This is a genomic window from Marinomonas algarum (genome assembly GCF_020532605.1).
GTDB lineage: Bacteria > Pseudomonadota > Gammaproteobacteria > Pseudomonadales > Marinomonadaceae > Marinomonas > Marinomonas algarum.
Genome location: NZ_JAJATW010000017.1, coordinates 1 through 57671 on the forward strand (window position 1 = coordinate 1; position 57671 = coordinate 57671).

Genomic DNA, 57671 nt, shown 5'->3' on the forward strand with positions numbered 1-57671 from the left:
AACTGCGCTTTTCTTGACGTTCGCGCTGGCGTGAACGGTTTCGCCAGTGATTGTTTCTAATGCAAAATAGCCAGAGCTTCGCTTGCCTTTAACGAACCCATCACCTTGGGGCGTGGAGATAAAGTCATGCTTTCTTAGGCCAAAAACCTTACCCACTGGAATTTTCTTCTCAGACCTTGCCCCTTTGGTGAGTTGATAATCCCCTTTCGATACGTGGCGCTTGAAATATACGCTAGAATTTATCTCTACAAGCTCGCCATCTTCTAAGCAGACCGCCACCGCATCGTAATAATGTTCTTTTGGAAGGCCCAAAATCTGCTCTCTTTTGTACTTTGTTTCGTAGCCAAATGTTTCGATAAATGACCATGCTATTTTAAGTCTCGATTTAATGATGCCCATCTCAGTAGCGTGTTTGGTTCGAGATCGTTTTGCTTTGATGTCGAACTTACCGGCGTGTAAATCAGCATGGCAAGCCTCACACAAGGTAATTAAATTTGATGGCGTATCTGTACCGCCATTCGAGCGAAACTGAATATGGTGAACATGCAGCTTTTGACTGTGTTTGCCTTTTCTTCCAGACTGACACTTGTAGTTATCACGGTGAAGCACATAGGATTTCACATTGTAAAAGTCTTTTTGCGCGCCAGATTGGTAGCTAGTCCCTGTCACTTCTGGATTTGTAATCTTGTGAATATCAAAGCTTGCCGTCTCCACTTTCCATCGATGGATAGGTAAGATGGACTCCACAGCGTTTTTCTCACGCAAATGCGAATCCAATTTAGAGTGTAAACTTGGCGCTAAGCGTCCGACTCTGCGCATAGAGGCACGGTTAGCCCACCTTGCAGGCCGATATCGGCATTTCCGACCACGTCGGTTTTTGCGATACATAGCGCGTTGTTCCATCTTTTTAGACACATCTTGGCGTAAAGCAACTTGGCTTTGGTAAAGCACTTTGCCTAGGCCCACGACTGCACAACCGATCATTTTACTGCCTGTGTCCATACCAGCAGTCAGCTTTTGCTTATAGCCGGAGCTTCCACCCAGCAACTTAATGGTAAAGGGCGTCCGTTTAACCACCTTTGCATTGCCACGCTTCAGCAAAGACCTTGCTTTTTGTGGCTTGCACGGCATGAGTGGTTTACCACTCTTATTTAGTACAAACACGAACATAACGTGTTTCTCCTTCGAGTTATGCGTATCTGTCTGCTTGAGGCACAGGCAGAATCCGACTTCCTCTCGATCAGATAGTAAGGCTTTAGGTGAGGTTGACTGGCTATAACGCTTTAAGCCTGTTTACAGTGCCTCGACAGAGCAACGGACTGAGGTGGCATCCGAGGGTGTCTATCTCCAAACTATCGTCTACTCACATAAATTCCTCAGTGAGTGATCTGGTCAACTTGGCTTTTACAAGCCCGCTCCTTTAGGGGCGGCGTAATTGACTGTCCTTTGCATACCAATCCATAATGTAAGGGGCAATTTCAGCACCACAGACAAAGAAGTGACCATTCAGTAATGTTTCTCTCTGGTTGTATCGAAACGGCTTACCTTCTGGTGTGACCAGCATGCCACCGGCGGCTTCGATAATCGCTTGTTGCGCGGCGGTATCCCATTCGCTGGTTGGCCCACGGCGCAGGTGCAAGTCGGCAATACCCTCAGCAATACGACAACCTTTTATTGAACTGCCTTTGGGTAATTCTCGTACTTGTTCGTAGGTTTCTTTAAGATTATTTTTTAAGTCAACAGGGAGCGACGGACCATGGCTACGGCTCGTCATGGCAATGATCGGCTCACGAGGCGTACGGACACGAATAGGTTCGTACTGATCGCCATGCCACTTGATCGCGCCCACTGGCAAATCTTGCCATGGACTGGTCACACCAAAATAGCCTTCCGCTGTTGTTGGCAAATACACGATTCCCAACAAGGGAACACCGTTCTCAACTAGGGCAATATTAATACTGAATTCACCGTTACGCTTGATAAACTCCTTCGTACCATCAAGAGGGTCAACCACCCATAAGGTCGACCATTTCGACCGCTCCTCAAAGGTCACGACGCCTTCTTCAGAGAGGACAGGAATATCAGGTGTAAGTGTTTTTAAACCTGCTAAGATTATATTATGAGCCGCAAGGTCAGCCGCTGTGACAGGACTATCATCAAGCTTTTGCTCAATACCGAGGTCAGCGCGTTGATAAACATCCATGATCACGTCGGCGGCATCGTATATTATTTTTTGAAGCGCTTGAAAAGTGGGGTGTGTTTTAACGTCCTTCATAAAAGCCTCGATATGACAACAATATAGGGTCAACGCATTCTTTATGAGTAAACCAGAAAAGCAGTCGGCACCACAAGCCGTTCGTTTAGATAAGTGGCTTTGGGCCGCACGTTTTTATAAAACTCGCTCTCTTTGCAAAGACGCCATTGATGGTGGCAAGGTCTCTTACAATGGCAGCAAGGGCAAAGCAAGCCGCAATGTTGAAATGGGTGCCCTAATCGGTATTCGCCTTGGTTGGGACGAGAAAGTGGTCAAAATCATCGATATCAGCGGCCAACGACGTGGTGCGCCTGAAGCCCAAAAGCTGTACGAAGAAACCCCTGAATCCATCGCCAAACGCGAAAAACGCGCCTTAGAAAATAAATCCTTCGGTGGCCGTATCATGTCCGATCATAAACCCAATAAAAAAGAGCGCCGTGATATAAAACAACTTAAAAAAGACATGTTCAGTGGTTCAGAATAACACAGACAACACCGACGTTATACGCGCATAATAAGAAGGTCAGCATCGACGATAATGACCTTCTCGATTCTCGATGCACGAACAAAGTTCTAACTCCATCAGGACTTGCATCAGGGTACCCGCTGATAAGTGACTGTGATGGACTAGGGCGTCAAAATCCATCGAGGCCGCCTCATTTTTCTGATGCTCCTCTAATATAGTCGCAACCGTTCTAGCGTCTTCCGAAGCAGTCTCAGGCACCCCCTGAATCACATTGGAAACGATATGACCTTGTGCAACCGACGAGCACGACTTTCCCTCTGCGCTTTCCGGCTGAAGACGGTCTGTGTACTCATCCAAAATATCATCAAGGTGTCGAACCAAAGTAGCGCCTTGCCGAATCAGTTGATGACATCCTGCAGATTGGGCATCGGTTAGACGTCCAGGCAACGCAAACACATCACGATTTTGCTGAATGGCATAACTGGCACTGATGAGGGAACCACTCTTAAGTGAGGCCTCCGCCACGAGAACCCCCATACTCAGCCCGCTAATAATACGATTACGCGGTGGAAAGAGATGAGGTCGCGGACTGGTTGTTAGTGGATACTCACTAATTAAGGCACCTCGCTCTACTATCTTCTCAAACAGTGAACGATTTTGAGAAGGGTAACGGTGCAATAAACCCGTGCCCATCACAGCCACAGTGGGTGTACTGTTACTCTGTAAAGCACCTTGATGCGCCGCTGTATCAATTCCCATCGCCCCTCCACTGACCACCCCAATACCATGAGACGACAACTGATCGGCTAACTGAAAGGTCGCATCACGACCATGGCGCGTACACTTTCGGGCCCCAACGATGCCGATTTTAGAGGACAATAAAGCATCAAGATGGCCTTCTACATAAAGAAAGGCAGGCGCCACTTTGATTTCTTTAAGGGCATCAGGGTAAGCCTCATGGTCTTGAAGAATCATAAAGTGTGTTTCTTTCGACAACCATGTGAGTGATGCATCCCGCTTTTCAGCTTGCTCTTTAGTCAGTTCACCCTGACTTAAATACGCCATCGCTTGTCGAGCCGTCACCTCTGGCCATTTAAGCTTTCTGAGTAATTCAAAAGAAAGGTGGCTTTTCGGGTCGACTGAACAGTTCAGTGCATTGTTTTTGTCATCACTTGGATCAAACAAAGACAACGACTCACTCGATGCTTCTGCGTAGAGTTGGCTTAGATAGGTATACAATCGGGAGAGGCGCGACGGGCCAATATCAGACAGAAAGCTTAAACATAACCAGTCCGTTGGGGTTAAGCCAGTACGATCAGGGGTATTCATCATCATGTATCCTTACATAAAATAACCAACAAAGGCAGACTGACGCCATCGTCGTATTTTCTCGTTCCGCAATCCTTGCGTGAGTTTTTCGCTCATAGCTCAAGGCTATAAACCCTATTCAATCATATTGTCCAAAAAACCGCCATGAGAAGACTGCTCAATACTCCGACTTGCGTTACAATAGAGCAATGAAAAGGGCGAAGAAGACTATCCTCGCTCATGAACAAAGACACATCGTTGGAAAAGATCATGGCTGTTTTAACTGTACTTGAATACCCAGATAAACGTTTACGCACGGTCGCTAAGCCGATCACAGAATTTACAGACGCACTGCAAACACAAATCGACGACATGCTAGACACCATGTACGACGAAAATGGGCTCGGCCTTGCAGCCACCCAAGTGAATTATCATTACCGATTAGTGGTCATGGATTTTTCAGAAGAGCGTAATGAACCCATCGTGTTTATTAACCCTGAGTTTGAAGTGATTGACGATGAACCGAATGAATTTCAAGAGGGCTGTTTGTCCGTTCCCGGTTTTTACGAACACATTTACCGCGCCGCTAAAGTCAAAGTGCATGCCCTAGACCGTCATGGTCAACCTTTTACGCTGGAAGTCGATGAACTCATGGCAGTGTGTGTGCAACACGAAGTCGATCACCTTGATGGTAAACTGATGGTGGATTATTTATCTCCTCTTAAACGTAATCGCATCAAAAGCAAACTTGAAAAAGCACACAAACTTGCCCTAAAGCATGGCTAATACCTGTTCTCTTTTTCAGCAACGCCAGCGCCACACAACTAACACTTCATTAAATCAGGCTTTGGCCTGATTTTTTGTTATTAAGGAAACGCCTCAATGTCTACTGATTCATCTCACTCGCCTTTACGCATTGTTTTTGCCGGTACACCTGAGTTCGCAGCCGCCAGTTTACAAGCCTTGTTAGACACACAAAACGCAGAGCAAGGGGCTGCGTACGACGTCATTGGTGTGTATACACAGCCAGATCGTCCAGCGGGTCGAGGTCAAAAGTTGGTTCAAAGCCCTGTCAAACAACTTGCCTTAGCCAATGATATTCCTGTTTTTCAGCCTTTAAACTTCAAACAAGAAGAAGACAGAATACAACTAGCAGCACTCAAAGCAGACATTATGATCGTCGCCGCTTACGGTATCATTTTGCCTAAACCCGTACTGGAAACACCTCGATTGGGTTGCATCAATGTACACGCTTCTTTATTACCTCGCTGGCGCGGTGCAGCCCCCATTCATCGCGCGCTCATTGCTGGCGACGACAAAACAGGCATTACCATTATGCAAATGGATGTCGGTCTCGACACCGGTGATATGCTGCTCAAAGCAGACTGCGACATCTTGCCCGCCGACACCTCAGCGACCTTGCATGATCGTCTAGCTGTCCTCGGAGGCAGTACACTCGTGGAAGCTCTGTCTCTATTACAAGCAGACAAGCTCGATGCTGAAAAACAAGATGACCGCCTCAGCTGTTACGCCGCCAAACTCACCAAACAAGAGGCGAATATTGATTGGTCTACCTCTGCTGAATGGATTGAGCGCCAAGTTCGTGGTCTTTCACCTTGGCCTGTTGCTTGCACTCAAAGCTTGGCGGGCGTGATGAAAATACACGCAGCACACATCGCCACCGTCAGTGATGAGGCATCAACACCGGGAGACATCATCGTAGTCACTAAAGAGGGCATCGTTGTGGCAACAGGACAGGGCACAATATGCATTACCGAGGTCCAGTTTGCCGGTGGTAAACGCATGAAGATTCAAGATGCCTTAAATGGAAAGCACAAAGACGCCCTAGAAATTGGTCAGCGTCTTGGCCTTAGTTCACAACCTTAAAAGAATAGCCTAAACACACAGCTTTAATGAGAAACGAATGAAGAACACTCAATCAGATACGCCATCGATTCAACACAGCGCTCGCCAAGTGGCTATTGAAGTCATTACTAACATATTACTGCAGCAGGGCTCTCTAAGCACTCAGCTGGCACGCTATCAAGACGACGTTGCTAGCGAGCACATTCCATTGCTGAAAGAACTGTGTTTTGGTGTTTGCCGCCAATACCCAAAGCTCAACAGCATCGCTTTGCATTTATTAGCCCATCCTTTTGAAGAAAAAGACACAGATCTGTATGCAACGCTTTTGCTCGGTTTGTACCAATTAACCTACATGAACACACCGGACCATGCCGCTGTACATGAAACGGTTGAGGCTTGTCGATTGCTCAATAAGGATTGGGCCACCAAGCTGATGAACGCTGTTCTGCGTCGTTATCAACGTGAGGCCGATGACATAGAAGCAGAGCTGGAGTCTACGCCCTCTGTTGAATACAACCAACCTAAGTGGTTACTTAAGCGCTTTTTGAAACATTGGCCTGAGCAATTTGAAAGCATTGTCGACGCCAGTAACATGCACCCACCTATGTGTCTTCGCGTTAACACACAGCGTGTTTCACGTGAAACATACCAAGCAGAATTACAGAAACTGGGTATAAAAACCTATCTAGGTGAGTTTTCACCCTCTGCTCTGTACCTAGAAAAAGCCGTTCGCGTAACAGAGTTACCTCATTTCGAAGCAGGCTTTTGTAGCGTACAAGATGAGGCCGCACAGTTGTCAGCGCATATCTTATCGCCACAAATCGGAGAGAAAGTGCTCGACGCCTGCGCGGCACCTGGGGGCAAAACAGGGCACTTATTGGAAAAAGCTGAACGCATTGACCTGACTGCGGTTGAACTAGAATCTTGGCGTATGGAGAAAATTGAGTCCAACCTTGAGCGCTTAGGCTATCAGGCTAATCTTCTTTGTGCGGATGCTAACGCATTGGACACTTGGTGGGATGGAGAGCACTTCGATAAAATTTTGCTGGATGTACCTTGTTCTGCAACGGGGGTCATTCGCCGTAATCCAGACATTAAAATTAACCGAAAACCTGCCGATATTAATCAGCTTGCTGCCATACAGCAGGATATTTTGGCCAATGTCTGGACCACATTGAAACCAGGTGGCCACTTACTTTACGCAACCTGCTCCCTAATGCCCGAAGAAAATGAGCAGCAAGTACAAGGTTTTCTCGAAAAGCATACAGATGCCGAAGAAGTAACACTCAATACATTATCCTCTGCCGATTTTGAGTTGGAGTGGGGAGTACCCGTGAGTCATGGTAGACAGCTGTTCCCAACATTAGAGCGTCACGATGGTTTTTACTACTGCCTTTTAAAAAAGACAGTGCCTATTAATGAGTAATAATAATGAGTAATGAGAAAAGTCGTTAGGGTAGTCGCAAGGCAAGCTGACACCTTGGTAAACACAATGTCACAAAAGGTGTGTTTCATGTGAAACACACTTTGCCAATAATGATGAGTATTTGACAGGCAGACGTTAAATAATGACGACTATGTAGGTAAACTTATACCCATCATCTCAAATACATTATTAAACGATACAGCGCTTTATGTTGAGCGCTTTACGCTATCACCAAAAGGTAAACTATGAAGATCATCATTATAGGTGCGGGACAAGTTGGGGCAACGCTGGCAGAAAATCTGTCAAGTGAGGACAACGACATCACCGTTATTGATACCGACCTAGTTCGCCTAAGAGAGCTGCAAGATCGTCTCGATATCCAGACCGTTGAGGGCAGTGGCGCGCACCCCGATGTCTTAAAGCAAGCTGGCTGCAACGATGCCGACATGTTGATCGCCGTCAGTAACCAAGACGAAACCAACATGGTCGCTTGCCAAGTTGCTCATACCTTGTTTAAAACTCCCACGAAAATTGGTCGTGTGCGCTCTAGCGCCTATTCTCATTACCCTGAATTGTTTAATGATCAGGCTCTGCCAATGGACGTGCGTATCAGCCCAGAAAAAGAAGTGACTAAGCACTTAAGCCGCCTAATTCGTTACCCCGGTGCATTGCAAGTCATGGAGTTCGCGGATGGCAAAGTGCAGCTAGTCGTGGTGAAAGCAGAGAAAGGCGGGCCTCTTATTGATCAGCCTATCAGCTTCTTAAAAGAGCACATGCCTTCTATTCAAACCCGTATTGCCGCCATTTATCGAGATGGTCAGTCCATCTCGCCTGATGGCAACACCCATATTCGAGCCAACGATGAGGTATTTTTTCTTACCGCGCAACGTGATGTATTAGACGTTATGAGCGAGCTTCGTCCACTGGATACGCCATACCGACGCATCATTATTGCCGGCGGCGGTAATATCGGCGAGCGTTTGGCTCACAGTTTAGAAAAAGAGTACCGCGTTAAAATCATCGAACGGGATTTGGAACGCTGTCGCTATTTGTCTGAAAACCTCGACAACACCATCGTGCTCAACGGCGACTCGTCAAAACAAGAACTGTTACTCGAAGAAAACATTGAATCCACCGACGTATTTTGTGCACTGACCAACAACGACGAAGCCAATATTATGTCGTCTATGTTGGCCAAGGTGCTTGGCGTTCGCACGGTGATGACCATCATCAACAACCCAGCGTATGTGGACATCGTTCAAGAAGGCATGATCGACATCGCCATCTCGCCACAACAAACCACCATCAGTTCCTTGTTGAGTTATATTCGCCGCGGCGATGTGGTCAACGTACACTCCATGCGTAAAGGCGCAGCGGAAGCATTAGAAGCCGTTGCCCATGGCGACCACCGATCGTCGAAGGTGGTTGGGCGCAGTATCGCCAATCTCAACTTACCAGAAGGCACGACTATTGGTGCCATCGTTCGCGAAGATGACCTCATCATTGCCACCAGCGAGCTAGTAATTCAGGCAGAAGACCACGTCATTATCTTCGTGACCAACAAAAAACTCATTCCTGCGGTAGAGCAACTCTTCCAAGTAGGCTTAACTTTCTTTTAATTGTGTGATGACGTCTTTTGTGTTGTCGCTGTTTTTTTTACGTAGCGAAAAGCAAAAGATGCTCTGGGAAACAGTATGCATTTTAGGGTTATTTTACGCGTTATTGGTTTATTGGTTATGGTCTTCAGTGCCTCCTTAATACCGCCCATTATCGTGTCCTTGATCTATTCTGATGGTGCTCTAAGTGCGTTTTTGTATGGCTTTGGGATTAACGTCTTAGGCGGTTTTTTACTCTGGTTTCCTGTTCGTAAAGAGCGCGGGGAACTTAAAATTCGTGATGGATTTTTGGTGACGGTATTGTTTTGGACGGTGCTGGGGCTATTCGGGTCTGTGCCATTCTTTCTTTCTGAAAACCCTGAGTTATCCTTTACCAACGCCTTGTTTGAATCCATTTCAGGGTTAACGACAACAGGGGCAACCATTCTAGAAGGCATCGATGACCTGCCTGAATCCATCCTGTTTTATCGTCAGATGTTGCAATGGTTAGGTGGCATGGGGATCATCGTGTTGGCCGTCGCCATCATGCCAATGCTGGGCATCGGTGGTATGCAGTTGTACCGTGCTGAAACGCCGGGGCCGGTCAAAGACACCAAGCTCACACCACGCATTGCCGAAACCGCCAAAGCCCTTTGGTATATCTATGCAACACTGACCATTGTTTGTGCACTCGGTTACTGGATCGCAGGCATGACCTTGTTTGATGCCATTTGCCATAGCTTTTCGACCGTAGCGATTGGCGGATTCTCAACCCATGACGCCAGTATTGGTTATTTTGACAGTGTCGCCATTGAATTAATTTGTGCCTTTTTTATGACCATCTGTGCGTTTAACTTCGCATTACATTTCTTTGCTTGGCGCCATAAAAGCGTTTGGCACTATTTCAAAGACCCTGAAGCACGCTTCTTTTTATTGATACTGTCTTGTACTGTTATTTTGTCGACCCTGGTATTGGCGATGACCGCCACTTATGACTGGGGCAACTCCATTCGATACGCGATATTCGAAACCGTCTCGATTGCAACAACGGCAGGGTTTGGCACATCAGGGTTTTCCAGCTGGCCACACTTTTTACCCTTTCTATTGATTGTCACCTCTTTTGTGGGCGGCTGTGCCAGCTCAACCGGTGGCGGCATGAAAGTCATTCGTATCTTATTGATCCTAAAACAGGGCATGCGAGAGATACAGCGCTTGATTCACCCAAGTGCGGTGATTCCCGTTAAAGTCGGCGGTAAAGCCATTCAAGAGAGAGTAGTGTCTGCGGTGTGGGGATTCTTCTCTGCGTACTTGCTCGTGTATATTGTATTGATGATTGGCTTGATGGCGACGGGGTTAGACCAGGTCACGGCCTGGTCTGCAGTCGCTGCCACACTCAATAACTTAGGGCCTGGTTTGGGTGAAGTCGCCGCCAGCTTTACCAGCATTAGCGATCCGGCTAAATGGATGCTGTGCTTTGCCATGTTGTTAGGGCGCTTGGAAGTGTTCACCTTATTGGTGCTGTTTACACCCATGTTTTGGCAACGATAACCTGTAGCAAAAAAGGTAACCCTATGACGCCGGCCATCAATGAACTGAAAAAACGCAAGATAACGTTCAGCATTCATGAGTATGAGCACGATAAACAATGTACGAATTTTGGTGAAGAAGCCGCGACCAAATTGCACCTTGATCCAGCCAGCGTATTCAAAACGCTCTTGGTCAGCGATGATAAAAACGTCTTTGTTTGCATCGTTCCCGTGACCGGCACACTCAATTTAAAACGTGCCGCCAGTGCACTGAAGGTGAAAAAGCTGCGGATGGCAGACACCAAAGAAGCCGAACGACTGACCGGTTATCTGGTCGGTGGCATCAGCCCAATAGGGCAAAAGAAACGCCTTGTGACCTGCATTGATCAAAGTGCCACAGCGCATTCGACCCTATACGTAAGCGGAGGCCAACGCGGACTAGACATAGGGCTGGCACCAAATGACCTGAGCATGATTTGCCGCAATGCTATGTTTGCAGACATTGCTGAGCATAAATAAACTCCTATATTTTCTATAAGGTAACACCCATGACAACAAGCAACACACAGAAGCCGGTTATCCTATTAGACAGAGACGGTGTTATTAACCAAGATTCTGACGCCTATGTAAAATCCGTCGACGAATGGCAACCTATCCCGGGCAGCATTCACGCCATCGCGGCACTCTCCAAAGCGGGGTTTAAAGTCTTTGTGGTCACCAATCAATCAGGCATTGCACGTGGCTATTACGATGAAGAAACCTTACAGGCCATGCACGACAAAATGATTGCTTTGGTAGAAGAAAAGGGCGGTAAAATCGACGGTATTCAGTATTGCCCCCATGGACCAGACGACGATTGTAACTGTCGCAAACCCAAAAGCGGCATGATTGAAGCGATAGAAGCAGAGCTCGGTGTGTCGTTTGAAGACACACCCGCCATTATGGTTGGAGACTCACTGAGAGATCTTCAGGCAGGCCACGCCCGAGGCTGTGAACCTGTTTTAGTATTAACCGGAAAAGGTCGAGAAACCCAGTATAAGCAGATTGATTTTTACTTTTCTGTGTTTGCCGACCTAGGGGCATTTGCGATCACAACAATGCAAAAATACGACGCTTAATGCGTCGCATGTGCCACCAAAAAGCGACCAATCCAAGCCATTAGCTGATCGTTCTGTATCGCCTCTTTCTCCACGCTGTTGCGGGCTTGAGCCGCCTCTTCAGCGGTGAGGGTTTTGCCGTCATACATGTTAATCAGTTCACTTTCATAGGCTTTCGAAAATTCAGGATGGCCTTGAAACGTCAAGATACGATCTTGATAAATCAAGCCCGCATGCTGACAAAAGTCACTGGTCAAAAAGGTCGTCATCTTCTCGGGTTTTTCAAGCACTTGATCCTGGTGAAAGGCACAAAAAGCGATGTCATCACGATCAAGTGCCGAGGTTGTATTACCGACCACCTTATAATGATGCACACCCACACCCCAGCCACCGGTGAACTTTTCGACTCGTCCACCCAAAGCACGCGCAATCACTTGATGGCCGAAGCAAATGCCCACTAACACTTGCCCCTTAGCGTCAACGTCGCGAATGAAGTCGCACAATTCCAACACCCAAGCATCGTCGCCGTGCGCGTCGGATTTCGACCCTGTAATCAACCAGCCATCGCATTCCTCGGTGCTCTTAGGAAATTCGCCTAGGCGCACATCAAAGGTTTCAAACGACAAAGACGTTTCCAATGTCGATATTTGTTCAACGAACATGTCTGCATACGTTGGGTATTCAGAGCGTAATGCATCGGGAGTGATACCCGCGGCAAGAATGCCTATTTTCATGACTTATGTGCCTCTAAAAGCGCTGTTGTTATAAAAGTTACGGTTTTTGAAACCGATTCTGACGTCGCATAATCACAATCGCAGCGATTACCGCAATCGATACAATCAAAATCATCAGGGTGGCTAATGCGTTGATTTCTGGTGTCACGCCTAAGCGAACTTTCGAGAAGATCACCATTGGCAAGGTTGAGTTACCCGGTCCAGACACAAAGCTTGCGATTACCAGATCGTCTAACGACAAGGTGAACGACAACAACCAGCCAGATAAAATAGCCGGTGAAATCATCGGTAAAGTAATCAAAAAGAACAAAGACACGGGTTTAGCGCCCAAATCCATGGCGGCTTCTTCAAGCGTTTCGTCCATAGAAGCCAAGCGTGATTGCACTACCACCGCTACATACGCCAAACAAAAAGTTGTGTGAGCGATGACGATCGTTGTGGTACCGCGTCCTGCTGGCCAACCAAACATGTTTTCCATGGCAACGAACAGTAACAGCAACGACAAACCCGTAATCACTTCCGGCATCACCAAAGGCGCGGTCACCCAGCCTGCCATGATGGTTTTACCCCGAAAGCGACGCATGCGACTCAATACAAAACCCGCTAGGGTGCCAAGCACCGCGGCCAAGGTGGCACTGATAAAAGCGATCTTCAGACTCACCCAAGCGGCACTCATAATCTGATCGTTACGAAACAGCTCGGCGTACCATTTTAATGACCAGCCCCCCCAAACCGTCACCAGTTTGGATTCGTTAAAGCTGTAAACAATCAGCGCAATAATAGGCGCATACAAGAACACAAAACCAAAACCCGCACTGAGTTTAAGCGCAAGAGAATGCTGCTTCATACCGCCTCCTTATTGCCATTGCGCATAAACATGATCGGGCCCACTAAAACAATTAACATCACAATTGCCACGGCAGACGCCAACGGCCAATCACGGTTTAAGAAGAATTCATCCCACAACACACGGCCAATCATCAAGGTATCAGAGCCGCCTAACAAGGACGGAATAACAAACTCGCCCACCGCTGGAATGAAGACCAACAAACAGCCAGCGATAATGCCAGGCTTAGCCAAGGGCAAGGTCACCAGACAAAAGGCGCGCCAAGGCTTAGTGCCTAAATCAAGCGCCGCTTCCACAAGGCTCATGTCCATTTTTTCTAGCTGGGTATACAAGGGTAGAATCATAAAAGGTAAGTAGGTGTATACAATGCCAAGATAAACGGCAAAATCGGTTTGCAAGATTTGCAAAGGCTCATCAATCAGACCCACCGACATCAGGATGTCGTTGACCAAACCGTTCTTTTTCAGCAAGGCCATCCAGGCGTACACACGCAGCAAAAAAGACGTCCAAAACGGCAAAATCACCAATGACAATAAAACCGTGCGTGATGTCGGGCCACTTCGAGCAATCAAATAAGCAATCGGAAAGCCAATCAGCAAGGTAAAAAACGTCGACACCGCCGCGATGCGTAAAGAGCTCAGGTACGCATCCAAATAAAAACGCGATTCGAACAAGAATAAGTAATTACCGAAGGTGACTCGTAAGGTGGCAAAGGCTGAGTCTGGGTCCCACTCAAGCAAAGGCGAGTAGGGCGGCACCGCAATCATGGCTTCAGATAATGAGATCTTAAACACCACAAGAAAGGGAATAAAAAAGAACGCCGCCAACCACAACATAGGGATCAAGATGACCAGCCAACGCCCAAGACTCAGGCGATGAAAACGTTGTATGAGCGTAGGTCGAGGCGCTTCGACTGAAGCAGGCGGTGTCATCATGATGTCAGTACCACGCTGCTGTCAGCATCCCAAGACAGGTGCACTTTGTCGTCCCACGTTAAACGGTCACCCGAATCACGCTGGGCATTCGGTTGCGTCACACGGACTTCTTTGCTTGATGACAAACGCACTTTGAAGATCGATTGGCTGCCCATGTAAGCCACTTCACTGATGATACCAGACACATGGTTGTTGACCTCAGTCGGTGCTTCACGACTGATGCGTATTTTTTCTGGACGAATGGCCACGCTCACATTCTGATTAGGCGCACAACTGATGCCATGGTCTACATAAATCAAAGAATCTATGTCAGCACAATGGATGGTCGCACTGTCACGTTCATCCGTCACCACGGTGCCATCAAAAAGATTCACGTTACCAATGAATTCCGCCACAAAGCGATTGGTCGGGTACTCGTACATTTCGTGAGGCTCAGCCGTTTGCACAATCACGCCGTTGTTCATCACACCGATACGCGTAGCCAAGGTCATCGCTTCTTCTTGGTCGTGGGTCACCACGACAAAGGTAATACCGAGTTCATCTTGTATACGCATTAATTCAAACTGCGTTTCTTCGCGTAACTTTTTATCCAGTGCACCCAATGGTTCGTCAAGCAATAAAAGCTTGGGCTGTTTTACCAAGGAACGCGCCAAAGCCACACGCTGACGCTGTCCGCCAGACAACATATGCGGTTTACGACGAGCCAAATGCCCCAGTTGCACCATGTCGAGCATTTCAGCAACGCGCTTTTTCACTTCATGGTTTGGCAGACCTTCACGCTTAAGGCCAAACGCCACATTGGCTTCAACACTTAAATGTGGGAACAACGCATAAGATTGGAACATCATATTCACCGGACGTTCCCAAGGCGGCACATGAGACATATCCACGCCGTCGATGATAATGCGCCCAGAAGTAGGGGATTCAAACCCGGCCAACATACGCAGTAGGGTACTTTTACCTGAGCCAGACCCACCCAGTAAACAAAACAGCTCGTTTTTGTATATGTCCAATGACACATCATTGACGGCAGTAAAGTCACCGAATTGCTTGTTAATTTGCTCTATTCGAACAAAAGGTTCCGCTTCTTTTTGACGCCATGTTGGCAGCGTTTGAGGCGTAATAATTGGAGAACCAGAAGACACAGACATAACCCACCTGTCAAAATGAATGCATTCAAAGAGGGCGAGTCTTAATGACCTCGCCCTAGAATTAATAACGCTTGATTAAAAACCTAACTCAAAATAAGCCGCTTAGCGACCTGTTTTGATGTTTGTCCAAGCGCGGGTCAAACTGCGGTCAAAACGGGCGGTATGAGCCACTTGTACATACAGTTTTTCTTTGACAGCCTGTGTTGGGTACACCCCTTTGTTGTTGGCGACACCTTCGTCTAACAAGGGTTCAGCAGCCGTATTTGGCACCGCGTAGTAAACATAGTTAGAGATGGCCGCCGCAATTTCTGGGCGTAGGATAAAATCAATAAATTTGTGTGCTGCATCAGCATGAGGCGCGTCAGCAGGAATGGCCATTAAGTCAAACCACACCAAGGTGCCTTCGTTCGGGATGACAAACTTAATATCAACGCCTTGCTCCGCTTCTTCTGCGCGACTTTGGGACTGAAGAATATCACCGTTGTAACCAATGGCCACACACACTTCGCCGTTGGCTAAATCAGAAATGTATTTACTAGAGTGGAAGTATTTGATGTTGTCTTGTGCTGTCGCCATCAATTTCGATGACGCTTCAAGCTCGCTTTTGCTTTCGGAATTTGGGTCGACTTGGCGATAGTTATTCACCACAGACATCATTTCAGCCGGAGAATCTAGAACCGCGATGCCACAGTCTTGCAGCTTGGCAGCGATGCTTGGGTTAAATAATACGTCCCAAGAATCGATGTCCGTCGTACCAAGGCGCTCTTCGATCATTTTAGTGTTGTAGCCAATACCGATGGTGCCCCACGCATAAGGAATGTTGTATTGGTTACCAGCGTCGTGTTTTTCAACTTGTTTGGCCAGGGTTTGATCTAAATTTGGATAATTTGTCAGCTTGCTTTTGTCAATTTTCTGATACACACCGGCCTGTAACTGGCGCTCAAAAAACGAGTTAGACGGCATTACCAAGTCGTAACCTGAACCACCCGCCATCAACTTCGCTTCTAGCGCTTCGTTACTGTCGTATACGTCGTAGTTTACCTTGATACCGGTTTCTTTGCTGAACTGCTCCAGTGCGCCAGGCGCCATGTAATCGGACCAGTTATAAATATTCAATACGTCTTGCGCGTAGCTGCTTGCGGCAAAAGTAGACACAGACGCGGCGATCAACACATTTAATGCTTTGCGTTTCATACTAGGATTCTCCCATTTTAGCCAACGTGCGCTGGCTCGTTCCGATGTGATATTAGTGTTATTGTTGCGAAGCTCTTAAGGAGCTTTCTCATCTTTTTTACTGCTACTGATCAATGCCTTACAAGAATTCTGCAAAGCATTGATCAAAAACTCTGTCTCTGCTTATAAATAAGCCTCGTACTCTACATTAGAAATACGGCTGTGTATTTTCATTTGCTCTTGCTCTTTGGCGGCGCCATACACTCGCACAAACTCTTCGCCCATGTATTCCGTTAAGAACGCGCTGTCAGCAAAGGATTCCGTCGCCAATTCCCAACGATTAGGCAAAGGCTCAAAATCTTCAGACATAGCATACGCATCGCCTTCAATGGCAGCCGGTGGCGACATTTTTGTTTCAATGCCATGCAATGCAGCCCCTAAAACCGTTGCTAATACTAGGTACGGATTGGCATCTGCACCGGCAACTCGGTGTTCAATTCGACGCGCAACATTCTCACTTTCTGGAATACGCACCGCTACAGTGCGGTTTTCATAACCCCAGCTGGCAAATGTTGGTGCGTGTGCACCATTTTGGAAACGACGGAATGAATTCAAATGCGGCGCGAACACCAGCATAGAGTCCGACATATGATGCAATAAGCCCGCAACCGCTTGCTTTAATAGATCCGAGCCTTCCTCCGTTTCGTTGTTGAAAACGTTATTACCCTCGGCATCGAGCAAACTAAAATGGACATGGAAACCGTTGCCGCTTTTGTCTGCATACGGTTTCGCCATAAAGGTCGCACCGAAATCATGCTGACGCGCAACGCCCTTAATCAAACGCTTAAACATGATGGCATGATCCGCCGCTTGAACCGCGTCGTCCGTGTGTTTCATGTTGATTTCAAACTGACCAGGGCCTAATTCAGAAATAATCGTGTCAGCAGGAATGCCTTGAGTTTCACAGGCTTGGCGCACTTCCGCAAAAAAGCTTTCAAGGCCATCCATTTCTTCAATGGAATAACAGTCTGTCTTATTCAAACGAACGCCATTACCCTCAACGATAATAGGGGGAGAAGGGCGGCGCTGCGCCTCTGAACTGCCATCAAGCAGGTAAAACTCTAATTCTGTTGCAACAACAGGCGTGTAACCAAGTTCTTTAAAGCGATTAACAATGCGGGTAAGCAATTGACGTGGATCGGGGTAAAAAGGGGAACCGTCGGCGTTAAACATCATCGCCAAAATTTGATCTCGAGCCGATTCTGCCCAAGGTACAGGAATAGGCTCAGGATGCACAGCCAAGCAAATACCATCGCTGTCACCCGTCTCAAATACCATGCCATTGTCCAGCACATCGTCACCCCAATGGTCAAAACCGATCACCGATTGTGGCAACTTAACACCATTTTTCATCACGTATCTAAGACCACTTGAAGGCATACGCTTACCACGCAAGTTGCCATTTAAGTCTGTAATGAATAAATCAAATTCATTGTTCCCTTCGTACATATCCGACATACAATTTTCTCTTCTGAAATGAGTCTTGCTGAGAAAGAGGCCATATTGCTTGATTCATAGTCGAGTATTAATTCGATTTTTAATTTTAATACTGGATCAGAACCAATTTCTTTCAATCTAATTCACCTTAACCCGATAAAATGACGCAAGTAACTATCCCCGAATGGGTATAGGCAAATCGCCACACAATTGTGTAAAAATCAGAGCAAGAAAAAGTATCCTTCCACCCTGAATTCGTCTATATAACTGATATATATTAGAAAACAGAGTAAAAATAGAGTTTTTACAGTGGCTCACTGTGTGCACAATGTGATGTGTTATTCAGGTTATAAGTGCTATTTTTACTACAGATAGAATTATTAAGTCGATGTATATTTCGTGTTAGGCGAATAAAAAATGAGACATGAAGAAAAACGAAAACCGAATAAAAAATCTACTTAGGATGTAAGAAAGAAACAAATACTTAGAATGGCACAGTGTTTGCTTTAAAATTAGTATTTTTATCGATAAAACAGAGGCCCTGCTTGTTGGGTCTACAATAGGGCCTATTGTTATGCAAAAAAACACATTAGGAGGGCATTTGACCTTACCTGAACTCATGCGCGACCTAGGTGTATTGACCAGCCATATTCGTGTCCCTAGTTTCTCTAACGCATTGAAAAATGTCTTGTCTAACCTCTGCTATTTCGACACCTTCATCATAGTAACGTACAAAAAGGCACTCAAACCGCTCCTCATTTACCCTAGTGACCCGAGTGAACAAAGTCACACCCTGCGCTTGTATTTAAATCAAGCTTACCTCCTCGACCCTTTGTTCAACTCGATTCAACAAGGTGTCACACCCGGCGTCTACCGCTTAGTCGACATGGCACCCGATTCCTTCGAAGAAACCGAGTACTACCAAACCTGCTATCGCGATTTTGACTTGGTCGATGAAATTAATATTTTGGTGGATTTAGACAAAACAACGACCTGTGCCATTTCGCTGGGTCGACAAAAAACCGTTGGCTCAATTCGTCGTTCAGAACTGAACAATCTAAAGACAATTTTTCCTGTCTTAGAAGCGTTGATTATTCAATTTTGGTTGGCGCAATCTGGAGAGTTTGTTAAACGCGCCTCGCACTCAGGTCCATTAAAGCAAGCGTTAAAGACCTTTGCCCATGGCGTGCTAACGTCTCGTGAACAGGAAATTCTGGGGTTATTGCTAAAGGGTCACTCGTCGAAGTCGATTGCCGGCGAATTAAACATCAGTGCCGGTACGGTTAAGGTGCATCGTAAAAATATTCATGCTCGTCTCGACACCTCCAGTCAGTCAGAAATTTTTACTTTGTTTCTCAGCCACTTAGATGCCCTTGACCGAGAAAAAGAGAGTGTATAACGCATTTAATCAGTATCAACTTCGTTCACATGTCGCTCCAGCAAGCAAGTGAGCATTAACTTTAGGTCCGACAGCGTCCGCGCCGCACGCTGTTCATTTTGGTTCACGACAACCAGATAGGTGCTGTGAGTCACTTCTAGGTACAGACGCGCAATGCGCTCACGTTCACGTACGTGCTTTTTCAGCCCAATACGTTTAAAGACCTTGGCCATTTGCGAAATCACCATGTCATCGTGGCGTTCGTCCAACTCGCGTAATTCCTGTACCGAAAACATCGCCTGCACCAAACGCAATACCGCTCGCTGCTGGCGGTAGGTGCGCAAATTGATATCCGTAACCTGATCAATGAACACCGACAGGGGCATTTCTTCTAGAGACCATTCTTGGATGTCGATGAGCACCTCTTCGATGCTGTCGAGCCAAGACTTACCCATGGCGTACAAGATGGCGTGTTTATTGGGAAAATAGTGGTACAAGGAGCCCACTGAAATACCGACTTCTTTGGCGATAATCGCCGTGTTCAGATCGTTTAAGCCAACGGTTTCCAACAGCTCGCTGGTAACGTCTAAAATTTGTTGTGCACGCTTAATAGAACGAGACTGCACCGGCTCACTGCGCGGTGACACAGATTGCATGGTTTTCACCGTCGAGGGTGTTTTGGGTGTCTCAGATGAATCAGACATAATCAACAAGGTCCTGCTGTAATAAAAAAAGAAAACGACAAAAGGCGCAGCATGAGCCTAACTGAGCGCTAGGGTAAACGATCCAACATGGAATAGTACAACATGCCCGCTACTAAACCTGGCCAACGTAATAACGTTCCTCCCGGAAAATCACGACTTGGCAAACGCTCAAACGCATCGGTTTCCTCAAGGGAGCCCTGTACGGCCTTGGCAAACATGGCACCTGCATAGGTCGCCATAGCAACACCGTGACCTGAATAGCCTTGAGCGACAAATACATTGTCTTTTTGACGACAGAGGTTTGGCATACGGTTGAGAGTAATGGCTAACGTGCCGCCCCATGCATGATCGATGCGGTACTGAGCCAACTCAGGGTACGCCGCCACCATATGCTTTTTCACAAAGCTCGCAATGTCCCTTGGAAAACGGGCGCTGTAATTTTCACCGCCCCCCCACAACATTCGGTTATCACGGGACAAACGATAGTAATTGACCACAAACTTGGAATCTGCGACGGCGACACGATCCGGGTTAATGCGCTTCACCAGCTCCTCGGGTAAAGGCTCAGTAGCAATAATAAAGTTGTTGATGGGCATGATTTTACGCGCCGCTGGAGCGTTTAGGTGCCCTAAGTAGCCGTTACAGGCAAACAGCACATAACGACAGGTTACTCGGCCTTTAGCCGTACTAATCACTGGGTGTTTGTCGTCGGTGTATTCCACCACAGGCGAGTGCTCGTACAGTGTTGCGCCGTGGGATTCAGCGGCCTTTGCCAAACCTAAGACAAAGTTCAATGGGTGAAGGTGCGCACCCTCTTGGTAATATTCACCACCAAAATACTGCTCGGTTCCCAGCTTGTCGGCCACCGCACTGGCGTCTAGAAAGCGTACGCCTTCATAACCTAAAGTATTGCGCTTGTAATCGACCGCTTGTTGAATCTCGTCGATATGACTTTTTTTGGACGCCACATGCAATACACCCGGTGTAAGGTCACAGTCAATGCTGTATTGAGCCACCAAATTCTTGACCATCGCCACCGAATTGACCGAGGTTTGCCACAGAATATCCGCCGTGTCCTTGCCCACTTTTTTGACCATCTCGGCATGACCCATATTGTGGCCTTGGCAAATTTGCCCGCCATTGCGTCCCGACGCGCCCCAACCAATGGTATGTGCTTCTAGTAAGGTGACTTGATAACCTGCTTGCGCCAAATGCAGCGCTGCAGAAGCGCCGGTGAAACCGCCGCCAATAATGCAAATGTCTGTGGTGTGATCACCCACTAACTGCGGGCGACCCTTGCACACTGCCGCTGTCGCTTCGTAATAAGAAGAACCTTGTATGCTCAAAAAATACTCCTGTTTGCGCTCACACCATAACCTTCATAGTCCAAAAGACAATAACCGAATAATTGATCGATTTTAAGGTGCTTGTCAATTGTAATATTGGCCTATCGAATCACAATATGTTGATTTAATCATTAAACTAAAATAAGGTTTAAACCGAACTATTATTCGGATTATCTAGAAAACTGGATAGTAAAGCAAATCAACATATATTCTTTAGCGCTCAACCGTGGTCGTTGAGCAACCAAGGTAAGGTGAGTTATGACAGAGCTTGAAGCTTTTTTAAAAGAGCATGCAATTACTGAAGTCGAGTCAACATTAGCGGATATGACGGGGAACGCGCGGGGAAAGTTTTACCCAACATTTAAATTCTTGGCGGAAAAAACCGGCCGCATCCCCGAAACGGTATTGGTGCAAAGTGTGACCGGCGACTGGGCCGATAATCACTACGACATCATCGACGCCAGCGACCGAGATATGGTGCTCAAACCCGATCCCAAAACCTTACGTATGGTACCCTGGGCAGACGAACCCACCGCACAAGTGATCAACGACTGTTACACCAACGACGGCAACTTGCACCCTTTAGCCAGTCGCACAATTTTACGCCATATTTTGTCCTTGTACGAAAAAGAAGGCTTAAAACCTGTTATTGCACCCGAAGTTGAATTCTACCTTATACAACCCAACACCGACCCAGATTACGAACTCAAGCCCGCAGTAGGGCGCTCAGGTAAACGCGAAACCTCTCGTCGCTCTTACAGCATAGACGCCGTCAACGAGTTCAATTCCATCATAGATACGCTTTACAGCTACTGCGAAGCGCAAGATCTGGACGTTGATACCCTGATACACGAATCGGGCGCGGCACAAATGGAGATCAACTTTATCCATGGCGATCCGCTCGACCTCGCCGATCAGGTGTTTGTGTTCAAACGCACCTTACGCGAGGCCGCTTTAAAACACGGCGTCTATGCAACCTTCATGGCCAAGCCGATGAAAAATGAGCCAGGCAGTTCCATGCACATTCACCAAAGCTTGGTCGACGTCAACACCGGTAAGAACGTGTTTGATGACAACGGTAAGCCAAGCGAAACGTTTTACCATTACCTTGGCGGTTTGCAAAAATATACCCCGAATGCGATCTCTTTCTTCGCCCCTAACGTCAATTCTTATCGTCGCTTTTCACCCGAAATGGCCGCCCCCATCAACATGAACTGGGGTTTTGATAATCGCACCGCAGGGCTGCGCATTCCGTTTGCACCACCCGAGGCGACACGTATTGAAAACCGTTTCCCCGGCGCCGACTGCAACCCGTATTTGGCCATCGCGGCAACGCTCGCCTGTGGTTATTTAGGCATGAAGCAAAAGCTGCAACCGACAGAGCCAACCAAAGCAAATCAGCCACCATCGGATCATCCTGATGTGGAAATCGCCCGTACTTTAGAAGAAGGCTTACGTTTACTGGAAGAATGCGAACCATTGTGCGACATTCTAGGTCAAGACTTTGTGACCGCGTACATGGGTGTGAAACGCAGTGAATTCGAAACCTTTAATCGCGTGATCAGTTCTTGGGAGCGAGAACACCTCTTGTTGAACGTATAATGCAGCGGCGACACTATTTTTAACCAACGACACCCGGATTAGAATAAAAAAGTCTAACAGGGTGTATGGCCTTATCATAAAAGGAACCGAACCATGACAAATCGTAAACGCTTCACCCGTTGTGCCTTGCCCATCGCTGGCGTGGTCTGCGCATTAGGCAGCGCCACCCCAGTGATGGCCGAAACACTGAAATTTTTCAACTGGTCGGATTACATGGCGGAAGACACCATTGCCAATTTCGAGCAGAAAACCGGCACTGAAGTGATTCAAGATGTGTTCGACAGCAACGAAGTGCTGGAAGCCAAGTTGCTGGCAGGGAATTCTGGCTATGATTTGGTCGTGCCAACGGCGTCGTTTATGGGACGTCAAATTCAAGCCGGAGTGTTTGATAAACTCGATAAAGACGCGCTCACTAACTTGCACCGTGTAGACCCTGAACTGCTGGGCTTTTTGGAAGCCGTTGACCCAGGCAACTTATACGGCGTGCCGTATTTATGGGGCACAACAGGCATCGGCTACAATGTCGACAAGGTAAAAGAAGTGCTGGGCGACGATGCCCCCGTGGACAGCTGGGATTTGGTGCTCAAGCCAGAAAACATGCAGAAACTACAATCCTGCGGCGTTATGTTTTTAGACTCACCCGACGAACTGTACCCATTAGTGCTGAATTACCTTGGCAAAGACCCAAACAGCCGTACCCCAGCGGATTACGCATTAGACAGCGAAGGGGTTGAATTGCTGAAGAGTGTGCGTCCTTACGTTCGCCAATTCCATTCCTCTCAATACATCAGCGCCTTGGCAAACGGCGACATTTGTGTGGCAATAGGTTGGTCTGGCGACGTGTTGCAAGCCCAAGACCGAGCAATTGAGGCGGACAATGGCGTGAACATTGAGTACTCGATCCCAAAAGAAGGCGCGCAAATTTGGTTTGATATGCTGGCCATTCCAAAAGCCGCCGACAACAAAGAAGCCGCTCATGCTTTTATCAACTACTTATTGCAACCAGAAGTCATCGCGGACGTGTCTAACTACGTGGCGTACGCAAACCCGAACATGGATGCAATGGATCTGCAAGACGAAGAAATCCGCAACAACACGGGCATCTATCCACCCGCCGAGGTGAAAAAGAACCTCTTCGCACAAAAAGTTCGTGGTATTCGTATCGAACGCTTAATGGCACGTTTGTGGACCAACATCAAAACCGATCGTTAAGGTTTCATGTGTTTTGACTTAAGTTAAATTGAAGTGCGTTGAATTGAATTGCGTTGAATTGAATTGTAAAAACACCGAGCAATCATATCGCTCGGTGTTTTTTTGGTTTTGAACTGAGCAAATTAGGCTGGAATTTGTTGAGTAATGCAGTGCAAATTGCCACCGCCCAACAAAATATCTCTCGCCGGAATACCAATCAGCTTATGCTCAGGAAACGCTTTTTGCAGCACCTCGTGAGCAATGGCGTCTTTTGCTTCGTCTAACAGCGGATAAAACACCGCACCATTGCAGATTAAGCAATTAGCATACGACCCTGCCAAACGATCATCGGTGGCACGTTCCATACGCTCTGGCTGTACCAAACCTGCCGCTTCGTCTTCACGGATGTACAATGGTCCCGGCATCGGCAAAGCATGCACTTTAATCTCACGACCTTTGGTATCGCGCGTATTGGATAACATTGACAACGCCTGCTGACTGATCGCGTATTGCGGATCATTTTTATCGTCACACACGGTTAACAAGACTTCACCTGGGCGCACCACATGCAAAATATTGTCGATGTGGCCATTGGTTTCGTCGTTAAACAAGCCTAATGGCAACCAAATAATGGTCTCGACCGATAAGTAGGTTTTGAGCAAAGACTCAATCTCTTCACGGCTTAAATCAGGGTTACGACTCGGGTGCAATAAACACTCTTCCGTGGTGTACAAGGTGCCTTCGCCGTCACAATGAATCGAGCCGCCTTCCAAAATGAAAGGCGCCTGATAGCAGGGTACCCCTTCTATCGTAGCAACGTTTTGCGCGACCTTTTCGTCATCTGACCAGTCATCGTACAAACCGTCTAGCTCGCCGCCCCAAGCATTAAAATGCCAGCTTACTGCACGCTTTTCACCGTCTTGATTAATCACCATGGTCGGCGCAGTATCGCGCAACCAAGCATCGTTGTAGGCCATCGGGTAAAGCTCTACCGAGGCGGGCAACATGCTTTTTGCTTGCACTTCGTACTCAGGCAACACCGCCAATTTTACTGTGACGTAACCACTTAAACGCTCGATAAAATGGGCAAAGGCGGCTTGTGCAGGTAGACCATTTTCACGCCAGTTATCAGGGCGCGTCGGCCAAGCTAACCACACGCTGGCTTGTGGCGTGTGTTCGCCCGGCATCCAGAATTGATCGTTTTTTGGCGTCGTTAACATGCTGTTCCCTTTATTTCGCAGTGGATTTTAATTGGCCATCAAGGGTTTGAAGCACGCCATAATGCTCAGGACGACGATCACGGAACAAGCCCCAGGCTTTGCGTTGCGTGCGTACATGGTCCAAATCAAAGGTATGAATCAACACGCCTTCACTGTCGCGGTCTGCTTGCTCGACTAATTCACCACGCTCATCACAAATAAACGACGAGCCGTAGAAAGTCAGCGCTAAATCACGGTGTTCAGCGACTTCTTTACCAATTCGGTTTGATGCAATCACTGGCACCTGATTCGCCGCCGCATGGCCGCGCATGGTGTTGGTCCAATGAGGCATGGTGTCTAGATCAGACTGGCTTGGTTCAGAACCAATCGCTGTTGGGAACAGTAAGATATCGGCGCCCATTAAGGCCATAGAACGGACAGTCTCAGGGAACCATTGATCCCAACAGATGCCCACACCAATGCAACCGAATTTTGTATTCCATACTTTAAAGCCGGTATCGCCAGGGCTAAAATAGTACTTTTCAAGGTAGCCGTCGCTGTCTGGAATGTGCGTTTTACGGTACACACCCAATAATTCACCGCCGGCATCGATCATCGCCAAAGAATTAAAACGCACCTGACCTGCTTGCTCATACCAGCTAAAAGGCAAGACAACATTTAATTCAGCCGCCAAGGCTTGGAAGCGTTTGAACGCGGCGTTTTCTTCCAAGGTCGTTGCTAAATCATGGTATGGCTCGTGAATTTCAATGCAAAAATAGGGCGTCTCAAATAACTCTTGAATCAGAATGACTTGCGCGCCTTTGCTTGCTGCAGAACGAATCAACTTCTCAGCACGGTCGACGTTTTCTTCTTTATTCCAAGTGCAATGCATTTGCGTCGCAGCAACAGTAACCTTTGACATAAACGGGTTCTCCAAACGGTATTGTGTAATGTGAATACTTCATTATGGCGTAGCCAACGTGATAATCCTCATCTTAGTAGGTTGGTAAAATTGCGATATACCCCCACGGGGATATAGTACGATAAGCGTGGCTCAGTTAGCTTAGATTCACAATAACCATTTGGCCTTTTGGCGAAAGATAAAAGGAAAAGCAGATCATGAAAACCTACCAAGAATGGCAAGCTTTACGCGATACCATTAGCCTGCACAGCGAGGCTTACATCAATGGTGGTTTCACACCCGCTCAAAGTGGTGAAACATTCGATTGCATCAATCCAACGGACGAATCTCTTTTGGTCAAAATGGCCAGCTGCGACGAAGCCGATGTCAACATCGCCACCAGCGTTGCCAAAGCGGCCTTTAAAAGTGGCGTATGGTCAAACATGGCGCCCGGCAAGCGCAAACGCATTTTACAAAAATGGGCGGACCTAATTGAAGCCCATCAAGACGAATTGGCCTTAACCGACACCTTAGACATGGGCAAATCGATTTCTGAGATGGTCAACATTGACGTGCCGGATTCCATCGACGCATTGCGTTGGTCAGCCGAATGCATCGACAAATTGTACGGGGAAATTGCACCCACTAACCCAAATAACTTGGCGCTGATCAGCCGCGAGCCGCTGGGTGTGGTCGCTGTCATCACCCCATGGAACTACCCCTTGATGATGGTGATGTGGAAAATCGCACCGGCCTTAGCGGCGGGTAATTCGATTATCTTAAAACCATCTGAAAAAGCCCCCTTGAGCGCCTTGCGTATTGCCGAGTTAGCAACCCAAGCAGGTCTGCCTAATGGTGTTTTCAACGTGTTACCAGGCTTTGGTCACACCGCCGGTAAAGCACTGGCCTTGCACCACGACATTGGCACCTTAGCGTTCACCGGCTCTAGCCGTGTGGCGGGTATGTTGATGCAATACGCGGGGCAATCAAACATGAAACGTGTTTGGCTGGAAGCGGGCGGTAAATCGCCTTGCCTTGTGTTTGATGATTGCAAAGACATTCAAGCGGCCGCAGAAGGCGCGGCGGCGGCCATCTTCACCAATCAGGGTGAAGTATGTATTGCCTGTTCTCGTTTGTATGTTCACAGCAGCATCAAAGAAGAGTTCATGGCGGCACTCATTAACGCGGCAAAAGCCTATGTTTCCGGTGATCCATTGGACCCTAAAACCAAGATGGGCCCCATGGTTGACAAAGCACAGCTCGACACCGTTCATCGTTTCATCGACAGTGCCCTTGCCGACGGCGCGACACTTGCCTTAGGCGGTGTGCGTGAATACCAAGCAGGGCAGGGCTTCTACGCACAACCCACTATTTTTACCGACGCCTCTCACAAGATGGAATTTGTTCGCGAAGAAATTTTCGGACCCGTTCTGGCGGTAATGACCTTCGATACAGAAGAAGAAGCCATTGCGTTAGCCAACGATTCCCAATACGGCCTTGGCGCGTCAGTTTGGACAAACGACCTAGCTCGCGCCCATCGCGTCAGTCGCTTACTGGAATCGGGAATGGTTTGGGTAAATACTTGGGGTGATGGCGACACCACCGTACCTTTTGGCGGTGTAAAAGCCTCCGGTAATGGTCGCGATAAATCCTGGCACGCCTTGGAAAAATACACTGAAATTAAAAACACTTGGATCAGCTTGAAATAGCAGGGGTTATCTATGTCATCTACAAATCATGCAAATTCGTATTACGCGGCCTCTGCTAACGACAAAATCATTCGCCCTCAACTGACCGGCGAGCACCGCTGCGATGTTTGTGTGGTCGGCGCAGGCTTTACTGGCATTTCAACCGCGTTAAGCCTGGCCGAAAAAGGCAAGCGCGTCATTGTCGTAGAAGGTACTCGCATCGGCTTTGGTGCATCGGGTCGTAACGGCGGTCAAATCGTCAACAGCTTTAACCGCGACATCGATTATATTTTTAATAGCTACGGCGACGAGATTGGCAAAAAAATGGCCAAAATGGCCTTCGCGGGTTCTGAACTGATTCGTCATCGTATCGAGAAGTACAAGATTGATTGCGACCTAAAACACGGCAATGTATTTGCCGCCTGTAACCCAAAACAATTTGCCGACTTAAAAGCGAAAAAAGCCTTGTGGGAGTCTCATGGACACAATGAGCTAGAGCTGCTTTCAGCGTCGTCGATTCAGGATCACATCGGCTCAGACCGCTACGCTGGTGGTTTGTTAGATCGTAAAGGGGGTCACATTCAGCCTTTGAACCTTGCACTGGGTCAGGCAAAAGCCTTTGAAGATTTGGGTGGACAAATTTTTGAAGACTCAGAAGTGATTCGTCTTGAAGAAGGTAAGCCCGGTAAAGTTGTAACCAAACAAGGCACAGTCGTCGCTGACAGCATCGTGGTCGCCGGCAATGCTTATATCTTTGGTTTGCTGCCTGATGTCGAGAAAAAAGCCATGCCTTGTGGCACACAGGTCATCACAACCGAGCCTTTACCAGAAGACGTTCAAAAGCAACTGTTACCAACAGATCACTGTGTTGAAGACTGTAACTATTTATTAGATTATTATCGTTTGTCTGGAGACGGTCGCCTAATTTACGGCGGTGGCACCACTTACGGCGCACGAGATCCGGGTAAAATTGAGTCCATCATAGTGCCTAAAATGCTCAAAACTTACCCTATACTCAAAGACGCAAAAATCGACTTTGCTTGGACAGGTAACTTTCTGTTGACCATGATGCGCATGCCGCAAGTGGGTAAAATCGGCGATAACCTTTACTATGCTCAAGGTTATTCTGGCCACGGCGTTACTAACTCTCATCTTATGGGCGAGATTCTCTCCGACGCCATCCACGGCGACACGGAACGTTTCGACGTCTTCGCTAGCATGCCACAGTACCAATTTCCCGGTGGCCGCATGCTTCGTATCCCTTACACTGCCGTTGGCGCTGTGTACTACAATATGCGTGATAAACTAGGCATATAAGCTAACAAAACGTCTTTTAAAAACGTCAAAATGCCCACTATTTTCTAGAAAATAGTGGGCATTTTCGTATAAGTTTCATCATTCACTATCCTATAGAAATACCTATTTAGTCCCCAATTTTAGCGTTATAACCCCTAAGGGATATATCAAAGTTTATTGATTTAAAGATATTTTCTACTCCTTATAAAAAAATAGACTCAATTTAGGTGCTTCTTATGGAACAAGTTATCGGGGTGTTAAAAACTATTCACCCGAAAAGATCTCTGCTGTTGTCCGTGATCGTGACACTCTTCACTATTGGTTTTTTTTGGTACCTCTCTGTCTCACACACGCCAGGTGAAAACTGGGGATTTAAAGCACTCTTTCCCACCTTGTTTGTTTTGACTATCGCGTTAATTTCTAGAGCCCCGTTCGAGTCACTGTTAACAGGTGTCATTGCGGGTTTGATTATGATTGACAGCAGTAACGTGGTTTCGCCTCTTTCAGACACTCTATCCAGTGTTATGGGCAATGAGACCATTGTCTGGATCGTATTAGTGTGTGGCTTAATGGGTGGCTTGATTGTTCTATTGGAGCGAAGCGGTTGTTTGGGCAGTTTTAGTGATTGGCTGAAAAATTGTATTAAATCTCGTCGTCAATCTCTGCTCACCACCTTCTTTATTGGATTGGTCGTGTTTATTGATGATTACCTCAACTGTTTAGCGGTTTCCTCTTCTGTTAAAAAGGTAACCGATCACTATAACGTGTCCCGTGAGAAATTGGCTTACATCATCGATTCCACTGCGGCACCTATGTGTATTTTAGTACCGGTGTCAACTTGGGCAGTCTTTTTTTCTGGTCTATTGGAAGAAAACAATTTGGCGCCAGAAGGCGGTGGTTTAAGTACCTATATTTCAGCCATTCCGTTCATGGTGTATGGCTGGGTAGCGCTTTTATTAGTATTTTTGGTCGCGCTTGGCGTCGTTGGCAACTTCGGCCCTATGAAGAAGGCAGAAGCCAGAGCACAAGCTGGTCAGCCTATTCCCGACGATTATAATGGCGACAGTATGGAAGCGGCTCCTTCTATCGGCAGAAAGCAAACCAGCAGCTTCGTTGGTATGCTGAATTTCATTGTACCAATGTTAATTTTGATTGCTGCTACGGTCTATTATGAGATTGATCTACTAAGAGGCGTGATGGTGACCTTGGCGATCACCGTTGCGATGTATTACGTACAGGGGTTATTGACCTTAGAAGAACAGTTTAAGGGCATCTTTGAAGGCTTTAAGGTTATGCTGTATCCACTTTCTACTGTGGTTGCAGGCTTTATGTTAAAGTCCATCAATGACCAGCTAGGGATGACACAGTACCTTGTAGAAGTTGTGTCCCCAATGATGACCGTAGAGCTCATGCCCGCTTTGGTCTTTTTAGTCATGGCAGCCGTTGTGTTTGGTACGGCCTCTAGCTGGGGGTCTTTCATTATTGCGATTCCTATCGTTGTCCCCATTGCATTAAGCATTGATGCCAATATGGCGTTGGTCATCGGCGCTTTACTATCAGCGTCTTCGTTTGGTAGCCACGCTTGTTTTTTCAGTGACTCTACTGTGTTAGCTGCGCAAGGAGCAGGGTGCTCTCCTATGTCCCACGCCCTTACTCAACTGCCTTATACTGCTATTGGAGCGGTTATCAGTTTCGGGATCTTTGTTATCCTCGGCTACAATATGTAAAACGTGACTGAAAAGAAAAAGCACAAAAAAGCCCCGATCTGTGAAGTCGGGGCTTTTTGATGTCTAAGCATTATAACTTACGCAAAACAATCACACATCTAGATTGGCGACATTCAAGGCGTTGTCTTGGATGAAGTTACGACGTGGTTCTACCTCGTCACCCATTAATGTGGTGAACATTTGGTCAGCAGCCACAGCATCGTCAATGGTCACACGCAACATGCGACGGGCATCTGGATCCATGGTGGTTTCCCAAAGTTGCTCAGGGTTCATCTCACCCAGCCCTTTGTAGCGTTGTATGGTCATGCCACGGGACGCTTCTTTCATCAACCAGGCTTTCATGTCACTGATGGTTCTGACGGGCTCACGACGCTCACCACGTTGGATGTAAGACTCTTCACCAAATAACTCTTCCACGGTTTCAGACATGGCAATGATGCGCTTGTATTCAGGTGAATTAAAGAAGGTGCCTTCAAAGCGGTAACGGTTGGACACACCATGGGACATAATGTCGACCACAGGTAAGTACAGGTTACGCTCGTCGTCTTTTTCAACCGAGAAGTCAAAACGGAAGCCAGTACGAGCATCTTGTGGCATTTGACGACGAATCGCGTCAACCCATTCAGTAACATCGGCTTCGTTAGCAAGGTTCTCTTGTGTTAAAGCTTTGCAATACAAAAGCTTAGTCATTACATCTTTAGGGTACACACGCGACAAACGATCAATATCCGCTTCAATACGGATGTAATCACGCACTAACTTCGCCAAATGCTCCCCTTGAATGCCCGGAGCATCAGCGTTGACGTGCATGTGCGCGCCATCTAATGCCACCTCAATCAAGTGTTGCTCTAACGCCGGCTCATCTTTGATGTACTGCTCTTGCTTACCACGCTTAATTTTAAATAAAGGCGGTTGGGCAATAAAGATGTGACCACGTTCAATGATTTCTGGCATTTGACGGAAGAAGAACGTCAATAATAAGGTACGTATGTGCGAGCCATCCACATCGGCATCGGTCATGATAACGATGCTGTGATAGCGTAGCTTTTCAATATTGAATTCGTCACGACCAATGCCACAACCTAATGCCGTAATCAGGGTGCCGACTTCAACAGAAGAGAGCATCTTATCAAAACGCGCTTTCTCGACGTTCAAGATTTTACCTTTCAGTGGCAAAATCGCTTGGGTACGACGATCACGGCCTTGTTTCGCTGAACCACCCGCAGAGTCACCCTCCACGAGGTAAATTTCAGAAAGTGCTGGGTCTTTTTCCTGACAATCGGCCAATTTACCTGGCAAACCGGCAATATCTAACGCGCCTTTACGGCGAGTCATATCACGAGCACGACGCGCGGCTTCACGAGCACGAGCGGCATCAATCATCTTGTTCACGATGATTTTGGCTTCGTTGGGTTTTTCTAGTAAAAACTCCGAAAAGCGTTTTGCCATTTCTTGTTCAACAGCGGTTTTTACTTCCGACGACACCAGCTTATCTTTGGTCTGAGAAGAGAACTTAGGATCCGGCACTTTTACCGACACAATGGCCGTCAAACCTTCGCGGCTGTCGTCGCCAGTGGTGGCGACTTTTTGCTTTTTCGCTAAGCCTTCTTTTTCGATGAAGTTATTCAAGGTTCGCGTCAAAGCGCCACGGAAACCGGCTAAGTGAGTACCGCCGTCGCGCTGAGGAATGTTATTGGTGTAACAATAGATGTTTTCTTGAAAGCCTTCGTTCCACTGCAAGGCCACTTCTACCGCAATGCCGTCTTCTAGGTCATCACGTTGGCAAATGAAGTGAAAAATATCATTGATTGGGGTTTTATTGGTGTTCAAATGCTCAACGAATGAACGTAAGCCACCATGGTAATTAAAGAAATCTTCTTTCCCACTGCGTTCGTCTTTTAATTTGATGGCGACGCCAGAGTTCAGGAACGACAACTCACGCAAACGTTTTGCCAAGATGTCGTAGACAAACAAGATATTGTTAAAAGTCTCTGCTGACGGTTTAAAGTGTACCGTTGTTCCCGCACCATCAGAATCACCGATAATAGCGAGCGGCGCTTGTGGTACGCCGTGCACATAGTTTTGCTCGTATACCTTGCCGTTTTTACGAATGGTCAATGTCAGGCTTTCAGAGAGAGCGTTTACCACGGAAACCCCTACGCCATGCAGACCACCCGATACCTTGTAGGAGTTGTCATCGAACTTACCACCGGCATGCAATACCGTCATGATCACTTCTGCGGCAGACACACCTTCTTCTTCGTGCATATCAACGGGGATACCACGGCCGTTGTCCGATACAGAAATAGATTCATCAGGGTGAATCAAGACCGTTATCGTGTCACAGTGACCAGCAAGGGCTTCATCAATGGAGTTATCCACGACCTCAAACACCATATGATGCAAACCGGTGCCATCGTCGGTGTCACCAATGTACATACCTGGGCGTTTACGTACAGCATCTAGGCCCTTGAGCACCTTAATACTGGACGAATCGTAATTATTTTCACTCATTTAACTCTCCTGTAAACCTTTGCTCAATAAAGACAGTTCGCCGTTACTCATGGAAAACTGGCGAACGTCTGTGGTGCTGGCCCACGTAAAATCCGTGGTATCGGGCTCAACACTGGTAATAAAAATTTGGCTGTTTAACGATTCCAATAGCTGACACAATTTCTGTCGGTGATTGGCGTCTAGCTCAGCAGGCAAGTCATCCACTAACAACACCAAGGGGCGACCCATGTCGATCAACAACTGGCCCTGTGCGATTTTCAAGGCAGACACCACCAGCTTTTGTTGCCCTCTAGAAAGCGTATCTAGGGCATCGCCTGTGGCGGTTTTGACTCGTAAGTCCGCGCGCTGAGGACCCGTATGGGTGTAACCCAACTCAATGTCCCGTTCACGCCCGGCATCGACTGCCATATGCAAATCTTTTTGCGCGTCCCAACCTTGAAAGAAGTTCAACTGAACCGACAATTCCGTGGTCAATTTCGCTAACACCGCGTCAAAATGTGGGGTTAATTTCGCCACATACGCTTTACGAGACTGATTCACTTGCTCGCCTAAACGGATCAATTCCTGATCAAACGCCGCCAATAAACTGAGCGATATTTTACCACGTCTAAGCAAGGTATTCCGCTGTTTTAATGCTTTTTGCCAGCCTCGCCACGCAGGAATAAAATCTTTGTCAAAATGAAAGGCGCCCCAGTCGATAAATTGGCGACGAATGCTCGGGGAACCTTCTAATAATCGAAAAGCATCGGGGTTGATCAATTGAACCGGCAAGCGCTCCGCTAATTCGATCACCGACTGTGCACGTTGACCTTGAATACGCACATCGATGTGGCCATCGCGCTGGCGTTGAAGCCCGACGGGAATGGGGCTGCCCTGTTCCTGATGCAGTTGGGCAAACACAACGCAAGCATCATGCTCATGTTGGATATAGGTTTTGTGTTTATGGCTACGAAATGAGCGACCAAAAGACAGTAAATGAATCGCTTCAAGCACAGACGTTTTGCCACTGCCATTTTTGCCAACAATCACATTCACTTGGGGGGAAGGCTCAAAGCGCACACGAGACAGATTGCGCACATGAGAGATGTCTAAACGCACCAACGGCATAAAGTTTAGACCTTCATAAAAGAAAAAAAGACGACCCGCCTAGCACGCCAAGCGGGTAACCAAACATTCATAACAAACCAATGAATCGAAGATCACAAGCGCATTGGCATCACAACGTATTGCGCGGCATGGCTGTTTGCTTCTTCAATTAAGGCACTGCTATTGGAGTCGTTTAATGATAAGCGTACTTCTGGCGTGTCAACCACACCTAATACGTCTAATAAATAACCGACGTTAAAACCGACTTCCATGTTGTCGCCTTGATATTGCACTAACACAGATTCTTCGGCTTCTTCTTGCTCAGGGTTATTGGCAAACACTTGCAACATACCATTTGATAAGATCAAGCGTACGCCACGGTATTTCTCGTTCGATAAAATCGACGCGCGCTGGAACACTTGGCGTAGTTCCAAACGATCCGCAATAATAATTTTGTCATTATTACGGGGAATCACTCGATGATAATCGGGGAACTTGCCATCCACCAGCTTAGAAGTGAACACATACTCTGCTACCTTGGCACGAATATGATTGGTACCAATGGTCAATTCAACCACATCATCACTGTCGCTTAATAAGCGATTCAATTCCAGAACCCCTTTGCGCGGCACAATCACCTGCGTCAGATCGCCACTCACTTGCGCATCTTCCACAGCAGTCGCCAAACGGTGTCCATCGGTCGCCACAACACGAAGTTGACCATCGGCCACTTCCATTAACATGCCATTTAAATAATAACGAACATCTTGGTTCGCCATAGCAAAACCAGTACGGTCAATCAGACGACGTACACTATTCTGGGCAACGACAACATGCAAATCACCTTGCATGTCTTTAATATTAGGAAACTCATCGGCTGGCAGGGTCGACAAGGTAAAACGCGAACGGCCAGAACGAATTAAGGCTTTTTGACCGTCTAAAGAGAACTCAATCACCGCACTGTCTGGCAAGCTTTTACAAATGTCCATCAGCTTACGAGCAGGAACGGTAATTCTCCCTTCTTCACACTCATCTAATGGCAAATGGCCGATCAATTCTACTTCAGAGTCGGACCCTGTTAGGGTCAAGGTTTCATTGCTTACTTCCACTAATACATTGGCTAAGACGGGCATGGTTTGCTTGCGCTCTACCACACCTGCCACAAGTTGAAGTGGCTTAAGAAGTGTCTCGCGGACGACTGAAAATTTCATTATTTTCCTCGTAAACTCAAAGTCTTAGACCATCAGGTGGTCAGAATTCGCATTAATTGTTTGTAGTCTTCACGGATATCGGAATCCGTGTCTTGTAACTCTTTTATCTTACGAATCGCATGCAATGCCGTGGTGTGATCGCGACCGCCAAAGGCGTCGCCAATTTCCGGCAAACTGTGATTCGTTAATTCTTTCGCCAACGACATGGCAACCTGACGAGGGCGCGCCACGGAGCGGCTGCGGCGTTTCGATAACAGATCACTGATCTTAATTTTGTAATATTCCGCCACAATACGCTGGATATTATCAATGTTCACCAGCTTGTCTTGCAAGGCCAAAAGATCTTTTAATGACTCACGAACAAAATCAGGAGTAATCGCACGACCCGTAAAATGTGAGTTAGCAATAACTCGCTTTAGAGCGCCTTCTAACTCTCGGACATTAGAACGAATTTTTTGTGCGATAAAAAATGCCGAGTCATAGGACAATTTAATGCCACTTTCATCCGCCTTACGCATCAAGATAGCGACTCGAGTTTCCAATTCGGGCGGCTCAATCGCCACAGTGAGTCCCCAGCCGAAGCGAGATTTCAGTCGGTCTTCTAGCCCTTGAATTTCTTTTGGGTAACGGTCACAGGTCAGAATCATCTGCTGGCCGCCTTCTAACAAAGCATTAAAAGTATGAAAAAACTCTTCTTGGGTACGATCCTTACCGGCAAAAAACTGAATATCATCGATTAATAGAGCATCAACAGAACGATAATAGCGTTTAAAATCGTTGATTGCGTTAAGTTGCAAGGCTTTTACCATGTCTGCCACAAAACGCTCAGAGTGCAGATACACGACTTTTGCGTTGGGATTATGGCGCATTAATTCTGTACCGACGGCTTGCATTAAGTGGGTTTTACCCAAGCCAACGCCACCATAAATAAACAAAGGGTTGTAGGCACCGCCTGGATTCTCAGCCACTTGCAACGCAGCGGCATGAGCCAACTGGTTCGACTTACCTTCGACAAAGTTATCAAAGGTAAAAGAATTATTTAGGTTGGCACCATGATTAATCCCACCTTCAACCTGCACCTTACGCTTCGGAACCGCTAAAGGCAGTTGCCCCTGTTCATAAGGTTCTAATTCACCGCGCAAACCTCGTCCATTAGCCGACAAAGTCAAAGGCGCTTCGAACTCTAAATCAGCATGGGGGCTGCCTTCTTCGTCATCCATTAAACCAAAGCCTGGACGATAACCGGATTCGCTCACCACGTCGTTGTTTAAAGGACTGACAGGAGGTGCACTGGCGATAGGAGGGGGAGGTGCCGACATGGCCGTGTTTTGTGCAAAGTTTTGCGCTTTGACCGTCAACTTTAAAGCTGGGGCTAAATCGTCGCCGGCAAACTCAGACAATAATTCCTTAATACGCGCTTGATATTTGTTACTCACCCAATCCAATACAAAACGGTTTGGTGCACTTAAGCACAGTTCGCCACTGGGCAAGATTTCAGCCTGCAATGGACGAATCCAGGTATTGAATTGAGATGTGGAAAACTCACCCTGCAAGCGCTGCAGACAAAGATCCCAATGTTCCAAAGACACTTTAGACGTACTCCCTGGTTGAGTGACAGATAAGAAACCGATTTTACATTGGCCCTCTAAAGTTATCCACATATAAATAAAAAAAGACGGGGATCAGATGGTGCAAGAAAAATAATAATCACAAGAAAAGTTATACACAGCAGTAGATAACATCCTTTTTTGTGCATATCCATAACACTTATTCACATCATACCCGATGACTATTTTTATTTTACTAACAGGTGAATAAGTTTTTAGCATCTTGAATTTAATACACAATTTTTTTAGTTTTTTCTCTTTGTGGATAAACTAATGCTTGGTCATTTTTATTATCCACTTTTTCATACAAATCCTGTTGATAAGTGTTTAATGAAGTGTGGCTTGTTTTTTAAAAAATTTGTCGGTCGATAAACATTGAATTTGCTAAGAAAAGTCTCTAAAATCCGCGCCCTGATTTGACGATCAAATGTAGAGGCTTGGCGGCCGCTAACCCTCAAAACTCAAACACTGCATTCAGTGAGAGAATAAAGATGAAAAGAACTTTTCAACCTAGCGTTCTAAAACGCAAACGCAATCACGGTTTCCGTGCTCGTATGGCTACTAAAGGCGGACGTCGCGTTATCGCTCGTCGTCGTGCTCGCGGACGCAAGGCATTAAGCGCATAAAATCGCTGATGACCGATTATTGTTTTCCTCGGCATGTCAGACTTCTGAATGCCGAGGATTATCAATCCGTTTTTAACGGAACCTCCTCCAAAGTCTTTGCTGGCGAATTTCTTTTATTGGCACGAAAACGTGATGACGACCAAGCTCGCTTAGGTTTGATTGTGTCCAAAAAAACCGATAAACGCGCAGTAGGACGGAATCGTATCAAACGTTTGGTGCGTGATTCCTTTCGTCACCATAAAACTCCGCTTTCTGGTCTAGACATTGTCTTTTTAGCAAGACAAGGCATTAAAGAGCTAGACAACGCTGATTTGCACCGTCGACTCGATAAAGCTTGGCGTCAATTGGCGAAAAAAGCGCAAAAACCACTCCAAACTCAAAAACGCGATCAGTCTAAGCAAAAATAGGCTGAAAAAACTGCTAAAGGCTGGTTTAATAGCGCGTGATTTTTATAAGGGTTCTGTGAACCTATTGTCCAACCAAACAAATTAGTTGAATACCATGGATTTCAGACGTTACTTTTTATGGGGTGCGCTTTTTATCAGTGGCTACATGCTGTTTTTACAGTGGAGCCAAGATTATGGTCCTCAGTCCACACAAAGCGTAGCTCAAAGCACACAATCTCAAACCGATACTAGCTTAGAAACCCGTGATGATTTGCCGATGGCAACTCAAAGTGGCAATCAAGCCAATACCGACATTCCAGACAATGCCAAACAACTTGCACCAGGAAAGCTGATTGAAGTCACCACGGATACTTTGCGTGTGGCCATCAACCCAGTAGGGGGTGACATTGTTGAAGCCGCGCTTTTGCAATACAAGAAAGAGTTGGGTAAACCCGATCCTTTTGTCATTTTGGCTGACAGCACCGAACAAACCTACGTCACTCAAAGTGGTTTGGTAGGCCGAAATGGTCCTGATGCGTCTTCAGAAGGTCGTCCTGTTTATCAGTCCGAGCAAACATCATACCGTTTGACGGAAGGGGAAGATTCTCTTGACGTAAATTTGTATTACACCGATGCAAACGGCGTGAAATACACGAAAACTTTCCGTTTCAGTGCTGGAAAATACCGTATTCGTCAATTAATCACTGTGGATAACGCAGCGACCACCACGTGGCGTGGTAATTTGTTCGCGCAAATCAAACGTGATAATACGCCTGATCCGAGCCAAGCCACCAGCATGGGCTTACAGCCTTATTTGGGTGGGGCAATTTCAAACGAAGAAACCAAGTACGACAAGATTTCTTTTTCTGATATGGCAGAAGAACCTATTAAAACTACCACAACACAAGGTTGGGTAGCGATTCTTCAGCATTACTTTGTCTCCGCTTGGGTGCCAGAGCAAGGTCAGAAAGTGACAATTCAGGCACGTACAAACGGTGATTTTAATATCATTGGTTTTACAGGTTCTGCGGTTGAAGTAGCACCCGGGACTCAAGGTACCTTGAGCTCGACGTTTTACGTCGGCCCAAAACTGCAAGATCATCTACAGGATACCGCTGAAAACCTTGAATTGACCGTCGATTATGGTTGGTTATGGTGGTTAGCGAAGCCTTTATTTTGGCTATTAACCTTGATTCAGTCCTTCGTGATTAACTGGGGTATTGCCATTATCTTAGTGGTTGTGTGTGTGAAAGCGGTCTTCTTTAAGCTATCCGCCACCAGCTATCGTTCTATGGCGAAAATGCGTAAATTTGGTCCTGAAATCGCTAAGCTCAAAGAGCAGCACGGCGATGACAGACAAGCTATGTCACAAGCCATGATGACGCTCTACAAGAAAGAAAAGATCAACCCACTGGGTGGTTGTTTGCCGATCTTAGTGCAGATGCCCGTGTTCCTTTCTTTGTATTGGGTATTAATGGAGTCAGTTGAATTGCGTCATGCGCCATTCTTCCTATGGATCAATGACTTGTCTGTCATGGATCCCTATTTCATTTTGCCAATCTTGATGGGCTTGAGTATGTTGGGGCAACAGATGTTGAACCCAACACCGCCAGACCCAATGCAAGCGCGTATCATGAAGATTATGCCAATCGCATTTACCTTCTTCTTCTTGTGGTTCCCAAGTGGTTTGGTTCTATACTGGGTGACCAACAACACCTTGTCGATTGTACAGCAGTACATCATTACCAAACGCATTGAAAAAGAAGCCTAATACGCAACAATGCGCTGTGTTTTGAATCAAAAAGGCTTCCCATTGGGAGGCCTTTTTTGTCAACTCAGTACATCCACAAGTACACAACCTCATCGACCAAACAACACTAGGTTTGATTATGACTGATTTCCAATACGCCACCGACCAAGACACTATCGCCGCACAAGCCACTGCTCCTGGCCGTGGCGGTGTGGGTATCATTCGTTTGTCTGGCCCAAAGAGTTTAGCGATTGCTAAGCAGATTGTCGGCTTTGAACCAACGCCTAGATACGCCCATTATGTTCCTTTCAAAGACGCCAAAAAAGATCAACTCGATATGGGGTTAGCCCTGTATTTTCCAGGCCCTAACTCCTTTACTGGCGAAGATGTGTTTGAGCTACAAGGTCACGGTGGTCCAGTCATTATGGACATGCTATTGAGTCATTGTGTGGCTTTAGGCGCTCGTTTGGCACGACCCGGTGAATTCTCAGAACGCGCCTTTATGAACGACAAAATGGACCTAACCCAAGCCGAAGCCATTGCCGATTTGATCGACAGTACTTCAGAGCAAGCGGCAAAATGCGCACTGCGTTCTTTGCAAGGCGCATTTTCGACTCGTGTTGACGAGCTGGTCGAAGCCCTGATTCATTTGCGGATTTATGTGGAAGCCGCCATCGATTTTCCGGAAGAAGAAATTGATTTTATTGGCGATGGTAAGGTCGCCAATGATCTCGCTGGTATTCAAGCAAAATTAGCCGATGTACTCAAAGAAGCCAGCCAGGGCGCCTTAATTCGAGAGGGCATGAGCGTGGTGATTGCTGGCCGTCCTAACGCAGGGAAATCCAGCTTACTCAACGCGTTATCCGGTAAAGAGTCGGCGATTGTCACCAATATTGAAGGCACCACTCGGGACGTATTACGCGAGCATATTCACCTAGATGGTATGCCGCTGCATATTATCGATACCGCTGGTTTGCGAGACAGCCCTGATGAGGTCGAACGCATTGGGATTCAACGGGCTTGGGACGAGATCACCAAAGCCGATCGTATTTTAATGATGGTGGACAGCGAGTCCATCGACTCTAAAGATCCGAATGAAATCTGGCCGGAATTTATGGAGAAGTTAGGGGACACCAAACACCTAACCCTAGTGCGCAATAAAGTGGATTTAACAAAAGAAGGAACAGGGTTGGAAACCATAGCAGGCGTGTCTGTTGTGTCTTTGTCAGCAAAGACAGGAGAGGGCGTTGATAGCCTAACAGAACATTTAAAAGCCGTTATGGGCTTCGACAGCACCACTGAAGGCGGTTTTATTGCGCGTCGTCGACATATTGAAGCGCTTAACAAAGCCAATCGCTTCTTAGACGCTGGCAACGAACAACTGCACGGTTACGGTGCCGGTGAACTGCTTGCTGAAGACCTTAAAGAAGCACAACAAGCCCTCAGTGAAATCACGGGGGCCTTTACCAGTGACGACCTATTAGGTCGCATCTTCGGCTCGTTTTGTATCGGCAAATAACGGTTATTACGACAACAAAGCGTCGATGCTTAGGTGAGGTTTTTACCCAATTTAAGCATTGAGGCGATGTTATATGAGGTATTAATCAGATTCTTTTCGGCTTGCGCTAGTACCGTGTCTAACGTGTCAAGAGTAGGGATAATGGGGAAAATTGCGACCATGCCCTGGTCTAAAATCGCTTCTGCATCCTGACCTAGACACCCAGCAATACCAATGGTTGGCACCTTATTTACTAGGGCTTTTTTCAACACGCCCATCGGGGTTTTACCAAACACGGTTTGACCATCCATTCGGCCTTCGCCGGTGATAACAAGATCGGCACCTTGCAGTATGTCGTTTAAACCAACGGTATCCATAACGATTTCAATACCAGGCTTTAACTGGGCATTCAGAAAAGCCTTGGCCGCTAACCCCATGCCACCTGCCGCGCCGACACCGGCTTCTAGTCGATAATCCGGAAAACCTTGTTGCACCAGCACATCGGCAAAATGCCCTAAAGCATTATCGAGTGTCACGACCATCTCGGGAGTGGCCCCTTTTTGTGGACCAAAAATCGCACTGGCACCACGATCGCCGCACAAGGGGTTGTCGACATCGCAAGCCACTTCCACGCGACAATCAGCGAGCAAAGGATGCGCCTGACTCACATCAATGTGGCGCAACTGTGTGATCGCCATACCACCAAAAGGCAACGCTTGATGCTTATCGTCTTGGCATTGAATACCCAACGCTTGGGCAAGCCCAATACCGGCATCGTTCGTAGCGCTGCCTCCTAAACCTAAAATAATGTGCTTAATGCCACGATCAAGAGCGTCTTTGATCAGCTCTCCGGTACCAAAGCTGGTGGTGTAACGTGGGTCACGCTGATCACGAGGCACCAAGTGCAAACCCGATGCCGAGGCCATTTCTATTACGGCGGTAGTCGGGAGTCGACCCGCGGTCGCTCCTAAAATACCGTATTGTGCCATCACTTTATTGCCCAACGGGCCTGTGACTTCAAGATCAATGGTTTGACCCTGTGTCGCATCCACCATGGATTGCACCGTGCCTTCTCCGCCGTCCGCCATCGGCACTTTAATGTATTCAGCCTGTGGCAATACCTGACGAAAACCGACCTCAATCGCCTCTGCGACCTTGAGGGCAGTGAGACTTTCTTTGAACGAATCCGGTGCAATCACTATTTTCATGTTGGTTCCCTTCTAAATACAATGTCTGTCATAACAAGTCTGTCTTAGCGAATCTGTCGTATCGAAGGAATGAAAGCGCGAATTATTGCGCTTTCATATTCACCAAAACACGACCTCGTACTTTACCATCAAGCAATTTATAGGCCGTTTCAACCACTTGATCGAGGGTAATTTCTTCACTGATGGCATCATAATCTTCTGGCTGCAACAGTTCACTCAGTCGTTGCCACGCCTCCATCCGGTCTGCTAAAGGTCGCATAACACTGTCAATGCCGATCAATTTCACGCCACGTAAAATAAAAGGCGCAACAGAGGCGGGAAAATCCATGCCCTGTGCAAGCCCACAAGAGGTCACTACACCGCCGTACTGAGTACTCGCACAGGCGTTGGCCAACGTATGACTCCCAACACAATCTATTACCCCAGCCCAACGTTCTTTTTGTAACGGTTTACCGGGCTCAGACAAGGTATGTCGATCTATAACATCATCGGCACCCAGGTTTTTTAAGTAATCCGCTTCTTCCATTCGACCCGTAGACGCAACAACACGATACCCCAAGCGGTTTAAGATACGAATCGCGTAACTGCCCACACCACCGTTGGCGCCTGTTACTAAAATATCGCCAGCATCCGGTGTCACGCCCTGTTTTTCCAGCGCCAGTACCGACAACATCGCGGTATAACCCGCTGTGCCAATGGCCATGGCGTGTTTCGCTTCAACGCCTTGAGGAATAGGAATCAACCACTCACTTTTAAGACGTGCGTGCTCAGCTAATCCGCCCCAATGAACTTCACCCACGCCAAAACCATTGAGTACCACCATCTCTCCCGTATTAAAACGAGGTGAATCGCTGCTGATGACTTTACCCACTAGGTCAATGCCAGGCACCATTGGAAAAGAACGAACAACGGGGCCCTTTCCCGTAATAGCCAAACCGTCTTTATAGTTCAGGGTACTGTAATGCACCTCAACCAGCACATCGCCTTCAGGCAGCTGGGTTTCATCTAAATCAGTAACAGCGGCAACGCTTTTTTTTCTGTCATTATCTATTTCTTGGGTGATTAACACGCCTTTAAACATACATTCTCCTAATATAGACCAATCGTCTAATAAAATAGTTAAAAAAACCAAATCATGGATTTGGCATGGACTTTAGTGACTAATTCAGTCGAATAGCACCAAGGTAAAACTCAATAAACACGGTTAAAGCCTCACCGCTTTTTTCTAATCTTGATCTGTGTACTGCGCCTTCCCATCCTATCCAAAACGCCTGCGATAACCGGTCTATTTGGCTATTTTCCGCAATTAACGTTTGCTTTTCTGCCTCTCTTAAACAGGATGCAACGCGAGATTGCCAACTTTGATAAGTCTCTTTTAACGCCTGCTGAAATGCTTCCGACAACAAGCTGGATTCCTGCTCTAAATTACCCACCAAACAACCGCGCTTGAAATCATGTCGTGCCATTCCATCCTGAGCATCAAGGGCAAAGCGTTCCAACCTGTCTAGTGGTAAAAAAGCCTCATCCAACAAAAAACCATCGAGTTTGGCTTCAAAGTAACGTCGGTAGCGCGCTAATACTGCCAAACCAAACACTTCTTTACTCGAAAAATAGTAGTAAAAAGACCCTTTGGGTACACCGACGGACTTTAAAATTGGATCAATACTGCTTTGCATAAACCCTGTTTGTGTCAGCATCGCCATCCCTGCACGTAATAATAATTCACGTGTCTCAAGTGTTTCTACTGCCTGCTTTTTTGGCCTACCACGACCACGTTTGGGTTTAGAAATTATTTTTGCATTCATCACATGCCACTCAGTTTTTTATCACTGCCTGTGTTAATTGTCTCCAAAATATAGACCACTCGGCTAAAAAAATCAAACCCGTCCATTATCCACACATCAGTCAGATAAAAACGGGCGAAAAACCGTTGAAGTTATACATCGGCTAGAAAAATACGGTTGAGTAACGCCAATAACATCGACAGGAAAAAAGATAAAACTGTGTATATTTTTTAAAAACAATTTAGGGTAGGAAATTATTTTACTTTTTTTGGCTGTGGATTAAATTTTTCATAAGTTTCGCAAAAAAAGAGCATTTTTCCAAAAAAACTGTTAATAAACAAGAGTTTATTAACAGAATAATTATAAAATCGATCTGTTGATAAGTATGGTAATAGAGTGATAAGAAGTTTTGCACAGAATTTAACAAGTCAGGGGAAAAATTTTTAGTCTGTATAACTACCTCACTTATACACAAGAAAGGGTTATCCACATAACAGGAATCAAGGGGGGTCGTTAACAAGATGTTATCCACTTAAATCCATGAAAAATATAATTTTTAATTAGTTATCAACAGAAAATTTGATGCTATATAAACATAACAAACATAAAAGATCTTATATATTAACTTAATATAGTAATATTGATGACCGGTTACAAAGTGCCTCGTCGCTTTCTTTTTGTAGATTTGCCTATATACTAGGCGACCTTATCGATGACTGATCGATTTTTACCCATTTTCTATTTACTTTGTAATACCGAGGTTCCTGTGGATTTCCCAAGTCGCTTTGATGTGATCGTCGTTGGTGGCGGACATGCTGGTACAGAAGCCGCATTAGCTGCAGCACGTATGGGGGTCAAAACCCTTTTGCTTTCACACAATATTGAAACGCTAGGACAAATGTCCTGTAATCCGGCCATTGGGGGAATAGGCAAATCCCATCTGGTAAAAGAAATCGATGCGTTAGATGGTGTGATGGCACTGGCAACAGATAAAGCAGGCATTCAATTTCGTACTCTTAATTCACGGAAAGGCCCAGCAGTACGTGCTACACGTGCTCAAGCAGATCGTATTTTATATAAGGCTGCTGTTCGTCACACATTGGAAAATCAAGAAAATCTCTGGCTATTTCAACAGTCCGTTGAAGACCTTATTGTTGAAGAAGGTGCAGCGCGTGGTGTCGTAACTCAGACAGGCATTCGGTTTAAGAGTAAAACTGTCGTGCTAACAGCAGGAACTTTTTTAGGTGGTATCATTCATATTGGTCTAGAAAACCATTCTGGTGGTCGTGCTGGAGATCCGCCGTCCATTGGTTTAGCTGAGAAACTGCGTGCTCTACCTTTTCGTGTCGATCGCTTAAAAACCGGTACGCCGCCCCGTATTGATGCACGTTCAGTCGATTTCTCCCAGATGATAGCGCAACCAGGTGACGACATTACCCCTGTCATGTCCTACATGGGGAACCGTGCCCAACATCCAGAACAAATTAACTGCTTTATCACCCATACTAATGAAGCGACCCACGACATCATTCGCGCGGGTATGGACAGATCCCCTATGTACACAGGGGTTATTGAAGGCGTTGGGCCTCGTTATTGCCCTTCCATTGAAGATAAAATTGTTCGTTTTGCCGATAAAAATTCTCACCAAATTTTCATTGAGCCAGAAGGTTTAACGACTCACGAACTGTACCCGAACGGTATTTCTACTTCCTTACCTTTTGACGTACAAATTGAGTTAGTACGCTCAATGAAAGGCATGCAAAATGCCCATATTACTCGTCCTGGTTACGCCATAGAGTACGATTATTTTAATCCACAGGATTTAAAGTATTCTTTAGAGACAAAACATATGCCTGGTTTGTTTTTCGCCGGACAAATCAACGGCACCACAGGCTATGAAGAAGCTGGTGCACAAGGTTTGTTAGCGGGAACAAACGCGGCACGACTCGCGCAAGAAAAAGACGCCTGGACACCACGTCGTGATGAAGCGTATTTAGGCGTTTTAGTCGATGATCTAATTACGATGGGTACCAAAGAGCCTTATCGTATGTTCACCAGTCGAGCGGAATACCGATTGATTTTACGAGAAGACAACGCCGATATGCGTTTGACCGAGAAAGGTCGTGAGTTGGGCTTGGTATCGGATGCACGTTGGTCGGCATTTTGTCAAAAACGTGAAGCCATTGAATTAGAGACGCAGCGTTTAAAATCCAACTGGATTGTGCCTAATTCGCCAGAAGCTGACATCATCAACCCTAAACTAGAAACGCCTATTAGCCATGAATACAGCTTATTAGACTTATTAAAACGTCCAAATATCGTATACGCTGACATCGCTAACCTAAAAAATGCCCCTGAACAGGCCGTTGATGAGCAGGTTTCAGAGCAAGTGCAGATTGCGGTAAAGTACGCAGGCTACATCACGAGACAAGCCGAAGACATTGAGCGTTTGCGCCGACAAGAAAATACAGAATTACCAGACGATATGGACTATTCCAACATGGAAGGCTTGTCAAATGAAATTAAGCAGAAGCTGACACAATCGCGTCCAGCTACCCTTGCTGCGGCCTCACGTATTCCGGGAGTAACGCCTGCAGCGGTCTCTTTATTGTTGATACACTTAAAAAAACGGGCTATTGCACGCAAAACGGCCTAGTTAAACAGTATCAGCCGACAACTCCTCACTATATGGATCAACTGTGACACATTTTGACACCATTCAAAAAGGCGCCCAGCAGATGGGCGCAACACTTTCTGAAGAGACTATTCAGACACTTGTCCGTTATCTAGCCATGTTAGAAAAATGGAACAAAGCGTATAACCTAACCGCTATCCGTGATGTTGAGCAGATGATTTCTTTGCATCTACTGGACAGTTTGGCCACATTGCCTTTTATTACGGGACAGAAAATCATTGATGTGGGAACGGGACCTGGATTACCCGGAATGGTGCTGGCCATTTGTTACCCTGAAAAAGAGTTTACTTTGCTCGACAGCAATGGCAAAAAAACACGCTTTTTGACCCAGGTAAAAATGGAGTTAGGTATTGATAATGTCACCGTTGCCAATGAACGTGTAGAAAAGCATGCTCATCAAGGTGAATACGATCATGTGATATCACGCGCTTTTGCTTCTTTAGTTGATATGATTACTTGGACACTACCGTTGCCTAATAATACCGGCAATTTTCTTGCGATGAAGGGCGTGTACCCGCACGATGAAATCACCGCTTTGCCTGATGCCGTGAGTGTGGATTCTGTCTCACCACTCAGTGTGCCAACGATTCACGCTGAACGTCACCTAGTTGTGATGACTCGTAAAGGATAAAGTATGGCCAAAATCATTGCAGTCACGAATCAAAAAGGAGGTGTCGGTAAAACCACCACGTGTGTGAATTTAGCGGCGTCCCTTGCTGCAATGAAGCGTCGGGTTTTGCTTATTGATTTAGACCCTCAAGGAAACGCAACAACCGGCAGTGGCCTAAGCAAAGAATCTTTAGAAACCAGTGTTTACGACGTATTAGTGGGTACACACAGTATAAAAGAAGTGATGGTCAAGGTGTCGCCTGGAGACTACTGGGTATTGCCTGCAAACGGTGACCTTACCGGAGCCGAAGTGGTCTTGTTGGATTTACCCAGCAAAGAAACACGTCTTAGAGCGGGCCTGTATGAAGTCGATCAGACGTTTGACTATATTCTTTTAGACTGTCCCCCCGCCTTGAACATGTTGACCGTCAATGCGCTTGCAGCCTCCCATGGCGTACTCATTCCTGTACAGTGCGAATACTACGCTCTAGAGGGATTAACAGCGTTACTGCAAACCATTGAGCGCATTACTCAAGCATTGAATCCTTCTTTGCAAGTTGAAGGGATTTTGCGCACCATGTATGACCCTCGACCCAGTTTGACACATGATGTTTCTAGCCAGCTTCATAAGCACTTTGGTGAGAAGGTCTACGACACCGTCATCCCTCGCAATATTCGTTTGGCTGAATCGCCAAGCTATGGCGTTCCTGTGTTGCATTATGAGAAAAAGTCTCGTGGCGCCATTGCTTATCTTGCTTTGGCAGGTGAGTTTATTCGACGGTCGGGTTCGTAATTCAACATGAAGACAGATTTTTGCTCACTCTCAATTAGGTGACAACCAATGACAATAAAGAAAAGAGGCTTAGGTCGTGGCTTGGATGCACTATTGGCTCCCCAGGTGAAAAATACGACAACGGAAAACGACGAGGTGGCGACGGATGAGATACAAGGTCTGACGTACCTGCCTCTTGATTGGTTGTCAAAAGGGAAGTTCCAGCCTCGACGTGATATGAATGCCAGTCAGCTAGAAGATCTAGCGGCGTCAATTCGTCACCAAGGTATCATGCAGCCGATTGTGGTGAGGCAAATTACCACAAACCAATATGAGATCATTGCCGGTGAGCGCCGTTGGCGAGCGGCCAAATTAGCGGAATTAACCCAAGTCCCTGTTATTGTCCGCCATGTTGAAGATGCAGACGCGGTTGTTATGGCGTTGATTGAAAACATTCAACGAGAAGATCTTAATCCGGTTGAAGAGGCGTTGGCGTTACAACGCCTTATTGACGATTTTCAGCTTACCCAACAAGAAGTCGCCGATACGATTGGTAAATCACGATCAACAATCGCAAATTTACTGCGTCTTCTTGGTTTGACGCCGGAAGTGCGACGTTTATTAGAGCATGGCGATATCGAAATGGGGCATGCTCGTGCTCTGTTGCCATTAGAGCATGATTTGCAAATACAGGCGGCGTCGCAAGTAGTGACTAAGTCTTTGTCTGTTCGTGAAGCAGAACGTTTAGTCAAAAGTTTACAGAATGCAAAAGACAATACGGCGCCTAAGCCTGCCTTGCCAGATTTGAGTGCAGAGGCAGAGCGTATTGCACAAAAAATGAATGCCGCGGTAAAAATACAGCCTTCGAGCAAGGGAAAAGGCAAGCTAGTCATTGAGTACCGCAACGCGGAACACCTAGAACACCTGATAAACGAGCTCATTGGCGAAACAAAAGTGAACTGAAGCTTGTATTTTCTATTGCTAAAATAACGCTTCTAAATAGTGAGTATAAGAATCAGTTTAAGTTGAACACCGTCGCTATTCCCCCTATAATGCGTCGAATTTCGTAAAACATCACATTGATTGCACTTTTTTAGAGCAACGAGAGAGCGAAGAAATGCAAACCAATAAACCGCTGAGCGCAAGTGCTTTAATAAGCGCGAAGAAGAAAGCGGTGTTTCGTTTCTTAGGGTTACAAATTGCCATTGTTTTATTAATTTCCTTGGGAATTTTTTACATAGTTGGTGGTCTGTATGGTTACTCTTTCTTATTGGGTGCTTTAAGCAGTTTGTTGCCAAGTCTTTATATGGCTTGGAGAGTGTTTGCTCACAAAGGCGTTCGTTCGGCGAAAGACGTCGTAAAGTCCTTTTATCGTGGGGAAGCGGGAAAGTTAGTGTTAACGGCGGTTGTATTGTCGTTGGTTTTTATTTTGGTAAAACCGATCGCTGCAGAGTACTTTTTTGCAGGGTTTGGGGTTGCCATCCTGAGTCACTGGCTCAGTCCTATTTTGCTGAAACAATAGTCAGTAAAAAGGAATACAATTTTAATAATTGAAAGCGTGGATGTAATTATGGCAAGTGAAAATCCAAGTGCTTCCGAATACATAAAGCACCACCTTCAGAATCTGACCTACGGTCAACATCCTGATGGTAGCTGGGGTATTGCGGAAACAGCACAAGAAGCAGCTGATATGGGCTTTTGGGCAATTCATTTAGATACAATGGGTTTCTCTATTGGTTTAGGTGTGTTGTTTTTATGGTTGTTTAGAACGGCAGCAAAAAAAGCGTCAACAGATACTCCAAAAGGACTTCAGAATTTTGTAGAGATAATGGTCGACTTTGTCGATAACTCTGTCAAAGAAAGTTACCATGGTAAAAGTAAAGTGATTGCGCCGTTGGCCTTGACTATTTTTGTCTGGATTTTCTTGATGAACTTGATGGATTTGATTCCGGTTGATTTTATTCCAAGACTGGCACATGACGTCTTCGGCTTAAGTTACTTTAAGATCGTACCGACAACAGATATGAACGCCACTATTGGTATGTCTTTGTCTGTATTTGCCCTCATTATATTTTACAGTATTAGTATTAAAGGCGTTGGTGGCTTCGTAAAAGAGCTGACACTACAACCTTTTAACACTCCAATTATGATTCCATTCAATTTTGTGTTGGAAATGGTTGGTTTGTTGGCTAAGCCTGTCTCATTAGCGTTGCGTTTATTTGGTAACCTATATGCTGGTGAGTTGATCTTCATCTTGATTGCCGTGTTACCTTGGTTCGCACAATGGGCTTTATCAGTACCATGGGCAATATTCCATATATTAATTATTACCTTGCAAGCATTTATCTTTATGATGCTGACCATTGTATATCTAAGTATGGCAAGCGAAGAGCATTAATGATTTTGTAATCCCCCTGTGTTTTTTAAACCTTGTAAATCTAAAACTGTGTAAATTAGGAGTTAAAATGGAACAAGTAGTAAGTATGACGGCAATCGCGGTAGCAATGCTAATTGGCTTTGCTGCACTAGGTACAGCCATTGGTTTTGCCATCTTGGGTGGTAAATTTCTGGAAGCGAGTGCTCGCCAACCAGAGCTTGCCCCTATGTTGCAAACTAAAATGTTTATCGTAGCGGGTCTTTTGGATGCGGTTTCTATGATCGGTGTTGGTATCGCTTTGTTCTTTACCTTCGCGAATCCTTTTGTTGCTTTGGTCGCTGGTTAATATTCTGCAAAACTTTGTAGATATTTATTTTAAACGACTAAAAGCGAGGGTATTAGCGTGAATTTAAATCTCACACTTCTAGGCCAAGCTATCTCGTTTGCGATTTTTGTCTGGTTCTGCATGAAATTTGTGTGGCCACCAGTGATTGCTGCGCTCGAAGAGCGTAGCAAAAAAATTGCAGACGGTTTGGAAGCAGCGAACCGTGCTTCACGTGATCTTGAGTTGGCACAAGAACAAGCCTCTCAAATCTTGCGTGAAAGCAAAGAGAACGCGGCCGAGATAATTGAACAAGCCAACAAACGTGCGAACCAAATGGTCGACGAGGCAAAAGAGCAGGTAATTGCCGATGGCAAGCGTCTGCGCGAAGTAGCTCAAGCAGAGATCGAACAAGACGTAATGCGTGCTAAAGAAGCATTACGTGCTCAAGTTTCCGTTCTTGCATTTGCTGGTGCCGAGAAGATTTTGGGAGCCACCATTGACGAGAAAGCACATAGCGAGATCGTTGAACAGCTCGCCAAAGAGCTTTAAGCGAGGGTCTAATGGCTGAATTAAAAACAGTCGCGCGACCGTACGCTAAAGCGGTTTTCGAAGTTGCTCGAGAGCAAGGACACATTGCAGAATGGTCTAACATGTTAAATACGTTAGCTGTTGTAACGATGGAACCTAAGCTTAAGAAAGCACTTGGAAATACGGCTTTTAGTGCGGAAGAGAAGGCAAGCGCTCTAGCAGATGTTTGTGCAGAAGTAACCACAGAACAAGGTAAAGCATTCTTATTGACCCTTGCGGTGAATAATCGTTTAACGCTGATTCCTGCTATTTCTGAGTTATTTTCACAGTTCAAACTGAATTTTGAAAAAGCGGTAAACGTGAAGTTTACGACAGCCTTCGAATTAACAGCAGAACAAGCACAAACACTAGCCGCTTCACTGAGCAAAAAGTTGGATCGTACGGTCAACTTAACCAGTGAAACAGACGCAAGCCTAATCGGTGGCGTGGTTATTCGTACAGGTGACTTAATCATCGACGGTTCAGTTCGCGGTAAACTAGCGAAACTGTCCGAGGCGATAAACTCCTAGTGTTTCGTTAAATCGAAACCGGGTTGAGGAATTTAGCATGCAGCAACTGAATCCATCTGAGATCAGCGAGATTATTAAGAAGCGCATCGAGAATCTTGATGTGTCTTCTGACGCCCAAAATGAGGGCACAATTGTCAGTGTGGCAGACGGTATCGTTCTGATCCACGGCTTGGCAGATGTTATGTACGGGGAAATGATTGAATTCCCTGGTGGTGTTTACGGTATGGCCTTGAACCTAGAGCGTGACTCTGTTGGTGCGGTCGTATTGGGTCAATACCAAGACCTTGTAGAAGGTCAAAAAGTAAAATGTACAGGTCGTATTCTGGAAGTTCCAGTCGGTCCTGAATTGCTAGGTCGTGTTGTTGACGCATTGGGTAACCCAATCGACGGCAAAGGCGCAATCGATGCAAAAATAACAGATAAAGTTGAGAAAGTAGCACCGGGCGTTATCGCCCGTCAGTCTGTTGATCAACCAATCCAAACCGGTTACAAGGCAATCGATGCCATGGTACCAGTAGGTCGTGGTCAGCGTGAGTTGATCATCGGTGACCGTCAGGTTGGTAAAACAGCGCTAGCAATCGATACTATCATTGCTCAGAAAAACAGCGGCATTAAGTGTGTCTACGTAGCCATTGGTCAGAAACAATCTACCATTGCCAACGTAGTACGTAAGCTTGAAGAAGCTGGCGCGATGGAATACACCACAGTCGTTTCTGCCGGTGCTTCTGATCCAGCGTCAATGCTTTTCCTAGCGCCATACACTGGCTGTACTATGGGTGAATACTTCCGTGACCGCGGTGAAGATGCGTTGATCGTATATGATGATTTGACAAAACAAGCTTGGGCTTACCGTCAAATCTCTTTGCTACTTCGTCGTCCGCCAGGTCGTGAAGCTTACCCAGGTGACGTATTCTACCTTCACTCCCGTCTTCTTGAGCGTGCTTCTCGTGTAAACGAAGAATACGTAGAGAAATTCACCAACGGTGAAGTGAAAGGTCAAACCGGTTCTTTGACGGCGTTGCCAATCATCGAAACACAAGGTGGTGACGTATCGGCTTTCGTACCGACTAACGTTATCTCCATTACCGATGGTCAGATCTTCCTTGAAACAAGCTTGTTTAATGCCGGTATTCGTCCAGCGATGAACGCAGGTATCTCTGTATCCCGTGTAGGTGGTGCAGCGCAAACTAAGATTGTTAAGAAGCTTGGTGGTGGTATTCGTCTTGCCTTGGCTCAGTACCGTGAATTGGCGGCATTCGCTCAGTTCGCTTCTGACCTAGATGAAGCAACTCGTAAGCAGCTAGAACACGGTAAGCAAGTAACGGAACTGATGAAACAGAAACAGTTCTCTCCTATGCCTGTCGCAGACATGGGTGTAGTTCTTTACGCTGCCAATGATGGCTACCTTGAAGATGTTGAAACAAGCAAAATTAGCAGTTTTGAAACAGCATTGTTAGGCTACATGAACAGCGAACACGCTGATCTAATGGCTAGCATCAACAAAACAGGTAATTTTAACGGCGAGATTGAAGCGACATTAAAAGCGGCAATCGAGAAGTTTAAAGCGACGCAAACTTGGTAATGACGTTGGTGATAAGCTCTTTGTGAGTTTGTCACCATCTTGTTGCAGTTTGTGAAATAACATTCTCACAAGGGCAGTTCTATTATGGCAGTCGGAAAAGAGATACGTACTCAGATTTCGAGCATTAACAATACGCGTAAAATTACTCGTGCTATGGAAAAAGTAGCGGCAAGTAAAACGCGTAAAGCTCAGGATCGTATGGCCGCTTCTCGTCCGTATGCGGAACGAATTCGCCAAGTAGTTGGTCATTTGGCCAACGCGAATCCTGAGTATAAACACCGTTACCTTACCGAACGTAAGGCGAATCGTGTTGGTTATATCGTAGTCTCTTCTGATCGTGGTTTGTGTGGCGGTTTGAACATTAACGTGTTCAAAGCAGCGATTAAAGACATGAAGCAGTTTGCTGATAACAACGTCGAGATTGATGTTTGTGCTATTGGTAGTAAAGCCGTTTCATTCTTTCGCAACTACGGCGGAAATGTCACAGCAGCCTTCACCGGATTAGGTGATGCACCCAAAGCGGACGACCTAGTCGGTAGCGTTAAGGTGATGCTAGACGCATTTGATGAAGGTCGCATTGATCGTCTTTATGTCGTGTCTAACGAGTTCGTGAATACCATGACTCAGACACCGAAAGTCGAGCAGCTTTTGCCATTGAAAGCGGAAGAGAATACAGAGTTACAGCACCACTGGGATTACATTTACGAGCCAGAACCCGTTGAAATTTTGAACGAATTATTGGTTCGCTATATTGAGTCTCAAGTTTATCAGGCAGTTGTTGAAAACATTGCGTGTGAACAAGCATCTCGAATGCTTGCGATGAAAAACGCAACCGACAACGCTGGTGACATCATTGATGAATTGCAGTTGGTGTACAACAAGGCTCGTCAAGCAGCCATCACTCAGGAAATTTCTGAGATAGTGAGTGGCGCGGCAGCGGTTTAAGGTATTTAGGTATTTAAGAGGATCCGAACATGAGTAGCGGACAAATCGTACAGATTATCGGTGCGGTTATCGACGTGGAATTCCCACGTGATAGCGTGCCAAAAGTATATGATGCCCTGACTATCGAGGGCAAAGAGTTGGTGTTGGAAGTTCAACAACAACTAGGTGATGGTGTTGTTCGTACTATCGCCATGGGTTCGACTGATGGTATGAAGCGTGGTTTGGCTGTTGATAACACCAACAAACCGGTTTCTGTTCCTGTTGGTACAAAAACACTAGGACGTATTATGGACGTTCTAGGTAACCCGATCGATGAGAAAGGCCCTATCGGTGAAGAAGAGCGTTGGTCGATTCACCGTTCTGCGCCTTCATACGCTGAGCAGTCTTCTAGTAACGAATTGCTAGAAACAGGCATCAAGGTAATCGACCTTGTTTGTCCTTTCGCGAAAGGTGGTAAAGTTGGTCTGTTTGGTGGTGCCGGTGTAGGTAAAACCGTAAACATGATGGAGCTTATCCGTAACATCGCGATCGAGCACAGCGGTTACTCTGTATTTGCTGGTGTAGGTGAGCGTACTCGTGAGGGTAACGACTTCTACCATGAGATGACTGATTCGAACGTAATCGATAAAGTATCTCTTGTATACGGTCAAATGAACGAGCCACCAGGTAACCGTCTACGTGTTGCTTTGACGGGTTTGACCATGGCAGAGAAATTCCGTGACGAAGGTCGTGACGTACTTTTCTTCGTAGATAACATCTACCGTTACACGCTTGCGGGTACGGAAGTATCTGCATTGCTAGGTCGTATGCCATCTGCGGTAGGTTACCAGCCTACACTTGCTGAAGAGATGGGTGTTCTGCAAGAACGTATCACCTCTACTAAGACTGGCTCTATCACGTCTGTTCAAGCGGTATACGTACCTGCCGATGACTTGACTGACCCGTCTCCAGCAACCACTTTCTCTCACTTGGACGCAACCGTTGTATTGTCTCGTGACATCGCATCTTTGGGTATCTACCCAGCGATCGATCCGCTAGATTCTACTTCACGTCAGCTTGACCCTCTTGTTATCGGTCAAGAGCATTACGACGTAGCACGTGGCGTACAAATGGTATTGCAACGTTATAAAGAATTGAAAGACATCATTGCAATCTTGGGTATGGACGAGTTATCTGAAGAAGATAAGCAAACGGTTAACCGTTCTCGTAAAATCCAACGTTTCTTGTCTCAGCCTTTCTTCGTAGCGGAAGTCTTTACAGGTGCACCTGGTAAGTATGTTTCTTTGAAAGATACTATCCGCGGCTTTAAAGGCATTTTGGATGGCGAGTTTGACGAGCTTCCAGAGCAAGCGTTCTACATGATTGGTAGCATCGACGAAGCCGTCGAGAAAGCTAAGAAACTTTAACCATCACACAAAGTAAAAGTGCCTTTTGGTACTTTTACTGAGTATGACTAAGAGAGGCAACTTATGGCTATCACAGTACTCTGCGATATCGTAAGCGCTGAGCAAGAGATTTTTTCCGGTCAGGTTCAATATCTTGTCGCTTCAGGCAGCTACGGTGATCTGGGTATTATGCCCGGTCACGCTCAATTGTTGACAACTCTAGAACCTGGTCCTGTTCGTGTGGTTAAAGAAAATGGTGACGAAGAGTTTATCTTCGTGTCTGGTGGCTTCCTAGAAGTTCAACCACACCGCGTCACTGTCTTGGCTAACTCAGCCACTCGTGCAAGAGATCTGGACGAAGAGGCCGCACTAAAAGCTCAAGAACATGCAAAAGAGCTTTTTGCGAATCAACAACCTGATGTCGATTATTCTCGTGCGACAGTGGAACTGGCAGAAGCCATGGCCCGCTTGCGTACTATTCAACAGTTCCGTCAGCAAAAGTAAGCGGATGTGTTGAGTTGAGAAATCAAAAAAAGCAGCTTCTAGGCTGCTTTTTTATTGTCTCCATTGTACCGGTTAGCGTTAGCCATCCATCAATACTGATAACCCTTTTACTTACAGCATCTTCCACAGTGTATCAAAGATAATCTGCTGAGCCTTGGCAATGTCTTTAGACTCCAGTACAACGGCAGAGGGGAAGTTATTACTCGCCAGTGAAATGATGGCACATTTGGGCGGATAAACCGCAATATAACTGGCGTCGACAGAGCCTTCGGTTTTAATCCACTTACGTTCTGATAACTCAGCTTCTTCACCGCCATCCCCCAGAGCAATCACTTTTACGTTAATGCCCAATTTGACTCGCTGTTTTGTATAATTTGGAAAAGGGCGATACAAAAATGGTCGGATGGGTTTCGATGAAAACACACAATATTCCTTATGGTCTTGTTGCGAAACCACGTTTAAAATGTCGCGCAACACCCATTCGATGCCATCATCGCCTTCGTAATACCTTACATTAGCCTGATGATAATCGGGTTGCTGCTGGTGCAGGTTGGGAATGATGGTGTTTTTTAGATTATCGATGGTTTTATTTAAACGGTTGCGTTTTTCTTCTGCTAAGTTCAACAGAATATCGGGATTTTCCGCCATGAAAAAGCGACGTTTTCCCTTAGGGAAGTAGCTTACGATGCCTTTTGTTTGCAATTGTTTCAGCGACTCGTAAGCGGTTCCACGGTTAATGCCGCTGTGTTCAGCAATGTCTCGAATAGATGCTGGCCCTAGTTTTAATAAGGTTTGATAGAGCT

52 protein-coding genes (1 of these 52 running past the window's edge) are annotated in these 57671 nt (G+C 46.3%); 31 read left to right on the plus strand and 21 right to left on the minus strand.

The window, feature by feature from the left end; translation table 11 throughout:
- Together iscB and cysQ are read right to left on the minus strand one after the other, a co-directional pair.
- Positions 1–1170: RNA-guided endonuclease IscB (iscB, locus tag LG368_RS11210; protein ID WP_226754812.1), on the minus strand; the 1170-nt coding region annotated here is incomplete at its 3' end.
- A 250-nt stretch (positions 1171–1420) separates the two neighbouring features.
- Positions 1421–2275, minus strand: coding sequence for a 3'(2'),5'-bisphosphate nucleotidase CysQ (gene cysQ / locus LG368_RS11215; RefSeq protein ID WP_226754813.1), 855 nt, complete (start codon positions 2273–2275; stop codon positions 1421–1423).
- A gap of 43 nt (positions 2276–2318) precedes the next feature.
- On the opposite strand from cysQ, the gene LG368_RS11220 reads away from it, so the two are divergent.
- Positions 2319–2738, plus strand: a complete 420-nt coding sequence (locus LG368_RS11220) for an RNA-binding S4 domain-containing protein (RefSeq protein ID WP_226754814.1) — start codon at positions 2319–2321, stop codon at positions 2736–2738.
- 39 nt (positions 2739–2777) lie between these two features.
- Here the strand turns inward: LG368_RS11220 and dprA are convergent, their stop codons facing one another.
- A complete protein-coding gene (gene dprA, locus LG368_RS11225; protein WP_226754815.1) occupies positions 2778–4055 on the minus strand; it encodes a DNA-processing protein DprA in 1278 nt (425 codons plus the stop codon).
- 243 nt (positions 4056–4298) lie between these two features.
- Between dprA and def the strand changes: the two genes are divergently transcribed.
- From def to gmhB, 7 genes are all read left to right on the plus strand, one after another.
- A complete protein-coding gene (def, locus tag LG368_RS11230) occupies positions 4299–4814 on the plus strand; it encodes a peptide deformylase (protein ID WP_226754816.1) in 516 nt (171 codons plus the stop codon).
- A 96-nt stretch (positions 4815–4910) separates the two neighbouring features.
- Positions 4911–5915: a methionyl-tRNA formyltransferase gene (fmt, locus tag LG368_RS11235; protein ID WP_226754817.1), complete on the plus strand. Its 1005-nt coding sequence runs from the start codon at positions 4911–4913 to the stop codon at positions 5913–5915.
- 37 nt (positions 5916–5952) lie between these two features.
- Positions 5953–7320 carry a 16S rRNA (cytosine(967)-C(5))-methyltransferase RsmB gene (gene rsmB / locus LG368_RS11240; RefSeq protein ID WP_226754818.1) on the plus strand — a complete coding sequence of 456 codons (1368 nt, stop codon included), beginning with the start codon at positions 5953–5955 and terminating at the stop codon, positions 7318–7320.
- Between the two features lie 245 nt (positions 7321–7565).
- The gene (gene trkA / locus LG368_RS11245) at positions 7566–8939 is read left to right on the plus strand and encodes a Trk system potassium transporter TrkA (protein ID WP_226754819.1); all 1374 of its coding nucleotides are present in this window, start codon (positions 7566–7568) and stop codon (positions 8937–8939) included.
- Between the two features lie 75 nt (positions 8940–9014).
- Positions 9015–10463, plus strand: a complete 1449-nt coding sequence (locus LG368_RS11250) for a TrkH family potassium uptake protein (protein ID WP_226754820.1) — start codon at positions 9015–9017, stop codon at positions 10461–10463.
- Positions 10464–10486: 23 nt separating this feature from the next.
- Complete coding sequence (gene ybaK / locus LG368_RS11255; protein ID WP_226754821.1) at positions 10487–10960, plus strand: Cys-tRNA(Pro) deacylase; 474 nt, start codon at positions 10487–10489, stop codon at positions 10958–10960.
- A 29-nt stretch (positions 10961–10989) separates the two neighbouring features.
- Entirely contained in the window at positions 10990–11559 is a 570-nt protein-coding gene (gene gmhB / locus LG368_RS11260) for a D-glycero-beta-D-manno-heptose 1,7-bisphosphate 7-phosphatase (protein ID WP_226754822.1), read from the plus strand.
- On the opposite strand, the gene LG368_RS11265 is transcribed toward gmhB, so the two are convergent.
- From LG368_RS11265 to LG368_RS11290, 6 genes are all read right to left on the minus strand, one after another.
- A complete protein-coding gene (locus tag LG368_RS11265) occupies positions 11556–12272 on the minus strand; it encodes a glutamine amidotransferase-related protein (RefSeq protein ID WP_226754823.1) in 717 nt (238 codons plus the stop codon). The genes gmhB and LG368_RS11265 overlap by 4 nt on opposite strands.
- 37 nt (positions 12273–12309) lie before the next feature.
- Positions 12310–13119 (minus strand): ABC transporter permease subunit, encoded by an 810-nt coding sequence (locus LG368_RS11270; RefSeq protein WP_226754824.1) that lies wholly within the window; start codon positions 13117–13119, stop codon positions 12310–12312.
- The gene (locus LG368_RS11275; RefSeq protein ID WP_226754825.1) at positions 13116–14054 is read right to left on the minus strand and encodes an ABC transporter permease subunit; all 939 of its coding nucleotides are present in this window, start codon (positions 14052–14054) and stop codon (positions 13116–13118) included. The genes LG368_RS11270 and LG368_RS11275 overlap by 4 nt, the downstream gene beginning before the upstream one ends.
- Positions 14051–15205 carry an ABC transporter ATP-binding protein gene (locus LG368_RS11280; protein ID WP_226754826.1) on the minus strand — a complete coding sequence of 385 codons (1155 nt, stop codon included), beginning with the start codon at positions 15203–15205 and terminating at the stop codon, positions 14051–14053. Before LG368_RS11280 ends, LG368_RS11275 begins: the two co-directional genes overlap by 4 nt.
- Positions 15206–15307: 102 nt before the next feature.
- Positions 15308–16399, minus strand: coding sequence for a polyamine ABC transporter substrate-binding protein (locus LG368_RS11285; protein ID WP_226754827.1), 1092 nt, complete (start codon positions 16397–16399; stop codon positions 15308–15310).
- 162 nt (positions 16400–16561) lie between these two features.
- Entirely contained in the window at positions 16562–17896 is a 1335-nt protein-coding gene (locus LG368_RS11290) for a glutamine synthetase family protein (RefSeq protein ID WP_226754828.1), read from the minus strand.
- Between the two features lie 553 nt (positions 17897–18449).
- On the opposite strand from LG368_RS11290, the gene LG368_RS11295 reads away from it, so the two are divergent.
- Positions 18450–19274, plus strand: coding sequence for a response regulator transcription factor (locus LG368_RS11295; RefSeq protein ID WP_226754829.1), 825 nt, complete (start codon positions 18450–18452; stop codon positions 19272–19274).
- Between the two features lie 5 nt (positions 19275–19279).
- Here the strand turns inward: LG368_RS11295 and LG368_RS11300 are convergent, their stop codons facing one another.
- A complete protein-coding gene (locus tag LG368_RS11300; RefSeq protein WP_226754830.1) occupies positions 19280–19957 on the minus strand; it encodes a TetR/AcrR family transcriptional regulator in 678 nt (225 codons plus the stop codon).
- 68 nt (positions 19958–20025) lie between these two features.
- A complete protein-coding gene (locus tag LG368_RS11305; protein WP_226754831.1) occupies positions 20026–21303 on the minus strand; it encodes an NAD(P)/FAD-dependent oxidoreductase in 1278 nt (425 codons plus the stop codon).
- Positions 21304–21561: 258 nt separating this feature from the next.
- On the opposite strand from LG368_RS11305, the gene LG368_RS11310 reads away from it, so the two are divergent.
- Positions 21562–22905: a glutamine synthetase family protein gene (locus tag LG368_RS11310; protein ID WP_226754832.1), complete on the plus strand. Its 1344-nt coding sequence runs from the start codon at positions 21562–21564 to the stop codon at positions 22903–22905.
- A 93-nt stretch (positions 22906–22998) separates the two neighbouring features.
- Positions 22999–24117: an extracellular solute-binding protein gene (locus LG368_RS11315; RefSeq protein ID WP_226754833.1), complete on the plus strand. Its 1119-nt coding sequence runs from the start codon at positions 22999–23001 to the stop codon at positions 24115–24117.
- A 122-nt stretch (positions 24118–24239) separates the two neighbouring features.
- Here the strand turns inward: LG368_RS11315 and aguA are convergent, their stop codons facing one another.
- Together aguA and aguB are read right to left on the minus strand one after the other, a co-directional pair.
- On the minus strand, positions 24240–25316 hold the full coding sequence (aguA, locus tag LG368_RS11320; RefSeq protein ID WP_226754834.1) for an agmatine deiminase: 1077 nt from the start codon (positions 25314–25316) through the stop codon (positions 24240–24242).
- A 10-nt stretch (positions 25317–25326) separates the two neighbouring features.
- Positions 25327–26217, minus strand: coding sequence for an N-carbamoylputrescine amidase (gene aguB / locus LG368_RS11325; protein ID WP_226754835.1), 891 nt, complete (start codon positions 26215–26217; stop codon positions 25327–25329).
- A gap of 197 nt (positions 26218–26414) precedes the next feature.
- Between aguB and LG368_RS11330 the strand changes: the two genes are divergently transcribed.
- The 3 genes from LG368_RS11330 to LG368_RS11340 all read left to right on the plus strand — a co-directional run bounded on the left by LG368_RS11330 (position 26415) and on the right by LG368_RS11340 (position 30907).
- Positions 26415–27905 carry an aldehyde dehydrogenase gene (locus LG368_RS11330; RefSeq protein ID WP_226754836.1) on the plus strand — a complete coding sequence of 497 codons (1491 nt, stop codon included), beginning with the start codon at positions 26415–26417 and terminating at the stop codon, positions 27903–27905.
- Positions 27906–27917: 12 nt separating this feature from the next.
- Positions 27918–29201, plus strand: coding sequence for an NAD(P)/FAD-dependent oxidoreductase (locus LG368_RS11335; RefSeq protein ID WP_226754837.1), 1284 nt, complete (start codon positions 27918–27920; stop codon positions 29199–29201).
- Between the two features lie 215 nt (positions 29202–29416).
- A complete protein-coding gene (locus tag LG368_RS11340; RefSeq protein ID WP_226754838.1) occupies positions 29417–30907 on the plus strand; it encodes a Na+/H+ antiporter NhaC family protein in 1491 nt (496 codons plus the stop codon).
- 90 nt (positions 30908–30997) lie between these two features.
- Here LG368_RS11340 and gyrB read toward each other — a convergent pair whose 3' ends face one another.
- The 4 genes from gyrB to dnaA all read right to left on the minus strand — a co-directional run bounded on the left by gyrB (position 30998) and on the right by dnaA (position 37307).
- Entirely contained in the window at positions 30998–33421 is a 2424-nt protein-coding gene (gene gyrB, locus LG368_RS11345; RefSeq protein WP_226754839.1) for a DNA topoisomerase (ATP-hydrolyzing) subunit B, read from the minus strand.
- On the minus strand, positions 33422–34528 hold the full coding sequence (recF, locus tag LG368_RS11350) for a DNA replication/repair protein RecF (RefSeq protein ID WP_226754840.1): 1107 nt from the start codon (positions 34526–34528) through the stop codon (positions 33422–33424).
- A gap of 92 nt (positions 34529–34620) precedes the next feature.
- Positions 34621–35718, minus strand: a complete 1098-nt coding sequence (gene dnaN, locus LG368_RS11355; RefSeq protein ID WP_226754841.1) for a DNA polymerase III subunit beta — start codon at positions 35716–35718, stop codon at positions 34621–34623.
- Positions 35719–35750: 32 nt separating this feature from the next.
- Entirely contained in the window at positions 35751–37307 is a 1557-nt protein-coding gene (dnaA, locus tag LG368_RS11360; RefSeq protein ID WP_226754842.1) for a chromosomal replication initiator protein DnaA, read from the minus strand.
- 509 nt (positions 37308–37816) lie between these two features.
- On the opposite strand from dnaA, the gene rpmH reads away from it, so the two are divergent.
- From rpmH to mnmE, 4 genes are all read left to right on the plus strand, one after another.
- Positions 37817–37951: a 50S ribosomal protein L34 gene (gene rpmH / locus LG368_RS11365; RefSeq protein ID WP_226754843.1), complete on the plus strand. Its 135-nt coding sequence runs from the start codon at positions 37817–37819 to the stop codon at positions 37949–37951.
- Positions 37952–37959: 8 nt separating this feature from the next.
- On the plus strand, positions 37960–38358 hold the full coding sequence (gene rnpA, locus LG368_RS11370) for a ribonuclease P protein component (RefSeq protein WP_226754844.1): 399 nt from the start codon (positions 37960–37962) through the stop codon (positions 38356–38358).
- Between the two features lie 94 nt (positions 38359–38452).
- Complete coding sequence (yidC, locus tag LG368_RS11375; RefSeq protein WP_226754845.1) at positions 38453–40108, plus strand: membrane protein insertase YidC; 1656 nt, start codon at positions 38453–38455, stop codon at positions 40106–40108.
- A 118-nt stretch (positions 40109–40226) separates the two neighbouring features.
- A complete protein-coding gene (mnmE, locus tag LG368_RS11380; protein WP_226754846.1) occupies positions 40227–41606 on the plus strand; it encodes a tRNA uridine-5-carboxymethylaminomethyl(34) synthesis GTPase MnmE in 1380 nt (459 codons plus the stop codon).
- 29 nt (positions 41607–41635) lie between these two features.
- Here the strand turns inward: mnmE and LG368_RS11385 are convergent, their stop codons facing one another.
- From LG368_RS11385 to acuR, 3 genes are all read right to left on the minus strand, one after another.
- A complete protein-coding gene (locus LG368_RS11385; RefSeq protein ID WP_226754847.1) occupies positions 41636–42793 on the minus strand; it encodes a glycerate kinase in 1158 nt (385 codons plus the stop codon).
- Between the two features lie 82 nt (positions 42794–42875).
- Positions 42876–43874 (minus strand): acrylyl-CoA reductase (NADPH), encoded by a 999-nt coding sequence (gene acuI / locus LG368_RS11390; RefSeq protein WP_226754848.1) that lies wholly within the window; start codon positions 43872–43874, stop codon positions 42876–42878.
- 79 nt (positions 43875–43953) lie between these two features.
- A complete protein-coding gene (gene acuR, locus LG368_RS11395) occupies positions 43954–44598 on the minus strand; it encodes an acrylate utilization transcriptional regulator AcuR (RefSeq protein WP_226754849.1) in 645 nt (214 codons plus the stop codon).
- A gap of 745 nt (positions 44599–45343) precedes the next feature.
- On the opposite strand from acuR, the gene mnmG reads away from it, so the two are divergent.
- The 13 genes from mnmG to LG368_RS11460 all read left to right on the plus strand — a co-directional run bounded on the left by mnmG (position 45344) and on the right by LG368_RS11460 (position 56868).
- Complete coding sequence (gene mnmG / locus LG368_RS11400) at positions 45344–47233, plus strand: tRNA uridine-5-carboxymethylaminomethyl(34) synthesis enzyme MnmG (protein ID WP_226754875.1); 1890 nt, start codon at positions 45344–45346, stop codon at positions 47231–47233.
- A 43-nt stretch (positions 47234–47276) separates the two neighbouring features.
- Positions 47277–47903 (plus strand): 16S rRNA (guanine(527)-N(7))-methyltransferase RsmG, encoded by a 627-nt coding sequence (gene rsmG / locus LG368_RS11405; RefSeq protein ID WP_226754850.1) that lies wholly within the window; start codon positions 47277–47279, stop codon positions 47901–47903.
- Between the two features lie 3 nt (positions 47904–47906).
- Entirely contained in the window at positions 47907–48674 is a 768-nt protein-coding gene (locus LG368_RS11410; protein WP_226754851.1) for a ParA family protein, read from the plus strand.
- A 48-nt stretch (positions 48675–48722) separates the two neighbouring features.
- The gene (locus tag LG368_RS11415; protein WP_226754852.1) at positions 48723–49616 is read left to right on the plus strand and encodes a ParB/RepB/Spo0J family partition protein; all 894 of its coding nucleotides are present in this window, start codon (positions 48723–48725) and stop codon (positions 49614–49616) included.
- A 154-nt stretch (positions 49617–49770) separates the two neighbouring features.
- Positions 49771–50175, plus strand: coding sequence for an ATP synthase subunit I (locus LG368_RS11420; RefSeq protein WP_226754853.1), 405 nt, complete (start codon positions 49771–49773; stop codon positions 50173–50175).
- Between the two features lie 48 nt (positions 50176–50223).
- Complete coding sequence (gene atpB / locus LG368_RS11425) at positions 50224–51051, plus strand: F0F1 ATP synthase subunit A (protein ID WP_226754854.1); 828 nt, start codon at positions 50224–50226, stop codon at positions 51049–51051.
- A gap of 67 nt (positions 51052–51118) precedes the next feature.
- On the plus strand, positions 51119–51376 hold the full coding sequence (atpE, locus tag LG368_RS11430) for a F0F1 ATP synthase subunit C (protein ID WP_226754855.1): 258 nt from the start codon (positions 51119–51121) through the stop codon (positions 51374–51376).
- 57 nt (positions 51377–51433) lie between these two features.
- Positions 51434–51904, plus strand: coding sequence for a F0F1 ATP synthase subunit B (locus LG368_RS11435; protein ID WP_226754856.1), 471 nt, complete (start codon positions 51434–51436; stop codon positions 51902–51904).
- A gap of 11 nt (positions 51905–51915) precedes the next feature.
- Positions 51916–52452 (plus strand): F0F1 ATP synthase subunit delta, encoded by a 537-nt coding sequence (locus tag LG368_RS11440; protein ID WP_226754857.1) that lies wholly within the window; start codon positions 51916–51918, stop codon positions 52450–52452.
- A 37-nt stretch (positions 52453–52489) separates the two neighbouring features.
- On the plus strand, positions 52490–54034 hold the full coding sequence (gene atpA, locus LG368_RS11445) for a F0F1 ATP synthase subunit alpha (protein ID WP_226754858.1): 1545 nt from the start codon (positions 52490–52492) through the stop codon (positions 54032–54034).
- Positions 54035–54118: 84 nt separating this feature from the next.
- Positions 54119–54979 (plus strand): F0F1 ATP synthase subunit gamma, encoded by an 861-nt coding sequence (gene atpG / locus LG368_RS11450; RefSeq protein WP_226754859.1) that lies wholly within the window; start codon positions 54119–54121, stop codon positions 54977–54979.
- Positions 54980–55008: 29 nt separating this feature from the next.
- Positions 55009–56385: a F0F1 ATP synthase subunit beta gene (atpD, locus tag LG368_RS11455; RefSeq protein WP_226754860.1), complete on the plus strand. Its 1377-nt coding sequence runs from the start codon at positions 55009–55011 to the stop codon at positions 56383–56385.
- A gap of 63 nt (positions 56386–56448) precedes the next feature.
- Positions 56449–56868, plus strand: a complete 420-nt coding sequence (locus tag LG368_RS11460) for a F0F1 ATP synthase subunit epsilon (RefSeq protein WP_226754861.1) — start codon at positions 56449–56451, stop codon at positions 56866–56868.
- 111 nt (positions 56869–56979) lie between these two features.
- On the opposite strand, the gene LG368_RS11465 is transcribed toward LG368_RS11460, so the two are convergent.
- Positions 56980–57671 carry the 3' portion of a TrmB family transcriptional regulator gene (locus LG368_RS11465; protein WP_226754862.1) on the minus strand. The gene runs 49 nt beyond the window's last position, so the window shows 692 of its 741 coding nt (coding positions 50–741); its start codon lies off the right edge, out of view; its stop codon occupies positions 56980–56982.

Bases quoted from the DNA above. Each gene is read 5' to 3' on its own strand.
- atpD (WP_226754860.1), top strand. From the start codon at position 55,009: ATGAGTAGCGGACAAATCGTACAGATTATCGGTGCGGTTATCGACGTG.
- LG368_RS11440 (WP_226754857.1), top strand. From the start codon at position 51,916: ATGGCTGAATTAAAAACAGTCGCGCGACCGTACGCTAAAGCGGTTTTC.
- LG368_RS11250 (WP_226754820.1), top strand. From the start codon at position 9,015: ATGCATTTTAGGGTTATTTTACGCGTTATTGGTTTATTGGTTATGGTC.
- rnpA (WP_226754844.1), top strand. From the start codon at position 37,960: ATGACCGATTATTGTTTTCCTCGGCATGTCAGACTTCTGAATGCCGAG.
- dprA (WP_226754815.1), bottom strand. From the start codon at position 4,055: ATGATGATGAATACCCCTGATCGTACTGGCTTAACCCCAACGGACTGG.
- fmt (WP_226754817.1), top strand. From the start codon at position 4,911: ATGTCTACTGATTCATCTCACTCGCCTTTACGCATTGTTTTTGCCGGT.
- LG368_RS11265 (WP_226754823.1), bottom strand. From the start codon at position 12,272: ATGAAAATAGGCATTCTTGCCGCGGGTATCACTCCCGATGCATTACGC.
- rsmB (WP_226754818.1), top strand. From the start codon at position 5,953: ATGAAGAACACTCAATCAGATACGCCATCGATTCAACACAGCGCTCGC.
- atpE (WP_226754855.1), top strand. From the start codon at position 51,119: ATGGAACAAGTAGTAAGTATGACGGCAATCGCGGTAGCAATGCTAATT.
- acuI (WP_226754848.1), bottom strand. From the start codon at position 43,874: ATGTTTAAAGGCGTGTTAATCACCCAAGAAATAGATAATGACAGAAAA.
- LG368_RS11340 (WP_226754838.1), top strand. From the start codon at position 29,417: ATGGAACAAGTTATCGGGGTGTTAAAAACTATTCACCCGAAAAGATCT.
- LG368_RS11410 (WP_226754851.1), top strand. From the start codon at position 47,907: ATGGCCAAAATCATTGCAGTCACGAATCAAAAAGGAGGTGTCGGTAAA.
- LG368_RS11315 (WP_226754833.1), top strand. From the start codon at position 22,999: ATGACAAATCGTAAACGCTTCACCCGTTGTGCCTTGCCCATCGCTGGC.
- LG368_RS11285 (WP_226754827.1), bottom strand. From the start codon at position 16,399: ATGAAACGCAAAGCATTAAATGTGTTGATCGCCGCGTCTGTGTCTACT.
- rpmH (WP_226754843.1), top strand. From the start codon at position 37,817: ATGAAAAGAACTTTTCAACCTAGCGTTCTAAAACGCAAACGCAATCAC.
- atpA (WP_226754858.1), top strand. From the start codon at position 52,490: ATGCAGCAACTGAATCCATCTGAGATCAGCGAGATTATTAAGAAGCGC.
- LG368_RS11335 (WP_226754837.1), top strand. From the start codon at position 27,918: ATGTCATCTACAAATCATGCAAATTCGTATTACGCGGCCTCTGCTAAC.
- aguB (WP_226754835.1), bottom strand. From the start codon at position 26,217: ATGTCAAAGGTTACTGTTGCTGCGACGCAAATGCATTGCACTTGGAAT.
- LG368_RS11460 (WP_226754861.1), top strand. From the start codon at position 56,449: ATGGCTATCACAGTACTCTGCGATATCGTAAGCGCTGAGCAAGAGATT.
- gyrB (WP_226754839.1), bottom strand. From the start codon at position 33,421: ATGAGTGAAAATAATTACGATTCGTCCAGTATTAAGGTGCTCAAGGGC.
- LG368_RS11275 (WP_226754825.1), bottom strand. From the start codon at position 14,054: ATGATGACACCGCCTGCTTCAGTCGAAGCGCCTCGACCTACGCTCATA.
- mnmE (WP_226754846.1), top strand. From the start codon at position 40,227: ATGACTGATTTCCAATACGCCACCGACCAAGACACTATCGCCGCACAA.
- LG368_RS11295 (WP_226754829.1), top strand. From the start codon at position 18,450: ATGCAAAAAAACACATTAGGAGGGCATTTGACCTTACCTGAACTCATG.
- LG368_RS11300 (WP_226754830.1), bottom strand. From the start codon at position 19,957: ATGTCTGATTCATCTGAGACACCCAAAACACCCTCGACGGTGAAAACC.
- aguA (WP_226754834.1), bottom strand. From the start codon at position 25,316: ATGTTAACGACGCCAAAAAACGATCAATTCTGGATGCCGGGCGAACAC.
- LG368_RS11420 (WP_226754853.1), top strand. From the start codon at position 49,771: ATGCAAACCAATAAACCGCTGAGCGCAAGTGCTTTAATAAGCGCGAAG.
- LG368_RS11415 (WP_226754852.1), top strand. From the start codon at position 48,723: ATGACAATAAAGAAAAGAGGCTTAGGTCGTGGCTTGGATGCACTATTG.
- atpB (WP_226754854.1), top strand. From the start codon at position 50,224: ATGGCAAGTGAAAATCCAAGTGCTTCCGAATACATAAAGCACCACCTT.
- LG368_RS11385 (WP_226754847.1), bottom strand. From the start codon at position 42,793: ATGAAAATAGTGATTGCACCGGATTCGTTCAAAGAAAGTCTCACTGCC.
- trkA (WP_226754819.1), top strand. From the start codon at position 7,566: ATGAAGATCATCATTATAGGTGCGGGACAAGTTGGGGCAACGCTGGCA.
- yidC (WP_226754845.1), top strand. From the start codon at position 38,453: ATGGATTTCAGACGTTACTTTTTATGGGGTGCGCTTTTTATCAGTGGC.
- LG368_RS11270 (WP_226754824.1), bottom strand. From the start codon at position 13,119: ATGAAGCAGCATTCTCTTGCGCTTAAACTCAGTGCGGGTTTTGGTTTT.
- LG368_RS11220 (WP_226754814.1), top strand. From the start codon at position 2,319: ATGAGTAAACCAGAAAAGCAGTCGGCACCACAAGCCGTTCGTTTAGAT.
- LG368_RS11290 (WP_226754828.1), bottom strand. From the start codon at position 17,896: ATGTCGGATATGTACGAAGGGAACAATGAATTTGATTTATTCATTACA.
- def (WP_226754816.1), top strand. From the start codon at position 4,299: ATGGCTGTTTTAACTGTACTTGAATACCCAGATAAACGTTTACGCACG.
- cysQ (WP_226754813.1), bottom strand. From the start codon at position 2,275: ATGAAGGACGTTAAAACACACCCCACTTTTCAAGCGCTTCAAAAAATA.
- acuR (WP_226754849.1), bottom strand. From the start codon at position 44,598: ATGAATGCAAAAATAATTTCTAAACCCAAACGTGGTCGTGGTAGGCCA.
- recF (WP_226754840.1), bottom strand. From the start codon at position 34,528: ATGCCGTTGGTGCGTTTAGACATCTCTCATGTGCGCAATCTGTCTCGT.
- atpG (WP_226754859.1), top strand. From the start codon at position 54,119: ATGGCAGTCGGAAAAGAGATACGTACTCAGATTTCGAGCATTAACAAT.
- LG368_RS11280 (WP_226754826.1), bottom strand. From the start codon at position 15,205: ATGTCTGTGTCTTCTGGTTCTCCAATTATTACGCCTCAAACGCTGCCA.
- dnaN (WP_226754841.1), bottom strand. From the start codon at position 35,718: ATGAAATTTTCAGTCGTCCGCGAGACACTTCTTAAGCCACTTCAACTT.
- LG368_RS11330 (WP_226754836.1), top strand. From the start codon at position 26,415: ATGAAAACCTACCAAGAATGGCAAGCTTTACGCGATACCATTAGCCTG.
- gmhB (WP_226754822.1), top strand. From the start codon at position 10,990: ATGACAACAAGCAACACACAGAAGCCGGTTATCCTATTAGACAGAGAC.
- ybaK (WP_226754821.1), top strand. From the start codon at position 10,487: ATGACGCCGGCCATCAATGAACTGAAAAAACGCAAGATAACGTTCAGC.
- LG368_RS11310 (WP_226754832.1), top strand. From the start codon at position 21,562: ATGACAGAGCTTGAAGCTTTTTTAAAAGAGCATGCAATTACTGAAGTC.